Source organism: Dactylosporangium sp. NPDC049742 (assembly GCF_040674675.1).
Classification (GTDB): Bacteria; Actinomycetota; Actinomycetes; order Mycobacteriales; family Micromonosporaceae; genus Dactylosporangium; species Dactylosporangium maewongense.
This window is the reverse complement of sequence record NZ_JBFANF010000064.1, coordinates 1-55,264: the sequence shown is the minus strand read 5'-3', so window position 1 is coordinate 55,264 and position 55,264 is coordinate 1. Positions and strand designations below refer to the sequence as shown.

Sequence of the window (55,264 nt, the reverse complement as noted above, 5' to 3'; positions counted from 1 at the left end):
GACGTCCGGCGCCGGCGCACGGGCGCGGTCGAGCTGCTCGACGAGGACGAGTTCGCCGCGCACCAGGTCAAGTACGCCTACCCGGCCGACGTGATCACCGAGGCGCAGGCCAGCGCCGACTGGCTCTTCGGCGCCGTCTCGCAGCGCGTCGAGCCGTTCGGCGACAAGTACCGCGACTGGCTAGAACTCGTCCAGTGACAGCTTCGCGGGGTTGAGCTGGTTGTAGAGCCCGGTGATGAGCCCCGACGGGCTGATCCCGAAGCCGGCGACCGCGACGGCCCCGCCGAAGGACACCACCAACCCCAGGTCGCCGTTGACCAGCGCGACCTCGATCGACACGTCGGCAGTGCGCCGGTACAGGCCCAGCACGAAGCGGGCCACGTCGGACGCCCCGAGGATCGGCCGCCGGGCCGCGGACACGACGCCGCCGCCGTCGCCGAAGGCGACCACGTCCGGGGCGAGCAACTTGAGCAGCGCCTCGATGTCCCCGCCGGCCGCCGCCGCGGTGAAGGCGGTCAGCACCGAAGCCTGCAGCGCCCGGTCCGTCGTGTGGCGGTGCTCCCCGTCGGCGACCGCCTTTCGCGCGCGGGAGGCCAACTGCCTGGCGTTCTCGGGTGTTGTACCGAGGGTCGCCGCCACCTCCGCGAACGGCACCGCGAACACGTCGTGCAGCACGAACGCCACCCGCTGCTCGGGCGTCAACGCGTCGAGCACCAGCAGCAGCGCCATGCTCACGCTGTCGCGGAAGGACACCCGCTCGCCGGGGTCGACCTGCGCCGGGTCGGGGAGACGCTCCACCAGCGGCGAAGGCAGCCACGGCCCGACGTACGCCTCCCGGCGCACCTTCGCGGCCCGCAGCTGGTCGAGGCACAGCCGCCCGGTGACGGTGGTCAGCCAGGCCCGCAGGTCGGTGACCCCGGAGGTGTCCGCCCCGGCGTACCGCAGCCAGGCATCCTGCACGACGTCCTCGGCATCGGCCCGGCTGCCGAGCATCCGGTACGCCACGCCGAAGAGATGGTCACGGTGCGCGCTGAACTGATCCACCACGACACCCATTCAAGCAGGGCGTTTACCACCCGGGCGATATGCGTGTTACATACCATTTAGGGATGAGCAATGGTCTTGCCACGGTCGCCAGCGGCATGGTGGGCCTCGCGGCGATGGGCGCGCTGGCCGCGGCGAGATCGCGGCGCGGCCGGCCGTACCTCGCCGACGGCCTTCTGGTGGCGGTCGGCGGCCCCGCCGACCCGGTCGCGGCCGCCGTCCGCGCCGGCTTCGCGGGCGTCGAGGTGGCCGTCCGGCTCGACACCGACACCGCGCCGCCGGTCCTGCGCCTGGACTGTGCCATGCCCGACGGCGAGCCGGCGCCGACCTTCGAGCAGGCCGTCCTGGAGCCCCTCGCGGCGCTGGTCGACGAGAGCCCGCTCGGCCGGGTCCACCCGCGCCGCGCCGAGCCGTTCCTGCTGCTCGTCCACGCCGACCCGGACCCGGACCCGGGCCCGCCGCCGCGCGTGACGGCGCCGCAGCAGCGGGCCGCGCTGCTGCTGCAGGCCGCCCGCCCGGAGTACGAGGCCCTCGACCTCCTCCTGCGCCCGCGCGCCGAGCTGCTCACCACGTTCCTCGGCGGCCGCGTCGTGCCCGGCGCGATCACCGTCGTGCTCACCGGCCCGTACTGGTCCCGCGCCGACCTCCTCGGCGCCTACGAGCGGTTCGCGTTCCTGGAGGGCCGCTTCAGCGACCTGGAGCCCGGCGGCCTGCCCGTCACCGTCGCGCCGCTGGTCACCGAGGCGCTCGGCGCGCGGATCGGCTGGGACCCGCAGGAGGAGTGGCCCGAGTTCCCCGCGGAGGCGCGGCACATCCTGCGGTCGCTGGTCGGCGCCGCGCACGCCGGCGGCCGCCGGATCCGGTTCGTCGGCGTCCCCGAGGAGCCGCGGCACGTCCGCACGGCGTTCTGGCAGGAGCTGCGCGCCGCGGGCGCCGACCTCATCGCCAGCCGTCACCGGGCCCAACTCGCAAGGTTTCTCCGCAAACCGGTCGATCGCGAGCGAAAGCATCGGGCCGAGCCTCGGCGGCCCGCCGTACAAGATGAACAAAAGCTGAACGAAAGATGAACTGCGCAAGGTCACAGGACTGCGGTTCTGCCGAGCTCAGTGGCGGGATCTAGCATTCCCGCCGAGGACCAACCGGCCCTCGCGGATTTCGTTCACGTCTCGAGGTCAGGCTGTGCGTTTGAGGCTCCGTCCCAGTGACGATTCGTTCTACGACTTCTTCACCCGTGCGGCGGGCAACCTGGTGAAGGGCACGGAGCTGCTCTCCGAGCTCGCGGTGCCCGGCGTCGACGTGCAGACGGTCAGCGAGCGGCTGGTCGAGGTCGAGCACGACAGCGACGCGATCACGCACGAGCTCTACAAGAAGATCAACTCCAGCTTCATCACGCCGTTCGACCGGGAGGACATCTACCGGCTCGGATCGCTGCTCGACGACGTGATGGACCACCTCGAGGCGGTCGGCAGCCTGCTGTACCTGTACGGCCTGACCAAGCTGCCGGCGCTGCCCCGTGAGCTGCACGAGATCGTCAAGGTCCTCGACCAGCAGGCCCGGCTCACCGCCGAGGCAATGCCGCGGCTGAAGACCATGAAGAACCTCGAGGAGTACTGGGTCGAGTGCAACCGTCTGGAGAACGAGGGCGACAACGCGTACCGCATGATGCTCGTCCGGCTCTTCTCCGGTGAGTACGACGCGCTCACCGTGCTCAAGATGAAGGAGGTCGTCGACGAGCTCGAGGCCGCGTGCGACGCCTTCGAGCACGTGGCCAACACCGTCGAGACCATCGTCGTCAAGGAGTCGTGACATCAGCGCGCAGCTCATCGCGGTGCTGGCGGTCATCCTCGTGGCACTGGTGTTCGACTACACCAACGGCTTCCACGACGCGGCCAACGCGATCGCGACCTCAGTCTCCACCCGTGCGCTCAGCCCCCGCACGGGCCTGATCATGGCCGCGCTCGGCAACTTCGCCGGCGCGCACCTCGGCGGCCAGGTCGCCAAGACCGTCGGCAGCGGCATCATCCACCCGCCGAGCGGGATGAGCGGCCTCGGCATCGTGTTCGCCGGCGTCGTCGGCGCCATCGCGTGGAACCTCATCACCTGGTACTTCGGGATCCCCTCCTCCTCGTCGCACGCCCTGGTCGGCGGCCTGGTCGGCGCCTCGCTCGGCGCGATGCTCTTCGGCGTCGACGACGCCACCGTCCTGTGGGGCGGCATCGTGGAGAAGGTCGTCATCCCGATGGTGGCCTCGCCGCTGGTCGGCTTCACGCTCGGCGGCGTCGCGATGATCGCCATCATGTGGATCTTCCGCAATGGCAACCCGCGCAAGCTCAACAAGGGCTTCCGCTACGCGCAGACCGCCTCGGCCGCGGCGATGTCGGTCGGCCACGGCATGCAGGACGCCGCGAAGACCATGGGCATCGTCGTCCTCGCCCTGTACGCCGGCGGCTACCAGGACAACACCAGCCACATCCCCGAGTGGGTGTTCTGGACCTCCTCCACGATGCTGGCGCTCGGCACGTACTCCGGCGGCTGGCGGATCATCCGCACCCTGGGCCGCAAGGTCATCGACCTCGACCCGCCGCAGGGCTTCGCCGCCGAGACGGTCGCCTCGGGCGTGCTCTTCACCACCTCGTGGCTCGGCGTGCCGATCTCGACGACCCACACGATCACCTCGGCGATCATGGGCGTCGGCGCGACGAAGCGGCTCTCCGCGGTCCGGTGGAGCGTGGCCGGCAACATCCTGGTCGCCTGGGTCCTCACCTTCCCGGCCGCGGGAGCCATCGCCGTCCTCGCCTACGCGATCTCCCGCTGGATGTTCTGAGCCTAGGGGCGGCCGTACGTGTCCCGGAGCGGCAGGCGCATCTCGGTGCGCAGGCCGTTCTCGGTGAGCTCGATCGGGTGCCGCGGGTCGATGCGGTTGGCGGTCGCGGGGTCGCCGTCATGGTCGATGGGCAGCCCGGTCGCCTGCCGTTCGAGGTTGAGCACCGGGTTGCCCTGACCGTCCACGTCCCGTCCGCTGGCGCCGTTGTACGGGTGCTCGTCGGCCGTCCCGTGCGTGAAGTCGTACACGTGCGCCAGCTCGTGGAACAGCGTCGACAGCGGCGGGCGGCCGTCCTGCAGGGCACCCCACGCCGGGTTGTAGCGGATCACCGGCCACGGCCCCGCGCCGGCGTAGCCGTTGTCGTCGCCCACCGCCCGGATGGTGATCGGCACCGCGGTCGCCTGCAGCGCGGCCAGCATCTGCCGGCCGGCGGGGGAGGCGGCGAGCAGGTCCAGGTCCGCCCGGACCCGCTCGGCGAACTCCGCGTCGCCGTCGATCCGGATGAACGCGTCCATGGCCGTCGCGACCCCGGTCATGTGCTCGACCCCGGCGACCCGGTCGTCGCCCTGGCCGTAGAGCAGGTCGTCGCCCTCGCCGCCGCGCACGGCGTCGGCGCCGGCACCGGAGTAGACGACGTCGTCGCCGGCCCCGCCGGTCAGCGTGTCGTCGCCCCGCCCGCCGGACAGCACGTCCCGGCCGTCGCCGCCGTCGAGGACGTCGTCGCCGGTGCCGCCCTCCAGGTAGTCGCCGCCGGCGCCGCCGGTCAGGGTGTCCCGGCCGGAGAGCCCGTAGAGCACGTCCGCGCCCTCGCCGCCGTCGAGCCGGTCGTCGCCCGCGCCGCCGTCGAGGTGGTCGCCGGAGTCGCCGCCGAAGAGCGTGTCGTCGCCGCCGTTGCCGGTCAGCCGGTCCTCGCCGGCGCCGCCGTCGACGGTGTCCGCGCCGGCCCCGGCACTGATCACGTCGTCGCCGTCGCCGCCGAAGAGCAGGTCGTCGCCGTCGCCGCCGTCGACGCGCGCCATGCCGCCGCCGGCCCAGAGCCGGTCGTCCCCGCCGCCGAGCGCGGCCGTCTCGGCCTTCTGCTCGCCGCCCCGCCACGGTCCCAGGCTCACCAGGTCGTCGCCGTCGCCCCCGCGCACCGTGTCCGCTCCCGCGCCGGCGAGCAGCATGTCGTCGCCGGCGCCGCCCACCAGCGTGTCGTCGCCCGAGCCGCCGAGCACGGTGACCGCGCCGCCGCCCTCCACGCGGACGGTGTCGTCGCCCGACCCGGCCCGCACGACCAGCCGCGCACCCGCCGGCACGCGCACCGGCACCCCGCCGACCAGCACGATCCTGCTGCCGTCGGCCTCGGTGCGCACCGTCACGACGTCGTCGCCGGCGCCGGCGTCCACCACGACGCTGCCGGCCACGATCACGTCGACGGCATGCGACGCCTCGGCCGCGGCCAGCCAGCCCTCGACGCGCCCCGCCGCGATCTCGCTCCAACCGGCCGCCACCGCCGCCCACCGCGGTCGTGCCGATCGAAGCGCGGCGTCGTGCCCGACCAGCGCCTGCACGATCTCCGACCGGATCTTCGCGGCCTCGGTGACGGCCCGCCCGACCGCGGCGGCCTGCGCCGGGTCCGCCGGGCTGAACGTGACCCCGTCCAGCCCCCGCCGGTGCGGCACGGCGGCGATCGCCCGCCACGCGTCGTCGAGCAGGTCCTGGCCCCGCCGCAGCAGCGCCGCCATCGCCTCGTACCGGTAGGCGACCTCCGGCGCCAGCCCCGTCACGGCGTCCAGGTCCCGGCCCAGCCTGCCCCGGTGCGACTGGTAGCTGTCGGCCGCGTCGCCGGCCCAGACCAGCCGGCGCGCCGCCGTGTCCAGCGCCGTGCGGGCCGCGTCCGCGTCCCGCCCCACCTGCCGCCACACCACGGCCGCCGCGTCGAGCAGCGCGGGCCGTGCCTCGATCCGCCACAGGTCGTCGACGGTGACCGCCTCCGTGACCAGCCCCGCGTTCGTCATGCCGGCGCTCCGCGGGAGCCGCCCATGCGCTGGTCGGCGAGGCGGTCGGCCTCGTGATACGCGAACGCGGTGCGCCACAGGCGCTCGGCGTCGCCCTCCAGCACCGCCACCAGCCCGCCGATCGCGGACTGGGCGTCGCGCAGGACCATGGTGCAGGTGCCGTGCAGGGCGGCGCTGCCGCCGAGGTTGCCGAACGCCGTCGCCGGGACCGGCAGGTCGCGATAGCCGCCGCGGAAGTGGTCGCCCAGGTGCGCGGCCGCGGCCAGGCTCGCGTCGGCCAGGTCGCTCAGCGCGCCGGGATCGGCCCGGATCTCCTTCGCCATATCGCGCACGGTAATGGTGACACGACGAACGGATGGCCCCGTTCAGCTCGAGTAGTCAAGACCGACCTTTACCCGTACAACATCCAAAACCGTCAAAATGTCCAGCGTCTCCGACAGCGGGACCAGCGGGCTCTCGGTGCGGCCCTCCCGGATGCAGCGGTGCACCTCGGCGGCCTCGAAGTGGTAGCCGGCCCCCTCGAACGGCAGGTCGACCGTCTCGGCCTCGCCGCCGCGCCAGATCGTGAAGCCGGACGGGTGGAAGAACTCGCGGGCCACCTCGATGCGGCCGGTCGTGCCGGTGACGGTCGCCCGGCGGGCGCTGTCGCCGACCAGCGAGCAGGTCAGCGCGGCGAGCGCGCCGGAGTCGTAACCGAGCAGGATGCCGGTGTTCTCGTCGACGCCGCCCGCGGTCATCCGCGCCCACGCCTGCACGCTGGACGGCGCGCCGAGGAACAGGTGCGCGAACGTCACCGGGTAGATCCCGACGTCGAACAGCGCCCCGCCGCCGAGCGCCCGGGACAGCAGCCGGTGCGACTCGTCCCACGGGCCGGCCATGCCGAAGTCGGCGTGCACGGCGGTCGGGTCGCCGATCGCGCCGGCCGCGACCAGCTCGACCATCCGCCGGACGGCGGGGATGCAGCGCATCCACATCGCCTCCATGAGGAACACGCCGCGCTCGCGGGCGGTCGCCACGAGGGCCTCCGACGACGCGACGTCGAGCGTGAGGGGCTTCTCCGTCAGCGTCGCCTTGCCCGCCGCGAGCGACAGCATCGTCGCGTCGTGGTGCGCGGTGTGCGGCGTCGCCACGTAGATCGCGTCGACCTCCGGGTCGTCGACCAGCGCCTGCCAGGAGCCGTGCGCCCGGGGGATCCCGTGCTTCGCCGCGAACCGCTCGGCGCTCTGCGCGGTGCGCGAGCCGACCGCGGCGACCTCCGCGTCGGGCAGCAGGTGCAGGTCTTCGACGAACGTGCTCGCGATGCTGCCGGTGGACAGGATGCCCCAGCGAATGCGGTCGGCCATGGCGTTCAATCTAGTGCTCGGCGGGGTACCGGACCGGCGTGGGAGCAGATGAGCAGCACCGCAGGCCAGACGGTGTCTCCGACGCCACCGTCGAGGCGCTGGGCAAGCTGAGCGAGGCCCTGGAATGCGTCGAGCGGGCCCGCGGGCGCCTCTACGACCTGCACCAGCTGATCGGCCACGCGGACCTGATGCTCGACGAGGCCGTCAGGCTCTTCCGCGAGGCCGGCCACCCGAGGCTCGCCGAGCGGATCCAGACCGACCTGGTGGGCCGCAACGTCATCGCGGGCCACTGGACGTTCCAGATCGTCGAGGACTTCGACGACAACTACTACGCCACCTTCAAGGACCTCGACCGGACCGCCCGCGACGAGCTCGTCCAGGGCCGCCGGCACCTCTACGAGGCCGAGATGAAGGAGCGGCGCCGCACCCACGGCCGCCCCGGGCACGAGCAAGGCCCTAGTGTGGCCTGATGGTCGAGTTCCGTCTGCCACCCGCCCTCGCCGAGCAGGCCCGTCAGTTCGCGGCGTCGGGTGCTGTACCGGTGGAGCCCCGCCTCGCCAGCACCGTGGTGCTCATGCGGGCGCCGTTCGAGGTGTACCTGCTGCGCCGGGTCCCCACGATGGCCTTCGCCGCGTCGATGTACGTGTTCCCCGGCGGCGGCGTCGACCCGCGGGACGCGGCGGTGCAGCCCGGCTGGGCCGGCCCGTCGCCGGCGGAGTGGGCGGCGCGGCTGCGGCTTCCTGAGTCCGTGGCGCGCTCGGTGGTCTGCGCGGCGGTCCGGGAGGTGTTCGAGGAGTCCGGGGTGCTGCTGGCGGGCGCGGACGTGGACACCGTGGTCGGGGACGTGAGCGGGCCCGACTGGGAGCGGGCCAGGATCGCGCTGATCCAGCGGGAGCTGGGCTTCGCCGAGTTCCTCACGGACAACGGGCTCGTGCTGCGCTCCGACCTGCTGGCGCCCTGGTCGCGCTGGATCACGCCGGAGTTCGAGCCGCGGCGCTTCGACACGTACTTCTTCCTCGCCGCCCTGCCGGAGGGTCAGGTCACGAGGGACGTCGGCGGCGAGGCCGACGACACGGTGTGGTGCTCGCCGGCCGAGGCCGCCGACGGCCGCTTCACGATGCTGCCGCCCACCATGCACACGCTCGTCGAGCTGGCTGAGGTCGCTGGGGTGGCTGGGGCGGGCGGCGTCGAGGCGGCCCTGGCGGCGGCGTCGGACCGTGACCCGGCCGACGCCATCCGCCCAATCTGACCCACGCGCTTAACCGAACCGGCCGGTGATGTAGTCCTCGGTCTTCTTCACCGACGGGTTGGTGAAGATCTTCGCGGTGTCGTCGTACTCGATGAGGCGGCCGGGGTCGCCGGTCTTGTCGATCGAGAAGAAGCCGGTGCGGTCCGAGACGCGCGCCGCCTGCTGCATGTTGTGCGTGACGATCACGATCGTGTACTGGTTCTTCAGCTCGGTGATCAGGTCCTCGATCGCGAGCGTGGAGATCGGGTCGAGCGCCGAGCAGGGCTCGTCCATCAGCACGACCTGCGGCTCGACCGCGATGGCGCGGGCGATGCACAGGCGCTGCTGCTGACCGCCGGACAGGCCGGCGCCCGGGCGGCCGAGCCGGTCCTTGACCTCGTTCCACAGGTTGGCGCTGCGGAGCGCCTTCTCGGCGACCTCCTCGAGCACCGACTTCTTGCGCACGCCGTTGAGCCGCAGGCCGGCCACGACGTTGTCGAAGATCGACATGGTCGGGAACGGGTTGGGCCGCTGGAAGACCATGCCGATCATCCGGCGGACGGCGGTGACGTCGACGTCCTTGTCGTAGATGTTCTGCCCGTCGATGAGGAGCTGCCCCTCGATCCTGGCGTTGGGCAGGACCTCGTGCATCCGGTTGATCGACCGCAGGAACGTCGACTTGCCGCAGCCGGACGGCCCGATGAGAGCGGTGACCGACTTCGGCTCGATCGTCATCGAGACGCCGTCGATGGCCTTGAAGGATCCGTAGTACGAGGTGACACCGTGGGCTTCGATGCGCTTTGCCATGTGGGGCGCTCCAGAGAGGGTCATCGGGCGAGCTTGTTTCGGCGGGCCAGAAGCTTCGCCGCGACGGTAAGGACCAGGACGAGGACGACCAGCGTGAGGGCCGCCGTCCAGGCGCGGCCCGGCGCGAACTCCGAGGCGACCCCGGCCTGCTCGAAGACGAACAGGGAGAGGGACGACTGGTTGCCGCTGAACACGTTGAAGTTGATCGAGTTGAGGCCGCCGGCGACCAGCAGGACCGGCGCGGTCTCACCCGCGGCCCGGGCCACCGCCAGCATGACGCCGGTGACGATGCCCGGCAGCGCCGTCGGCAGCACGATGCTGACGATCGTCTTCCAGCGGGCCACGCCGAGCGCGTAGGCGCCCTCGCGCAGCGCGCTGGGCACGAGCCGCAGCATCTCCTCGGTGGAGCGGACGATCGTCGGCAGCATCAGCACGCTCAGCGAGAGCGCCGCCGCGAAGCCCGAGTAGGCGGCCCGGCCGTCGTTGAACAGCGGCGTGACCGTGAAGACCCAGAACGACAGGATGAACAGGCCGGACACGATCGACGGGATGCCCGTCATGACGTCGACGAAGAAGCGGATCGCGTTGGCCAGGAAACCGCGGCCGTACTCCACGATGTAGATCGCGCCGAGGATGCCCAGCGGCACCGTGATCAGCGTGGCGAGACCGGCCTGCTCGAGCGTGCCGATGATCGCGTGGTAGGCGCCGCCCTTCTCGTCGAACGCGCCGATGTTGTTCATCGACGTGCCGAAGAAGTTGCCGTCGAGGCGGGTGGTGCCCTTGCTGACCAGGGTCCAGGCCACCGACAGCAGCGGGGCCAGGGCCAGGATGAACGCGCCGTAGATCAGCGTGGTGGCGATCCGGTTGCGGGCCGCGCGGCCGCCCTCGACGATCGAGGCGGCGATCGCGAAGAACGCCACGAACAGCACGGCCGCGACGACCCCGGTGAGGACCAGACCGCCGGCCGAGGTCAGGTAGATCAGGACGAACGCCACGGCGATCGCGGCGGCCGCCGCCGCCCAGGCCGACCACGACGGCAGGGACTTGCTGCGCAGCTGCTGGCCGCTGCTCAGCCCGACGACGCGCTCAGGGGTTTCGACGCTCATCATGCGCTCCCGACGAATTCGCGGCGCCGGTAGATGATCGCGCGCGCGGCCATGTTGACGACCAGCGTGATGGCGAACAGCACCAGACCGGAGGCGATGAGGGCACCGCGACCGGTGTCGTTGGCCTCACCGAACCGGTTGGCGATGTTGGAGGCGATGGTGACACCGCCGGGGCCGAGGAAGTCCCACTTGATGTCGTAGACGCCGCCGAGGGTCAGCGCGAGGGCGATCGTCTCGCCGAGCGCGCGGCCCAGGCCCAGCATGACCGAGGCGATGATGCCCGCCTTGCCGTAGGGGAGCACGGCGGTGCGGATCATCTCCCACTTGGTGGAGCCGAGCGCGAGCGCGGCCTCCTGGTTCTCCGGCGGGGTCTGCATGAAGACCTCGCGGGAGAGCGAGGTGACGATCGGCAGGACCATGATCGCCAGGACGATCGAGCCGAGCAGGATCGACTTGCCGTAGGGGCCTTCGCTCCCGAAGATCGGCAGCCAGCCGAGCGTGTCGTGCAGCCACTTCGAGAAGTTGGTGATCGGCTCGTAGAAGTAGTCGCGACCCCAGAGGCCGAACACGACGCTGGGGACGGCGGCGAGCAGGTCGATCACGAAGCCGAGGGTGGTGGCCACCCGGCGGTGCGCGTAGTGCGACAGGCACAGCGCGATGCCGAGGGCCACCGGGACCGCCAGCAGCAGCGCGAGCGCACCGGTGAGCACCGTGCCGAAGACCGTCGCCGCGACACCGAACTGCGGGGTGTCGCCGTCGGTGAACCACGACTTGTAGGTGAAGAAGTTCTCGGTGTCCTTGTTGATCGCCGGGATGGCCTTGACGATCAGGAAGACGGCGATGGCGGCGATGATGACGAGCACCATCGAGCCGGCAGCTGTCGCGGTGCCACGGAAGATCATGTCAGCGCCGAGACGGCGCTTCCTCGGAAGACCGCCACCTCCGCCGGGCGAACCGGCGGAGGTGGCAGGCAGAGTCTGCTGGCTCAAGGAGAGTCCTGTCAGGCCAGGTTCTTGATGGAGGCAGCGACCTTGGTCTGGACCGACTCGGGCAGCGGGGCGTAGCCCAGCTTCTCGAGCTGAGCCTGGCCGGCGGCGCTCACGGTGTAGCCGAGGAAGCCCTTGACCAGGTCGAGCTTGTCGGCCGGGGTGCCCTTGCTGCAGACGATCTCGTAGGTCACCAGGATGATCGGGTAGGCCCCGGCCTCCTTGGTGGCGTAGTCGATCGAGAGCTTCAGGTCGTCGCCGGTACCGGTGATCTTGGCGCCCGCGACGGTCTTGCCGGCCGCGGCACCGGTCAGCGCGGTGTACTCACCGGCGCCGTTGAAGATCTTGGCGGTCGAGAGCGAGTTGACCTTGGCGAAGGACCACTCGACGTAGCCGATCGCGCCGGGCGCCTTCTTGATCGCGCCCGCGACGCCGTCCGAGCCCTTCTCGGCCTGGCCGCCGGTGGCCTTCCAGACCTTGTCCTTGCCGAAGGTCCAGGTGCCGGCCGCGGCCTTGTCCAGGTAGCCCGTGAAGTTCTCGGTGGTGCCCGAGGACTCCTGGCGGTGGATGGCGTTGATCGGGGTCGACGGGAGCGTCGCGCTCGGGTTGTCGGCCTTGATGGCGGCGTCGTCCCACTTGGTGATCGAGCCACCGAAGATCTTGGCGAGGGTCTCCGGCTTGAGCTGGAGGTCCTTCACGCCATCGAGGTTGTAGGCGATGGCGATCGGGCCCGTGACCATCGGCAGGTTGAGCGCCGGGTTGCCGCCGCAGCGCGCGGTGGCCTTGGTGGTCTCGTCGCCGTCCTTGAGGGCCGAGTCGGAGCCCGCGAAGTCGGCCGTGCCACCCGAGAAGGCGGTGATACCGGCACCGGAACCGGTGCCCTGGTAGTCGATCTTGGCGTCGGCGCACTTCTGCTGGTACGCCTTGATCCACTCGTCCATCGCGTTCTTCTGCGCGGACGAGCCCTGGGCCGTCAGCGAGCCCTTGGCGCAGGTGATGTCGGACGCCGCGGTGCTGCCACCGCCGGTGCCCGGCGTGCTGGGGGTCTCGTTGTTATCCGAGCCGCACGCGGTGAGCGCCAGCGTCGCGGTGAGCGCGATGCCGGCCATGATGCCGTGCCGCTTGAAGTTCACTGCGGTCCCTTCGTCGGGGTACTGCCGACGGGGGTCGTCGACTGAAAGCGACGCTAAGAGCGCTAGGTAACCGGTCCTTCGGAGGCGGGTGAACGCGCGGTGAACAGGTGCTTCGGGGAAGGTGACGCCTGGTCGGAGGCCAGTTTGCCAATGGGTGAACTGCCCAGTGGAGATAGCCGGTGCCCGTTTTGCGTCAGCGCGGCGCGGCGCCGTCCCGCGGCCCGGACCGCTGGAAGCTCACGTCCATGGCCCAGCGCACGAACCCCAGCCGCTGGTAGAGCGACACGGCCCGCCGGTTCTCCTCGTCGACGTACAGCATGACCTGCGAGAGCCCGCGCGAGCGGAGGTGCCAGAGCCCGGCGAGGGTCAGCGCGCGGCCCAGCCCGCCGCCGTGCGCGCCGGGCGCGACGCCCAGCACGTAGACCTCGCCGATCGGGTCGTGCGCGCGATCCTCGGGATCACCGTGGATCTTGGTCCAGTGGAAGCCGACGAGCTCTTCGGGCGGATCCTGGCGGAACGCCAGAAGGAAGCCGGCCGGGTCGAACCAGGGCTCCTGAATCCGCACGCGCAGGTCGTCGAGGGTCCACTTGCCCTGCTCGGGGTGGTCGGCGAAGGCGGCCGCGTTGACCGCGAGCCAGGCGGCGTCGTCCTCGCCCGGGCGGAACCCGCGCAGGGTCACCCCGTCGGGGAGCGCCACCTCGTCCAGCGGCGCGAACAGCGACCGCCGCAGCTGCAGCAGCACCCGGGCCCGGTCGAAGCCGAGCCGGATCGCGAGGGCGGAGGCCGACGGGTGGTCGCCGTGCGCCCACAGCCGCAGCCGGCCGCCGGCGCGCTCGTCGGCGACCGCGATCGCCGCCTCGGCGAGCGCCCGCCCGATCCCGCGCCGCCGGTGCTGCGGGTGCACCGCCAGCTCGGCCGAGGCGCCAGCGACCGCGTCGGTCGTGTCGACGTGCGCATACCCCGTGACGGTGCCGTCGGCGTCGCGCGCCAGCAGGTGCACCGCCTGCGTCTCACCCCCGTGCCGCAGGTGCAGCACCACGTGCTCCGACAGCGGCAGCGCCCCGTCGGTGTCGCCGGCGGCCTGGCTCAGCGCGAGCACCTGGTCGACCTGCGCGATGGAGAGGTGGTCCAGCTGCTCGACGGTCACGGGCCAAGCCTAGAGCAGACCCTTACCCACACGGCCCCGCGCGGCGGCCCCGTGCGTCGGTCAGACCCGCACCGGCTCGGATTCGTGCAGCGGGCGGGCCGGCGGGACCACGAACTTGTAGCCGACCTGGCGCACCGTGCCGATCATCGACTCGTACTCCGAGCCGAGCTTCGCGCGCAGGCGCCGCACGTGCACGTCGACCGTGCGGGTGCCGCCGAAGTAGTCGTAGCCCCAGACCTCGCGCAGCAGCTGGTCGCGGGTGAAGACCCGGCCGGGGTGCTGGGCCAGGAACTTGAGCAGCTCGAACTCCTTGTAGGTGAGGTCGAGCGGGCGGCCCTTGAGCTTCGCCGCGTAGGTGTCGGGGTCGATGGTCAGCTCGCCGGCCTTGATCATGCCGCCGCTCGCGGCCGCGGCCGAGTTGAGCCGGCCGACGCCCAGCCGCAGCCGGGCCTCGATCTCGGCGGGGCCGGCGCTGGCCAGGACGACGTCGTCGAGGCCCCAGTCGGCGTGCAGCGCGACGAGGCCCGCCTCGGTCACCACCGCCAGCAGGGGCACGCCCAGGCCGGTCGCGTGCAGCATCCGGCAGGTCGCGCGGGCGTCGGCAAGCTCCGTGCGGGCGTCGACGATCACGGCGTCGGGGCTCGGACCGTTCACCAAGGTGCGGACGTCGCGCGGGGCGGTGCGCACCGTGTGGGGCAGCAGGTCGAGGCCGGGCAAGACCACCTGGCCCGCGGGAGCCGCGGTCAGCAGCAAGATCTCCACGAGTCACCTCCGCGGCTCTGTTTCGTCCCGGCCACACTGACGGGAGGTTGTGGGGGTATCTCAGCCCAAGAATATCGGAGTATTCATCGTTTGCGACCAGCGGCAATCCAGATCGGGACAGTCGGCTGAGCCACACTCCACCGTTCCCCGTCGCGTGCTATGCGCGATTTCGTCATCCCGGTGGGGGCCGGGTGAGGGGAGTTCTGGCACCATCGGGGCGTGCCCGCTACCCCGCCCTCCGCCGAGAACCACGCCGAGGACCACGGCGCCTGGCCTTCGGCCGCCGACGAGGCGCCCCGGCGCCGGCGCCGGGAGCAGGCCGACATCCCGGACAATCCCGAAACGCCGGAGCGAATCCCCCCGGTGCGGCGCATGGTCTCCCTCGGCATCGCCGGGTTCGCGGCCCTGATGACCGTCGGGCTCGTCGTCGGCGCGCAGACCAGGCACGAGTCCTACGCCGTGGTGATCTTCGGCGTGCAGGTCCTGTTCGTCGGCGTGTGGATCATCGCCAGCCGGCCGCCGGCCCCGCGCGTCGTCGCCGCCGTCGGCATAGCGGTCGCCATCGGCACCGACGTCGCGGCGGTCCTCACCCGTCCGGCGTCCCTCGCCCCGCTGGCGTACGTCACCGCGGCCGGGTTCATCGTCGGCGTCGTCGGCCAGCTCACCCGCCCCGCGGGGCGCCAGCGGGTCACCGAGTCGCTCGGCTCCTCACTCGTGGTCACCCTCGGCGTCGTGGCCTTCGCCAGCGTGATCGTCCTCGGCCGGATCCCGCGCGGCACCCAGGCGATCGTCGCCTGCCTCGCCGCCGCCGGCATCGCCATCGTGATCGCCCGGCTCACCGACGCGATCGTCGCGCTGCCCCGCATCGCGCCGCAGGTCCCGCGCGGCGGCGCCGGCGTCGTGCTCGGCGCGATGGTCGGCACCGCCGCCGCCGGCGCGATCGGCAACCTGCTCGACGGCATCACGCCGCTGCCGAGCGCCCTCGCCGGCCTGGCCACCGCCATCGTCGCCGTCATGGTGGACCTGTCCGTCGGCTATGCCGAGGCCAGCCGCGTCATCGACGGTGACGAGCCCGCCATGTACCTCGCCCGCCACATCCAGGGGCCGATGGGGGCTTTCGCCTTCGCCGCGCCCGCCGCCTACGTCGCCAGCACGCTGTTACTGCTCTAGTACTGCTGTAGGGCCCCGCGGTTGCGAGGGTAGGAAATCCTGGTGGCTGGGTACGTCCCGGTAACACCCACCCCGGGGCGCGGAAGGAGAGCTGTGGCGAGCAGAGGCGCCAAGGTCGGCATCGTGCTGGTCGTGCTGGCGGTCATCCTGGTCGGAGTGCTCTTCGTCGCGGACCGGATCGCGGCGAGCACCGCGAAGGACCGCATCACCGACGAGACCCGCAAGCAACTCGCGGCCAACTCCGTCACCTACGAGGGCGACCCCTCGGTGAAGATCGCCGGCTTCCCGTTCCTCACCCAGGTGCTCGCGGGGGAGTACGAGAAGATCAGCATCGCCCTGAGCAAGCCGCAGATCGACAACGTGAAGCTCGAGACGCTCAACGTCGACGCCAAGGCGGTCAAGGCCGACGCGCGCGACCTGATGAACGGCCGGGGCGAGGTGATCGCCGGCGAGGTCACCGGGCAGGCCACCATGACCTGGGACAACGTCCGGAAGCTGCTGGAGTTCACCAACCTGCCGCAGGGCGTGGACCCCTCCGCCGTCGACGTCAAGGTGGTCAACAACAAGATCGAGATGCGGATCCCGTTCGTGTATCAGGGGTTCAAGGTCATGATCATCGCCAACGGCAGCATGGTCGTCGAGTCGGGCAAGGTCCGGCTCAAGCTCGACTCGGTCACCACCGACCAGGGCAACCTGCCGAAGTTCGTCAACGACCTCATCCAGGCCAACAAGAGCCGGCTCCAGGTCACCGTCAAGCTGCCGGGCCTGCCGTACAACCTGGTGATCAACTCCGCGGAGACGACCGACTCGGGCCTCCGTGTCACCGCCTCCGCGAAGGACGTTCCCCTGTCCGAGCAGTGATCGGGTCCCCTTCCGGGCGGTGATCAGGTCCAACAGGCGGACAGTGACCAAGCGGACCCTGGGATGACACCTCCAGCGGTGCTAGGCTGCCTGACCATGAGCATGCTGCTCACCAGACGGCGCGCGGTCGACCTGTGCCGCGTGGCCACCTGCCTGTGTTGCCGCCCCTAGTGGTGCGGCCCTGCAGCGTGCTCGAATAACGGCTCGAGGCAGCGGCGCCCCAGACCGATGGGTCTGGCGGGCGATTCCCAGTCCGCGGCAGTTCTCAGACCCATCGCCGAAACCGTGATCCGTCCCCTCGGGTCGCGCGCGGCGTGGTGCACACCCCGACCCGTGTGCCGACTCGACCCACCCCAAAATCGTTCCCTGGGAGAGAAAACACTCATGAGTCGCGAGAGCGCACTGGTCACGGCCGACTGGGCCGAGCAGAACATCGGTGCCGACAACGTGGTCTTCGTCGAGGTCGACGAGGACACCGCCGCCTACGACGGCGGCCACATCGCCGGAGCAGTCAAGATCAACTGGAAGACCGAGCTGCAGGACCAGGTCCGCCGGGACTTCGTCAACAAGGAGCAGTTCGAGGCCCTGCTGTCCAGCAAGGGCATCGGCAACGACGACAAGGTCGTCCTCTACGGCGGCAACAACAACTGGTTCGCCGCGTACGCGTACTGGTACTTCAAGCTCTACGGCCACGGCGACGTCAAGCTGCTCGACGGCGGCCGCAAGAAGTGGGAGCTCGACGGGCGCCCGCTGACCAAGGACGAGGTCAGCCGCCCCGCCACCAGCTACGTCGCGGTGCACGACCAGGACCTGTCGATCCGCGCGTTCCGCGACGACGCGGTCAAGGCGATCGGCGTGCAGAACCTCGTCGACGTCCGCTCGCCCGACGAGTTCGCGGGCCGCCTCCTCGCCCCCGCCCACCTCCCGCAGGAGCAGGCGCAGCGCCCGGGCCACATCCCGACCGCCGTGTCCGTGCCGTGGAGCAAGGCGGCCAACGAGGACGGCACCTTCAAGTCCGACGACGACCTGCGCGAGATCTACGCCGCCGCCGGCCTCGACGACAGCAAGGCGACCATCGCCTACTGCCGCATCGGCGAGCGCTCCTCGCACACCTGGTTCGTCCTCAAGGAGATCCTCGGGCACAGCGACGTGCGCAACTACGACGGCTCCTGGACCGAGTACGGCTCCCTCGTCGGTGTCCCCGTCGCCGTGGGCGACGAGCCCGGCAACGCGTGAAAGGCAGAGCATCATGAGTGTTGCTGACAGCTGCGGCGCCCCCGAGCAGAGCGCGCCGATCCCCGCCTCCGTCGACGTCGAGAAGGAAACCGTCATCACGGGCGTCGTGAGCTCCGGCGACGGCCCCGTCGGCGGTGCCTACGTGCGCCTGCTCGACGCGACCGGCGAGTTCACCGCCGAGGTCGTCACCTCGCCGGCCGGGCAGTTCCGGTTCTTCGCCGCGCCCGGCAACTGGACGCTGCGCGCCCTGTCCCGCCAGGGCAACGGCGACGCGAGCCTCGCCGCCGCCCGCGGCATCAACGAGGTCGCGGTCGCGGTCGCCTGACCATCGCACGCACCGTGCCGCCGCCCTCCGGGCCCAACCCCGGGGGGCGGCGGCATTTGGCGGCACTGTGCGGGACTGCGAGGATTGCCGCCGTGAAACGTCGCTGGATCATCGCCGCAACCGTGGCCTGGGCTCTCGTGGTGGCCGGATTCGCCTACTACTCCTCGCGCCACGGCACGCCGACGTCCCGCGACCAGACCACCATCGCGCAGGGCCTGCCCATCGCCGACCAGGCCCTCGGCCGCATCGCCGCCGCGGTCGACCCGGCCACCTCCGTCCCGGTGCTCGGCGGTTACACGCGCGTCGACCGCAGCTGCCGGGTCACCTCCGCCCGCGAGGGCACCCGCTTCGAGCGGGTGTTGCTGGTGTACGTGAAGAAGGGCACCGAGCCGGACGTCCTCGACCGGATCAAGGCGGCCCTGCCCGCGTCGTACGACGTCCACCTCGTGAGCGGCCCGAGCAGCCATTCGATGACCGCCGACGCCGGCGGGTTCGTCGCCGTGCGCGGCAGCGTCATCCAGCCGGGTCAGCTGCGCTTCACCGCCGACACCGGCTGCCGGGTGCAGGACGCCCCGGTCGAGGAGGCGACCCCGCAGTCGCAGACCGCCAACCGCGCGCCCGTCCAGGCCGTCCTCGACACCCTCAAGCAGAGCGCGTCGCAGTGGGGGACCCACCGGGTCGCCTGCCCCGGCGGCGGCACCCTGTGGACCGTCGAGGCCGTCACCACCGGCGACGGCGCCGCGTCCCGCAGCACGGTCCCGGCCTCCGCGGTCGTGCTCGACGAGCCGAAGCTCTTCGCCTTCCGCGCCGGCGAGGCGGGTGTCGCCCTGCGCGTCGACGGCAGTGAGCTGCACATCACCTCGACGGCGGGCTGTTAGCCCTCAGTACACGAGCGCCTGCGCGCCCTCCTCGAGGGCCTCCTCGACGAAGACGGCCGCGCCCGCGATGCGGATGCCGGGGATGACGTCGTCGGGACCGATGCCGCGACGGGCGGCGCACTGGGTGCACAGCGTGACCGTGCCGCCCGCCAGCACCGCGTCCAGCAGGTCGGCCAGCGGCGCCGCGTGCGGCAGCTCGAACTGCGCCGCCCGGCCGGGCAGCGCGAACCACGCGGACTCCCCGGTCAGCCAGAGCGAGGTGGGGACGCCGCCGGCGAGGGCGGTCGCGGCCACCGTGAAGGCCTGCGAACAGCGTTCCGGGGCGTCGGAGCCGGCGGTTGTCTTGATGACCAGAGAGCGTGCCATGCCTCGCAGCATAGGATTCGGGGGATGGTTACCGAGATCGGGTTCGTCAGCTTGCTGGTCGCCGGGATGGGCGCCCTCGCAGGCGGGCTGATCTATCTCGCGGTGAGGGTGTCGAGGGGGCGTTGGTGACAGACGAACAGCCGCCATGGGCCGGGTTGGCCCAGGTCGGGGAGTACCCGTACGAGGAGACGCACGACCTGCGGGTCGGCCCGGACCTCCATCCCGCGCTGCTGGGGCTGCTGCCGCTGGTCGGGGTGTGGCGCGGGCGCGGCCAGGGTGACTACCCGACGATCGAGGGCTTCCACTACGCGCAGGAGATCCGCTTCAGCCACGACGGGCGGCCGTTCCTGTTCTACGAGTCGCGCGCCTGGGTGATCGACGTCGACGGCAACCCGATCAAGCCCAGCAACCGGGAGACCGGCTGGTGGCGGCCGGTGCTCGCGGACGGCAAGGCGACCGACGAGGTCGAGGTGCTGCTCAGCCAGCCGACCGGGATCATGGAGCTCTACATCGGCCAGGCCAAGGGCACCACGCAGTGGGACATGGCCACCGACGCGGTGGTCCGCACGTCGACCGCCAAGGAGGTCCGCGGCGCCAAGCGGCTCTACGGGATCGTCGAGGGGGCGCTGCTCTACGCGTTCGACCTCGCCGCCGTCGGCCAGCCGCTCCAGCCGCACCTGTCCGCCCGCCTGGAACGCGTCGCGGGCTGAGTCGCGCGTTAATCTGAACGTCGTGGGTTTCGATGATCTGGCCGCAGTGCTCCGGTCGCGGGGCCTGCGGCTGACCGCGCCCCGGCAGCTCGTGCTGGAGTCGGTCTACCGGCTGCGCCACGCGACGCCCGACCAGATCCACGCCGACGTCAGCGAGCGCGCCGCCGGGGTCAACATCACCACCGTCTACCGCACGCTGGAGCTGCTCGAGGAGCTCCAGCTGGTGACGCACGCGCACCTGTCGCACGGCGCGCCCACCTACCACCCGCTCGGCGAGCACCAGCACGCCCACCTCGTGTGCCGGGGCTGCGGTGACGTGCAGGAGCTGCCGCCACCCATGCTCGAGGGCCTCGCCGAGGACCTGCGCACCACCCGCGGCTTCCGCCTCGACATCGGCCACGTGGCCCTGTTCGGCGTGTGCGGCAGCTGCGGCACCAAAGAGGAGTAGCTCCGTGAAGCCAGTTACCGTGGCGTCCATCGATCCCTCGTCCGTCGACGGTGCCGCGGTCGCGCACTACGGCGACCCTGCCCGCGAGCAGAAGATCCTCGACACCGGGGTCGGGCTGGTCGACCGCTCGCACCGCGACGTCCTGGCCGTGCCCGGCGCCGACCGGCTGACCTGGCTGCACAGCCTCACCACCCAGCACCTGACCGGCCTGGACCCCATGAGCGGCTCGGAGCTGCTCGTGCTGTCGCCGCACGGGCACGTGGAGCACCACGCGATGCTCGTCGACGACGGCACGGCCACGTGGCTGGACCTGGAGCCGGGCGCCGGCGCGGGCCTGCTGACGTTCCTGTCCCGGATGATCTTCATGATGCGGGTCGAGCCCGCCGACGTGACCGCCGACCGGGCGGTGCTGTCGATCGTCGGCCCGCACACCGACGAGGCCCTGCGGGCGCTCGGCGTCACGCTCGCCGCGCCCGACGTGGTGCCCGTGCCGCCGGCGAAGTTCGCGACCGGGGTGGTGCCGCCCCGGCCGACCGCGCGCTACGCGGCGGCCGCGCTGCCGGCGTTCGACGGGCTGGTCCGCCGGGTGGAGGGCGGCGCGGACCTGATCGTGCCGCGGTCCGCGGTGCCCGACCTGGTCGCCGCCGCGCAGCTCCCGCCGGCCGGGATCTGGGCGTACGAGGCGCTGCGGGTCGCGGCGCGGCGCCCCCGGTTCGGCTTCGAGACCGACCACAAGACCCTGCCCGCGGAGGTCGGCTGGACGGCGCACGCCGTGCACCTCGAGAAGGGCTGCTACCGGGGTCAGGAGACGATCTCCCGGGTGCACCACCTCGGCCGGCCGCCGCGCAAGCTGGTGCTGCTGCACCTGGACGGCATCGCCACCGACGAGCTCCCCGCGCCGCACACCGAGGTCGTCCGGGACGGCCGGGCGGTCGGGTTCGTCGGCACCGCCGCCCGCCACTACGAGCTCGGCCAGATCGCGCTCGCCGTCGTCCGGCAGAACGTCAACGACGACGGGGGTCAATTGCTGGTGGGCCCGTCCACGGCCGCGATCGACCCGCTGTAGAAAGAGCCATGACAACAACGACGTTGATCACGGTGGCGCCCACCGGCGCCGAATCGAGCAAGGCCGACGTGCCAGCGCTGCCGGTGACCCTGGACGAGCTGGTCACGACCGGCAAGGAGTGCCAGGCGGTGGGTGCCTCGATCATCCACGTGCACCTGCGCGACGACGACGCCCGGCCGACCCTCGACCTCGGCCGGCTGAAGGACGCCGTCGCCGCGCTGCGGGCCGAGACCGACCTCATCGTCCAGCTCTCCAGCGGCGGCGCGGTCACCGACCCGGAGTCCGACCGGCTCCGCGTCCTCGACGCCGGGCCCGACATGGCCTCCTGCACGATGGGCACGGTCAACTTCGGCGACGACGTGTTCCTCAACCGGTGGGCGTTCATCGTCGAGCTGCACACCCGCATGCGTGACCGGGGGATCGTCCCCGAGTACGAGATCTTCGACCTCGGCCAGCTCACCGCGCTGCGGCGCCTGCTCGACAAGCACGGGCTGCCCGCCGGTGGGCACGTCCACCTCGACCTGGTCATGGGCGTGCCCGGCGGGATGCCCGCCACCGCCGAGGCCCTGGTCGCCTGCGTGCAGGCGATGCGCGACCTGCCGTCCGGCAGCACGTTCTCCGCCACCGGCATCGGCCGCGGCACGCTGCCGGTCCTGCTCGCGTCGCTGTCGGCGGGCGGGCACCTGCGGGTCGGCATGGAGGACACCGTCACCTACGCCAAGGGCGCGCCGGTGGAGAGCAACGCGCAGCTCGTCGCGCGGGCCTCCGCCTTCGCCCGGCTCGCCCAGCGCCCGCCGATGACCCCGTCCGACGCCCGAGCGATGCTGGGGATCCCGGCATGAGCGGCCCGGAGCGGAGCGGAGGAGCCGCGAATCGGCATTGCAGGTTTGGCTCAGGCCGACTCCGGAGCGCAGCGGAGGTGGCGGCATGAGCGATCTGTACCTGGGTGGGGAGCCGCTCGCGGAGGTCGAGCGCAGCGGGTTCGTGGAGAGCCGGCACAGCGGGTCCGTCGTCGTCCTGGACGCCGGCGGCGAGGTCACGGCGTGGGCCGGTGACGTGCTCGGCCCGGTCTTCCCGCGCTCGTCCAACAAGCCCATGCAGGCGGTGGGGATGCTGGCGGCCGGCCTCACCGCGACACCGGCGGAGCTGGCGATCATCTCGGCGAGCCATCGTGGACAGCCCGCGCATGTGGCGTCGGTACGAGGTGTGCTCGCCGACCTGCCCGCCTCGGCGCTCGGCTGCCCGCCGGACTACCCGCTGTCCGACGACGCCCGCGACGCCGTGGTCCGGGCGGGTGGGGAGCGGTCGCCGCTGTACATGAACTGCTCCGGCAAGCACGCGGGGATGCTGCGCACCTGCGCGGCCAACGGCTGGCCCCTCGCCGGCTACCTGGACCCGGCGCATCCCGTACAGGTGGCGATCCGAGACGGCGTCGAGTCCCTCGCCGAGGAGCAGGCCGCGGCGGTCGGCGTCGACGGGTGCGGCGCGCCGCTGCTCGCGGTGTCGCTGCGCGGGCTGGCCGCGGCGTTCCTGCGGCTGGTGTCGGCCCCGGCCGGCTCGCCCCCGCGCCTGGTCGCGGACGCCATGCGCGCCCACCCCGACCTGGTCTCCGGCACCGACGCCGACGGGCACGACACGCAGCTCATGCGGGCGTTCCCCACGCTGCTGTCGAAGATCGGGGCCGAGGGCGTGATGGCGGCGGCGGTCCCCGGCGTCGGCGCGGTGGCCCTGAAGATCGACGACGGCGCCGCGCGGCCGCGGCTGCCCGTGCTGAGCGCTGGGTTCACCCGCCTCGGCTTCTCCTTGGGTGACTTTTCGGACATGCCGGTCATGGGAGGCGGCGTGCGGGTAGGTTCGGTCCGGACAGTCTGGTGAGCGGCTTCACGCTAGCTGGAGTTAGCACTTTGCTTGCAACAGTTAGCACGGCGAGCTACGGTCGGTGATGTGACTGAAGAGCCGCGCGACCTGGGTGGGTTCATCCGTGACCTGCGCCGCAACGCGCGCATTTCGCTCCGCCAGCTTGCTGAGCAAGCCGGCGTCAGCAACCCGTACCTCAGTCAGATCGAGCGTGGCCTGCGTAAGCCGAGCGCCGAGGTGCTCGCGCAGCTCGCGAGTGCACTGCGGGTGTCGACCCCGCTGATGTACCTGCGAGCCGGCCTGCTCGAGCGCGAGGGGCACGACGTGCTGGCCGCGATCGCTGCGGACAGTGATCTCACTACGGCCCAGAAACAGTCGCTCACGCAGATCTACGAAACGTTCCGGCGCGAGAACTCGCGCAGCGATGCCGACGGCGCCGCCTCGGGGGCGGGGCGCGACGCCGACCCGGCACCACCGACGAAGTCAGAGGAGTCATCATGACCACCAGCACCACCACCCGGAAGATCCCGACCCCGCTCTATGCCGCCGCCGGCGCCGGTGACCTGGCCTATGAGCAGCTGCGCAAGCTGCCCGCACAGGTCGCCCAGCTGCGCGCCCGGGTCGAGGAGCTGCGCCCGGCGGTCGCCGAGACCAACCTCCGCGCCGACCTGACCGTGGCCGCCGACCGCCTGCGCAACGCGGCCCGACGCAACACCACGTCGCTGCTCGCCGGCGCCCAGGTCGCGCAGGACCGCGCGCTCGCCGTGTACACCGACCTCGTGAACCGCGGCGAGAAGGTCGTCGCCGGCGGCCGCACCGCCGAGGCGAAGATCGAGATCGCGCCGGCCACGAAGACCGTGACCACCGAGGTCGCCGTCACCCCCACCCCGGCCGACATCGCGCCGGCCGTGACGCCCGTCGAGACCGACACGCCGGTCCCCGCGAAGAAGGTCGCGGCGAAGAAGACCGCCGCCGCCAAGAAGTAACGGGAGTTTGTCGGGAGCCCTCCGGACCGTCTCGCACGGTTCGGGGGGCTTCGGAATAAGCTCGGGGGATGGTGACTGCAGTGCCGGTGTTCTACGACAGGGTCGAGCTGTTCATCTCCCTGGCGGTGTGGATCTTCTGCCTGGTGCTCGGCGCCGCGGCGTTGCTGCACTGTCTCGTCCAGCGGGCCGACGCGTTTCCCGCCATCGGCACGATGTCCAAGACGGTCTGGCTGGCCATGAACGGTGGCGGCCTGCTACTCACGGCCCTGGCGCCGCAGCTGCGCATGGGCTACCTCAGCATCTTCCTGCTCATCTCCGCGGGCATCTTCGCCGTCTACCTGCTCGACATCAGACCCGCGCTGCGAGACGCGGTCGACGGCCACGGCTCCTGGTGACGGCGGCCGGAATGACGGCTGCCTCGGTGGTTGCTTCGACGCCTGTCTCGGCGGTCGCGCTGGCGCCTGTCTCGGCGGTCGCGCCGGTGCTTGGCCTGGTGGCTGGCTTGGCGGCTTCTCCGGCGGCTGTGGCGGTGGCTGAGCCGGCGGTCGCGGCCGTGGCCGGGCCGGCGGTTGTGCCGGCGCCTGCGACGGCTGTTGCGCCGACGGCTGGGCCGGCGACTGCTCCGGCAGCTGCTCCGGCAGCTGCTCCGGCTCGTGCGATGGCTGTTGTACAGGCGGCTGGGCTGGCGGTTGTGGCGGCGGTCCGCTGATGGACTTCCGCTGGCCGCCGCCGCCCGACGGCAGGCCCGACCGGTTCCGCCCGCCCGTGACCCGCGGGCCGCAGACCGGCCGGCCCACGCTCCCCACGCCGCCGACCGAGCAGGTCGCCACCCCGCACGGCGTCGAGCTGGAGTGGCTCCTCACCGGCGAGGGCGACCCCGTCACGGTCTTCGCGCACGGGCTCGGCAGCGGCATCGCCGAGACCCGCCCCCTGGGCAGCGCCGTCGCCGGTCGCAAGGTCTTCTTCCAGTTCCGCGGCCACGGCCACTCCGCCGCGCCCGGCGGCGTCTGGACCTATGCCGACCTCGCCCGGGACCTGCGCGCCGTCGCCGACCTCTCCGGCGCCACCCGCGCCCTGGGCGTCAGCCTCGGCGCCGGCGCCCTCTGCCGCCTCCTGGCCGACAACCCGGGCCGCTTCGAGCGCGCCGTCTTCTTCCTCCCCGCCGTCCTCGACACGGCCCGCCCGGCCGCCGTGCAGGAGCGCCTCACCGCTCTGCTCGAGGCGATCGAGGCCGGCGACGCCGCCGCCGTGGCCGACGTGATCTCCATGGAGGTCCCCGCCCAGGTCCGCAACTCGCCCCCGGTCTGGGCGTTCCTGCGCCAGCGGCTCGACCAGCTGATGCGCGACGGGCTCGCCGCGGGCCTGGCCAGCCTGCCCGCTCAGGTCGCCGTGCAGAACCGCGCCGACCTCGCCGCGGTCACCGCGAAGTGCCTCGTCATCGGCGCCAGGGGCGACGACCTGCACCCGGTCACCGTGGCCGAGCAGCTCGCCGAGGCACTCCCCGACGCGGAGCTGCACGTGTACGACCGCCCCGGCGTCGTCTGGACCCAGCGCGCCGACCTGCGCGCCCGGATCTCCACGTTCCTGAACCTCGGCCCCGACCGAAACTGTCCGAACGGCTGACCCCCGGCACGTATCAGGGTGGCACCCCGGCGCGTCTGTCCTATGGATGACAACTTCGCCACTACCTGACCTGAGGGGGATCGGACCATGACCGCGCTGCGCCGCTGGGCCGGACCGACATAGAGTTTCGGACATGGGTGTCACGCAACACGGCAGGACCTCCCGCCTCGACCTCGCCGACCCGACGCTGCGCGAGTGGACGTGCGTCGTCCTGCACTCCGATGCCACCGACGGCATCGTGCTCGACCGCTCAGCCTTCTACCCCGGCGGCGGCGGCCAGCCACCGGACCACGGCGTGCTGCTGTGGCAGGGGGTACAGACGCGAATCACCGGGACCCGCAAAGGCGACGACCTCTACCTCCAGCCCGCCGAGGGAGACCCGCTCCCACCCGCCGGCACCGAGGTGATCGGCGCCGTCGAGGACGACCGCCGCACCAAGCTCATGCGCACCCACTCCGGCCTGCACGTCCTGGGCGGCGTGGTGTTCCGCGACTTCGGCGCCCTCGTCACCGGCGGCTCCATGGAGCCCGCCGAGGCCCGCATGGACTTCAACCTCCCCGAGGTCCCACCCGACTTCAAGGCCCGGCTCGAGGAGCTCATCAACGCCGAGGTCGCCGCCGACCGCAAGGTCGTCACCAAGGTCCTCGCCCGCGACGAGGCCCTCGCCCTGCCCGACATCATCCGCACCCAGTCCAACCTGATCCCGCCCGACGAGCAGGAGATCCGCATCGTCGACATCGTCGGCCTGGACGCCCAGGCCGACGGCGGCACCCACGTCGCCTCGACCGCCCAGATCGGCCGTCTCCAGGTCGTCAAGGTCGAGAGCAAAGGCAAGGCCAACCGCCGAGTCCGCGTCCGCCTGACCGACTGACGCCCGCTCCGCGCTGATCCGCTTCAGGGTCCGACCCGCGGCAGGTTGGCGTCTGTGGACACGACCTGCTGGCCCCCTGTGCGTCCTTGCTCCGGCCCGCTCGTCCGCGACTGCTTGTTCGGGGCTGACCCGCAGGCTCCAGTGGGGTAGGACCGCTCCCTCTACACCCACTCGCTCGGGGCATGCTCGCCCAATGCCTGTCAATTGGCTCTGCTCGCCCGGTCCCCGCTGGCCCGCTTCAGAGTCTGACCTGCGCAGGTTGGCTTCCACGGGCCAGACTTGCTCGTCCCTGCGCCCGCTTGCCCTGCGCCCGCTTGCCCTGCGCCCGCTTGCCCTGCGCCCGCTTGCCCTGCGCCCGCTTGCCCTGCGCCCGCTCGCTCGGGGCCTGCTGACTGGCTCCGCTTGCCGGTCCCCGCTGGCCCGCTTCAGAGTCTGACCTGCGCAGGTTGGCTCCCGCGGGCAGGACCTGCTCGCCCTGCGCCCGCTCGCTCACGGGCCCGCTAGCCGGCTCCGCTTGCCGGTCCCCGCTGGCCCGCTTCAGAGTCCGACCTGCGCAGCTTGCCTTCCGCGGGCCGGACCCGCTCGGCCCCTGCGTCCGCTCGGCCCCTGCGTCCGCTCGTTCGCGGCTGCTTACCTCAGGGGGCGGCTCGGAGCAGGTTGGCTCCCGCGGGCAGGATCAGCTTTTCGCCGCCGGACCTGGTCACCTCGAGAATCGGCTCGCCCGGGTCGATGCCCAGGTCGCGTCGCTCCGGATCGGTCGGCATCCGCCCGATGACCTCGTCGCCGGCTCGCAGCTCCACGACCTCCCGCTGCAGCGCGGGCCGCACCATGGTCCGCGCGCCCCGGGCCGACACGACGAGCCCCTCCTGCCGCAGCACCGCCACCGCGTTGCGAACGGCGGGCCGGCCCAGCTCGTACTCCTGCATCAAGCTGCTCTCCGACGGCACGAATGCCCCCGGCGCCAGCTCCCCCGCCCGAATCTGCTCACGCAGCAGGTCCGCCAGTTGCTGGTACAACGGCCGATCCGAACTCCGGTCGATCATGCCCCAACGGTAGATAACCCCATGATCTTGTCCGCTTGCCGTCCTATGCGTACATGGCCCCACCATCATCCCACCGCCACACGCGAATCGGCAAACCGGCCGCCATCCGTATCCGGGGCTTGTTGTCGGGGCGGTCCCCGGGTCGTGAAAGATGACGGAGTGGCGCCGCTGAAGACGATGTGGGACGAGTTCGCCGAGGGGGCGAGACTGCTTGGGCGGGGGTTCTCGCTGTACAGCCGAAGCCCCCGCCTCCTGCTCCTCGGGCTGATCCCGGCAGTCATCTCCTTCCTGTTGCTGGGGACCGCCTGGTTCTTCCTGCTCTGGTTCATCCGCGACCTGGCCGCGACCGTCACCTGGTTCGCCGACGACTGGGGGTCGCCGTGGCGGGGCGTGATCAGGTTCGGCGCCGGCGCGGGCATCGTCATCGTGTCCGCCCTGGTGTCGGTCCTCACGTACACGGCGCTGACCCTGCTCATCGGCGACCCGTTCTACGAGGTCATCTCCGAGCGCGTCGAGGACCACTACGGCGGCGCGCCGGGCCTGCCCGACCTGCCGTGGCACCGCACGTTCTTCAAGAACGCCGCCGACTCCATCAGGCTCATCCTGCTGGGCGTCGTCGTCTCGGTCCCGCTGTTCCTGCTCGGCTTCGTCCCCGTCCTGGGCCAGACGGTCATCCCGGTCGTCGACGTCGTGGTCGGCGGCTGGCTGCTCGCCGTGGAGCTGACGGGCGTCCCGTTCAACCGCCGCGGCCTGCGCCTGAAGGACCGCCGCGCCATGCTCCGCGCCAACCGCCCGCTCGCGCTCGGCTTCGGCATGCCGGTCTTCGTGATCTTGCTGATCCCCTTCGCCGCGGTCCTGGTCGTCCCCGCCGCCGTTGCCGGCAGCACCCTGCTGACCCGCAGGCTCTTCGCCCTCCCGACCGACAAGCCGTCCGCCGCCCTCGGCAAGCCCCCGCTCGTTCGAGCCCCGGAAACTGTCGTACCTGGCGGGCATGATGTGGGGGTAGCCGGCCGGTTGTGACCTGACCGCTTCCGACCGGGGGGAGTGAGGATGCATGACGGTTTGCAACTGTTGAGCGGCATTCGGCGCGTCCGCGCCGCCGCCTGACCTGAACGCCGACGGTTGGCAGGCAACCCTGTCGGTCAGGGTCTCGGGGGGTTCGCCCGGGTTCGGGGGCTGAGGTGCGGTGTGGCCAGGCGCCTGGCGCAACAGGGGAGGCGCCCGGGTCTGCAGTCGCTGCTGCGGCGGGAAGCGTCGGGCTTCGTGCGGCAGAGCTTCGGCGAGCCGGAAGCCGTCCACCGGCCCCGCCGCCACGTCAACGACGGCGCCAACGCGACGGGTCACCCGCCCCTCGCGAAGACAGGCTTGAGCGTTGCTCCCGGCACGGAGGACAGGCCACCGCACCGCTGGGTGACGGCCGGGCAGGCAGCGGCGAGCCCGGCACGCGGTGACCACGGCACCCGGCGTGCCACGGCAAGCGGCGTGCCTCGGTAAGCGGTGACCACGGCAAGCGGCGTGGCCCCGGTAAGCGGCGTGCCCCGGTAAGCGGCGTGCCCCGGTAAGCGGCGATCTCGGCGACCATCGCCGCCACCATGGCCACGCCCGCCGTCACACCGCGACCGGTCACGGCGACGCGGCCGCACGTGTCCGGGCCTGCCCGCCGAACCAAGGCTGCCATCGGGTCGGGCGTGTCACCGGGCGGGTCGTGCCGTCGGGCCGGCATGCCGTCGGGTCGGGCGTGCCGTCGGGTCGGGCGTGCCGCCGGGCGGGGGCGTGACCTGGGGAATGGCCGGTCGGGAGTCGTGACCTGGGGATGGCCGGTCGGGAGTCTGGTTCGGTGCTGGTGAGTGCTGCTGGGTTGGGCGTGTCGCCAAGGCGGGCATGTCGCTGAGCGGGGCGTGCCGCAGGGCCGTGCGAGTGCACTACCGACGGCCAGGACGCGGCGACGGCCATGCTGTCGGCAGGCGGCCTGGGCTCCCAGCGGGCGCCGTCGCCGCAGGTTTCCGGCGGGAACCTCCGACGCGGACCCGACGCGGACCCCGGTGCCCCGACGCGAACCCCGGTGCCTCGGTGCGAACCCGCCGCTGCCCGTCCCGGCGTGAAACCGCTCGGTGTGGAACGTCTGCCGCAGGCCTGCGATGCGGGCTGGGCGGTTTGCGTGCTGTCGGGCGTTGGGCTGGCTCGGGGGTGGTCAGCCGGTGCGGAGGCCTTCCAGGAGAGTGGTGTCGCCGCTGACGAGGAGGGTGTCGAAGGCTACGCGGCCGAAGAGGGCCAGGACCAGGTCGCTGGCGGGGCCGCTGGCGGTGGCGCGTTCGTGGTGGTCGTCGGTGTCGAGGAGGGTGTCGGTGTCGAGGAGGGCGACGCCCGCGCCGCGGAGGCGGACGTACCAGACCTGGTCGACGTCGGTGGCGTGGAGGGCGATCATGCCGGCGCGGTTGGTGGGGCCGGAGCGCCGGCCGGCGGGGAGCCAGGTGTCGAGGACCTCGGTGACGCCGTCGCTGGCGAGGCGGGGCTCGATGGGCTCGCTGAGGCCCGCGGCCATCTGGGCGTCCCAGCGGTGGATGGCGGTCTCGTGCGCCATGCGGCGGTGCCAGAAGCCGGCCTTCTTCGCCTGCGGGGCCCAGTTGTAGGCGGGCAGGTCGGGCTCGAGGGCGTCGAGCGTGGCCAGGAGCTCGGTGAAGGCGTCGGTCCACGCGACCGTCGGGTCGACGTCCGCCGGGAGCGGGGTGTCGGGGCGCGGGTCGGGGCGGTCGGTGCTGCCGCGGGGGGCGATGGCGTTGACCCACACGTAGACCTGGGTGAGGTGCCAGGCCAGGTCGCGCAGCTGCCAGCCGGGGCAGGTGGGGACCGCGGCGTCGAGGGGGACGGTGCCGAGCGCGGCGCGGAAGGCGTCGCCTTCTGCGCGCAGCGCGGTGAGCCAGAACTCCTTGGTGAGCTGAGGCTTGCTCATCGGCGATCCCTCTCCCGGTCCGGACGCTGCAGCTCCAACATTAGGGCACGCCTTACTCTGGTGCGGTGTCCGAAGCAGCCGCGTCCGTGCCCAGCCTCGCCGACCTGACCACCCTGCGCCTCGGCGGGCCCGCCGGGGAACTGGTGGAGGTGACCTCAGAGGAGGAGGCGGTCAACGCGGTACGAACCGGAAAACCCGTGCTCGTCCTCGCCGGAGGCAGCAACGTTGTGATCGCCGACGAGGGGTTTCCGGGCACCGTGGTGCTCCTGCGGCAGCGCGGGATCCACGTGCGGGAAGAGGGCGGGACCGTCCGGCTGACCGTCCAGGCGGGGCAGCCGTGGGACGAGGTCGCGGCGGTGGCGGTCGCCAACGGCTGGGCGGGGATCGAGTCGCTGTCGGGCATCCCGGGGTCGGCGGGTGCCACGCCGATCCAGAACGTCGGGGCGTACGGGCAGGAGGTCGCCGAGACGATCACCGCCGTCCGCGCGTACGACCGGGTCAGCGACGAGATCGTCACGCTGCCGAGGGACGCGTGCGGCTTCGCGTACAGGACGAGCGTCTTCAAGCACAACGAGCGGTTCGTGGTCCTGTCGGTGACGTTCGAGCTGGCGGTGTCGCCGCTGTCGACGCCGATCCGGTATGCGGAGCTGGCCAGGACGCTCGGCGTGCAGGCGGGGGAGTCGGCGCCGCTCGCCGACGTGCGCGAGACGGTGCTGAAGCTGCGCGCCGGCAAGGGGATGGTCCTGGACCCGTCGGACCGTGACACGTTCTCGGTGGGCTCGTTCTTCACGAACCCTGTCGTGGCCGCGGACGCGGTGGAGCCCGTGCGCCGGGCCGCCGGCGAGCCGCCCGCCTGGCCGGCGCCCGACGGGATGGTCAAGCTCAGCGCGGCGTGGCTCATCGAGCGGGCCGGGTTCGGCAAGGGCTACGGCGACCCGGCCAGCGGCGTGGCGCTGTCGGGCAAGCACACCCTCGCCCTGACGAACCGGGGCACCGGCACGACCGCCGCGCTGCTCGGGCTGGCGCGCGAGATCCAGCACGGGGTCAAGGACAGGTTCGGCGTGCAGTTGCACCCGGAGCCGGTCCTCGTCAACTGCTCTCTGTAGACAGGCAGCTGTAAGGGACCGTCATTTCGCCCAGGCGCCAGCGGGCGGGGCGGTCCAGGACGGGCCAGCCGGCGTCCCGGGTGGCCTCGACCGCGCGCCGCCAGCGCTGGCGCGGCCCGAAGGCCGACAGCGGCGCCGCCGCGCGCCAGGCGCTGTCCAGTGTGGACAGCAGCGCGTGGATCGGCTGCCCGGGCACGTTGTGGTGGATGAGGCACTTCGGCAGCCGCTCGGCCAGGGTCGCCGGGGTGTCCAACGTGGACAGGCGGCTGGCGAGGGTCAGGGTCCGCGGCACGCCGCCGGTGACGGTCACCCAGGACGCCAGCCGGCCGAGCTCGTCGCAGGTGCCCTCCACCAGGACCGCCCCGGTCGCGGTCATCGCGGCCCAGGCGGCGGGGACGGCCTCCAGGTCGTACTGGCGCAGCACGTTGAACGCCCGCACCACGGTCGGCGCGAGCCCGGCCAGCTCGAAGCCGCCCCGGCGGAACTCCAGGAACGGCGGGTCGGCGAAGGGCTGCGCGACCGCGACCCGCTCCGGGTCGATCTCCAGGCCGACGACCCGGACCGGCGGGCCCGGCAGGTCGAGCAGGCGGCGGCGCAGCTCCAGGGTGGTGACCGGCGAGGCGCCGTACCCGAGGTCGACGACGAGCGGCGCGTCGGCGCGGGCCAGCACCGGGCCGAGCGTCACCGCGATCCAGTTGTCGACCCGCCGCAGCCGGTTGGGATTGGTGGTCCCGCGCGTGATCGCGCCGAGGACACGCATCACGTCACCCGGTGCACCTTGTGCTGGGCGGCCTGGGCGAGCGGGCGGACCACGAGCCGGTCGATGTTGACGTGGTGCGGCCGGGTCGCGGTCCACGCGACGCAGTCGGCGATGTCCTCGGCGACCAGCGGGTCCGCCACGCCCTTGTACACGGCGGCGGCCTTCTCCGAATCGCCCTCGAACCGCTTGAGGGCGAACTCGTCGGTCTTCACCATGCCGGGATCGATCTCCACGACCCGGATCGGGCGGCCGTTCAGCTCCAGCCGCAGGGTCTCCGCGACCGCCGTCTGGGCGTGCTTCGCCGCCGTGTAGCCGCCGCCCCCCTCGTACACGATGAGACCCGCCGTGGAGGAGATCACGACGATCGTCGCCCGGCCAGAGGCGGACAGCAGCGGCAGGAGCGCCTTGGTGACCCGGACCGTGCCCAGCACGTTGACCTCGAACATCCACTGCCAGTCGCTGAGGTCGGCCTCCTCGACGGTCTCCGCGCCGATGGCCCCGCCGGCGTTGTTGACCAGCAGCTCCACGGGCGCGCCCAGTGCGGCGACCGTGTCGACAAGTCGTGAAATGTCCGCATCCGACGTGACGTCGGCCACAACCGCGGTCGCCGACGGCAGCGAGTCGACCAGCGAGGAGAGCAGCTCGGCGCGCCGGGCCACGGCCACCACGTGGAAGCCCTCGGCGGCCAGACGGCGGGCGGTAGCTGCGCCGATACCGCTGGAAGCGCCGGTCACAACGGCAACAGGAGAAGACATGCCGACCATCCTCCCGCATGCACCGCGAACCGCAGTGATGAACGCAACGGTGGGTAGACGGCCGCACGCGAGGGAACATGGACGGTTGGGAAGATGTAACCGTCCGGCAACAGATGAAGGAGCACCGACGTGGCGCGGGTCGACTCGCTGCACAGGCACACCCCGCAGTCCCGTCGCTCTCTCCCGCGGAGGGTCGCGACGCTGTCCGTGCACACGTCGCCGCTCGACCAGCCGGGCACCGGCGACGCCGGCGGCATGAACGTGTACATCGTCGAGGTCGCCGAGCGCCTGGCCCGGGCCGGCGTCGAGGTCGAGGTCTTCACCAGGGCGACGTGCAGCGAGCTGCCGCCGGTGGTGGAGATGGCGCCGGGCGTGCTCGTGCGGCACGTCATCGCCGGCCCGTTCGAGGGCCTGGCCAAGGAGGACCTGCCGGCGCAGCTGTGCGCGTTCACCAACGGGGTCCTGCGCGCCGAGGCGTCGCGGGCGCCCGGTTGGTACGACCTCGTGCACTCCCACTACTGGCTGTCCGGTCAGGTCGGCTTCCTGGCGAAGGACCGGTGGGGCGTCCCGCTGGTGCACACCGCCCACACGCTCGCCAAGGTGAAGAACCAGCTGCTCGCCGACGGCGACAAGCCCGAGCCGATGGCCCGCGTCATCGGCGAGGAGCAGGTCGTCGCCGCGGCCGACGGCCTGGTGGCCAACACCCCGGCCGAGGCCGCCGACCTGATCGAGCTGTACGCCGCCGACCCCCGCCGGGTCAGCGTGGTGCCGCCCGGCGTGGACCTGGAGACGTTCACCCCGGGCGACGGCCGGAACCGGCAGAAGTTCGGCCTTCCCGAGGACGCCCTGGTGGTCGCGTTCGTCGGGCGGATCCAGCCGCTGAAGGCGCCCGACGTGCTGCTGCGCGCCGCCGCCGAGCTGCGCGCCCGCGACCCGGAGCTGGGCGCGAAGCTGGTCGTCGCCGTCTGCGGCGGCCCCAGTGGCTCGGGCCTGGACCGGCCGACCGCGCTCATGGACCTCGCGGCCGAGCTGGGCATCGCCGACTGCGTGCGGTTCCTCGCCCCGCAGCCGCGCGAGGACCTCGCCGAGCTGTTCCGCGCCGTCGACCTGGTCGCCGTGCCGAGCTACAACGAGTCGTTCGGTCTGGTCGCGATCGAGGCGCAGGCGTGCGGCACACCGGTCGTCGCGGCGGCCGTCGGCGGGCTGGTGACCGCCGTCCGGGACGGGGTCTCCGGGGTGCTGGTCGACACGCACCGCCCGGAGGACTGGGCCGCCGTCCTCGGCGACCTGCTCGCCCACCCTGCGCGGCGCCGGGAGCTCTCGGAGGGCGCGGTCCGGCACGCCCGCGAGTTCTCGTGGAGCCACACCGCGAGCGGCCTGCTCGCCGCGTACCGCGATGCCCTCACCACGCACCGCGACACCGAGCTGCTGGCGGCGATGTCATGAGCGGACAGCGGAGCGGCTTGGTCCGCTCATCGTGGGCGCAGGTCGGCCCAGGCCGACGCCGGAGCGCAGCGGAGGTGACGGCATGAGCGGTAACTCGGTCGAGGCGGTCAAGCAGCTGATCGAGCGGGTCTGCGACGAGCGCGAGATCGCCTGGGAGAAGACCGGCGACAACGCCTACGTGGCGGTCCTGCCCGGCACCCACAAGCAGAAGACCAACTGCAACCTCATCGTCGGCGAGCACACGCTGCGCGTCGAGGCGTTCGTGATGCGCCACCCGGACGAGAACCGCGAGGAGCTGTGGCAGTGGCTCCTGCAGCGCAATTCGCGCATGTACGGCGTCGCGTTCAGCGTCGACACGGTCGGTGACGTGTACCTGATGGGCCGGCTGCCGCTGCACGCGGTGACCGAGGAGGAGCTCGACCGGCTGCTCGGCGCGGTGCTGACCTACGCCGACGAGAGCTTCGACCCGATGCTGGAGATCGGCTTCGGCTCCGCGATCCGCCGCGAGTGGGAGTGGCGCGTCAAGCGCGGCGAGCCCTTGGACAATCTCAAGGCATTTACGGCCTTCGTGGAGCGCACGAGCTAGCTACCCTGAGCCGGTGATCGAACGGGCGCCGCTCGCTTGGAGACCTGTCGGTGCGGTGGCGGCCACGGCCGCCGTCGCGCTCCTGCTGACGATCAACCGTTATGACTACCACCGCGACGAGCTGTACTTCCGCATGCTCGGCGACCGGCCGAGCTGGGGCTACGTCGACCAGCCGCCGTTCACGCCGCTGCTGATCCGGCTGTGCGCCGAGGTCTTCGGCGACTCGGCGTGGGCGATCCGGCTGCCCGGCGTGCTGTTCCTGCCCGCCGCCGTCTTCCTGCTCGCCCTCATCGCCCGCGAGGCCGGCGGCGGCGCGGTCGCGCAGACCCTCGCCGGGACCGGCGCGCTGACCACGTTCGCCCTGGTGTCCACGCACCTGACCCTGACCACCGGGCCGGATCTGCTGGTCTGGCTCGGGGTCGTCCTGTGCGTCATGCGGGCGTCGTTGCGGGAGCTGCCCCGGTACTGGCTGTACGCCGGGCTGGTCACCGGGCTCGCGCTGTACAACAAACACCTGGTCATCCTGCTGCTGCTCACGTTCGCGGCGGGGCTGCTCGTCGCCGGGCCGCGCAAGGTCCTGCTGTCGCCGTGGCTGTGGGCCGGCGCCGGCATCGCGCTCGTCGTCGGGCTGCCCAACCTGCTGTACCAGATCACCAACGACTTCCCGCAGCTCGACATGGCCGCGGCCCTGGCCGAGAACAAGGGCGACGAGGCCAGGATCACCCTGATCCCGCTGCAGCTGGCGTGGCTGGGCCCGTTCTTCGTGCCGGTCTGGATCGCCGGCATCGTGACGCTGCTGCGAAACCCGGCGCTGCGCCCGATCCGGGCGCTCGGGGTGGCGTACCCGCTGATGCTGGTGCTCCTGTTCGTGATCGCCGGCCAGCCGTACTACACGGTCGGGCTACTGTCGGCGCTGTTCGCGATCGGCGCCGTGCCCGTCGCGCGGCGCGTGACCCGCCGCTGGATCCTGGTCGCCGGCGCCGCGGTCAACGTGGGCTTCGCGATCCTGATGTCGCTGCCGGTGCTGCCGGTCGGCGTCGTGGGCGGGACGCCGATCCCCGCGATCAACCAGGGCATCGCCGACCAGGTCGGCTGGCGCCGGTACGTGCGGCAGGTCGCCGACGTGTACGAGGCCCTCCCGGCGCAGGACAAGCCGCACACGGTGCTCGTGACCGGCAACTACGGCGAGGCCGGCGCCCTGGACCGCTACGGCAAGGCCCTCGGCCTGCCGGATGTCTACAGTGGACAGAACGAGCTGCACCGGCTCGGCCCGCCGCCGGAGTCCGCGACCGTCGTCGTGCTCGTGACGCAGGGTGACCCGAGCCGCTCGCCGGCGTTCGTATCATGCGAGTTCAAGGCGAATCTGGACAACGGTTACGGCGTGGAGAACGAAGAGCAAACAGCTCGCGTCTTCGTGTGCCGGGGGCTGCGGGGCACCTGGGCCGACCTGTGGCCGGGCTTCCAGCACTTCGATTGATTTCAATTATTTCAGTTGTGTGAGGGAGCCGACAGTCCCGTTACTTGTCGCTGCAATTCCTGGCCGCGTACCGTCAATCACGGATACCGGCGATTCCTGAAGTTGGGGAGCGACGGGGGTGTTTCTGGGCCTTCACGGGCCCACTCGCAGTGGTCTGTCCGGGCGGGGCGACCACTGCAACCGGCGGCACCGCGCGGTCGAAAGACCGCAGCAGAGCGGGTGGTCGTGGACTGGGGGTGCACGCCACCCGCTGCCGCCGGCACGAGCTTCCAGGACTGGGCATCGGCCCCAAACTTAAGTCCGGCGTAAAGACGCACGAAGTCGCAAAGCCGTAGTTTCTCTCGCATGCGGATGCGCGGTGCTCTCGCCGGTCTCTTGCTCGTCGTCACGTTGGCCGGCTGCGGCGCGAAGACCGACGCATCGGCGAATCCGGACATGTCCGTATCCGCGAACGCGAACGCGGGCGAGGATGCCGCGGGCGGGGACGCCGTCGCCGCCCTGACCGCCGCCGGCGCCGCGCCCTCCGGGTCCGCGTCGGCCGCCGCCTCGAAGAGCGCCGCGCCGCCCGCCGTGAAGGCGCCCACCCAGACGTTCGCCGTCGGGGTCAGCCAGTTCACGTTCAGCCGCGCCGGCCGCACGCTGCGCACCCTGGTCTTCTACCCGGCGACCGGGACGGCCGGCGGCTCGCCGAAGAGCAACGCGGGCGTCGCCGCGGGCAGGTTCCCCCTGGTCCTGTGGAGCCACGGCCTGCACGGCTCGCCGGAGGGCTACCAGGGCGTGACCGCGAAGATCGCCGCCGCCGGGTTCGTCGTCGCGGCGCCGGCCTACCCGTTCACCAACTCCGCGGCGAACCCGTTCAACCAGAACGACATGGGCAACCAGCCCGCCGACGCGTCCGCCGTGATCACCGAGGTGCTCAAGCTCGACACGAAGGCCGGCGCCGCGCTCGCCGGCCACATCGAGACCGGCCGGGTCGCGGCGGGCGGTCACTCGGCGGGCGGCTACACGACCGCCGGCATGCTGTCCGGCTCGGGCCGCGACGCCCGGCTCAAGGGCGGCATCATCGTCTCCGGCGGCGGCATGGGCGGGAAGTTCAGCGGCGCCGCCACGCCGGTGCTGTTCATCCACGGCGACGCCGACGGCACCGTCCCCTACAGCAGCGGCCGCGGCCTGTACGACGGCTGCGGCTGGCCCAAGGCGTTCCTGACGCTGCTGGGCGGCGACCACGGCGGCGGGCTGTTCGGCTCGGCGCCGGCCAACCAGGCCGTGGCCAAGACGATGCTCGACTTCCTGCGGTACACCCTCTACGGCGACGGCGCCGCGAAGGGCCGGCTCCGCGCCGACGCCACCGTCAGCGGCGCCGCCAGGTACGACGGGACGATCTAGCTGAGCGCGAAGACGGGCAGCAGGCCGGTCAGCCGCAGCTGCGCGTAGGCGAGCGGGCGCGGGTTGCGCAGGCTCAGCGTGCAGCCGGTCTCCTTGGCGAGCTTCCAGCAGCCGACCAGCGCGCCGATCCCGGCGGAGTCGAGCACCGTCACGCCGGCCAGGTCCACCACCAGCGCCCCCGGCCGGAAGACGGGCAGCACCGCCCGCACCGCTTCGGAAAGGTGGTCGCGGGTGGCGAGGTCGAGCTCCCCGTCGAGCCGGATGACGACCGTGCCGGGGTCCGGCGCCTCCAGCTTCGCCGTCAAACCGTCCACTTCGCCCCCTGTCACGTCGAAAGGCGGCGTCTACCCCGCTACCGGCACCGCTAAACGCTCCGTTTCGGCGCGCGCGACCCGGCGTTCCCGGGCCGGCTGGATCAGCAGGTGACCGGCGGCGGCGAGCACCCCGAGCCCGCCGCAGATCACCCAGTGCCAGTCGCCGAGGTACTCCAGGCTCACGCCGCCGGCCGCGGGCGCGATGAAGCTCGCCGCCGGGAAGATCAGGTAGAAGACGCTCTGGTACCGCCCGCGCAGCGCCTCCGGCGACAGCTCCGCGATGACGGCCGCGTTCGGCGGCGCGGCGAGCATCGAGCCGATCGTCCAGACGGTCGCCGCGACCAGGTAGCCGGGCACGCCGGAGGCGAGCGCGACGAAGCTGAAGCCGAGCCCGAGGAACACGTTGGCGACGGCGAGCGTGGTGCCCTTGCGCCAGCGGTCGATGAGCTTCGGCACGAAGAGCTGCCCGGCGACGATGAGCAGGCCGGCGTAGGCGACGACCGAGCCGTACACGGTCGGCCGCAGCCCGTCGGCGTCGATCGCGAGGGGCAGGATCGTCGAGCTCTGCATGGTGACGACGGCCAGCAGCAGGCTCAGCCCGACGAACGCCAGGTAGGCCCGGTCGGTCAGCGCCGTGTGCAGCCCGCCCTTGGTGGGCCCGCCGGCCGTCCGCGCCGCGGGCCTGGTCTCGTGGACCTTCCACAGCAGCAGCACGGCGGTGACCAGCGTGCCGGCGGCGTCGACGGCGAACAGCAGCGGGAAGCTGACCTCGGCGAGCGCGCCGGCGATGACGGACGCCGCGGCCATGCCCAGGTTCATCGCCCAGAACTGCAGGTTGAACCCGCGGTTGCGGTCGGCGGCGGGGACCACGTCGACGATCGCCGCGACGAACGCGGGGCCCGGCATGGAGTGCATGAGCCCGAGCAGCGCGGCCAGGGCGGCGATCGCGGGGATGTCCCGGGTCAGGGCCAGCCCGCCGACGAACACCGCCGCGCCGAAGTGGGCCAGCAGGAGCGTCGGCCGGCGCCCCCACCGGTCGGCGAGCACGCCGCCGAGCAGGACGCCGGCGATCCCGCCGATGCCGTAGAGGCCGACGACCAGCCCCGCGGCGCCGGGCCTCAGGCCGCGGTCGGCGGTGAGGTACAGCGAGAGCACCAGCGCGACGAACCCGCCGACGCGGTTGATGAGCATGCCGGTCCAGAGGTACCAGTACATCCTCGGCAGGCCACCGATCGTGGACCGGTACCACACGCGCACGATTGCTCCAGAATTGTTAACGCTCTTTACAGTTAGATCTTAGCCAACTCGGCCGGCGCCTCCGCGGCGGCGGTGACCTCGGCCACCCGGCGCTCCCGGGCGGGCGCGGCGAGCAGGCTCCACGCCGCGGCGGCCAGGCCCAGCCCGAGGCAGCCCAGCCACAGCGCGGTGTTGCCGGCGAGTTCGCGGACCGCGCCGCCGAGCGTCGGCGCCAGGAACGACGCCGCCTGCCACGACAGCCCGTACGCGCCCTGGTAGCGGCCCCGCATGTCGACCGGCGACAGCCCGGCCAGCAGCGCGGCGTTGGACGGGGCGTTGAGCATCTCGCCGACGGTCCAGAGCAGCACGGTCGCGCCGTACCAGACGGGCGTGTGCGCGAGCGCGGTGAGGCCGAAGCCGACGCCCATGACCACGGCGGCGACCGGCGCGACGAGCGCCTCGCGGCGGGTGGCGAGCAGGCGGGTGACAAGCGGCTGGCCGAGCACGATGAGGACGCCGTTGAGCGCGATCACCACGCCGAACGTGCGCGGGCTCAGCCCGTCGTCGATCATCGCGATCGGCAGCATCGAGGAGTGCTGCATCAGCACCAGCGCGATCAGCAGGTTGCACAGGACGAAGCCGAGGAACACCCGGTCCCGGCCGAGCGCCGCCAGGCCGTTGCCGCCGCGGTGCCGCTGGACGGGCTCCGGTTCCGGTCTGGTCTCGCGGATTTTCAGCGCGATGAGGACCGCCGCGCCCGCCGTGGTCGCGGCGTCGGCGAGGAACAGCGTCAGGTAGCCGGCGCCCGCGGCGAACCCGGCCAGGACGGCGGCGGTGGCGAACCCGAGGTTGATGGCCCAGAAGTAGACCGAGAACGCCCGGCCGCGGTCGGCCGCCGGCACCAGGTCGGCGATCATCGCGCCGAGCGGCGGGCGGGCCCCCTCGGCGGCCATGCCCAGCGCGAGCGCGCCCAGCATGATCGCGACGCGGTGGTGTGCCAGGCCCAGGCAGACCATCAGTACCGACGCCGAACCCATCGCGAGGAGCACCGTCGGCCGCCGGCCCCAGCGGTCGGTCAGGTGCCCGGCGGCGGTGACACCGACCGCGCCGCCCAGCCCGTACAGGCCGAGGACGAGCCCGGCGGTCGACTCGCTGAAGCCTCGCTCGGTCGTCAGGTAGATCGTCAGGAAGATGCCGACGAACCCGCCGGCGCGGTTGATCAGGGTGGCGGTCCAGACGACCCAGAACTGGGACGGTAACCGTTTTTGTAAGCTGCGCGGCACGCCCGCATCCTTACATTGGAGGTCCGGTGCTGTCGAAGTGATTCAGTGCGGGAAGATTGCGGCATGAGTGAAGTCGGGACACTGGTGCTCTTGCGGCACGGTGAGAGCGAGTGGAACGCGAAGAACCTGTTCACCGGCTGGGTCGACGTGGACCTCAGCGCCCAAGGAGAGGCCGAGGCCCGCAGGGGCGGCGAGCTGCTCCGTGAGTCCGGTCTGCTGCCGGATGTGGTGCACACGTCAGTGCTGCGCCGTGCCATCCGCACCAGCGAGATCGCCCTGCACGCCGCCGACCGGCACTGGATCCCGGTCCAGCGCAGCTGGCGGCTCAACGAGCGGCACTACGGTGCCCTGCAGGGCAAGAACAAGAAGCAGACGCTCGAGGAGTTCGGCGAGGAGCAGTTCATGCTCTGGCGCCGTTCCTACGACGTGCCGCCGCCGCCGATCGCCGACGACGACGAGTGGTCGCAGGCCTCCGACCCGCGCTACGCGAACCTGACGCCGGACATCCGTCCGAGCACCGAGTGCCTCAAGGACGTCGTGCAGCGCATGCTGCCGTACTGGTACGACCAGATCGTGCCGCAGCTGCTGGCCGGCCGCACCGTGCTGGTGGCGGCGCACGGCAACTCACTGCGCGCCCTGGTGAAGCACCTCGACGGCATCTCCGACGAGGCGATCGCCAAGCTCAACATCCCGACCGGCATCCCGCTGCGCTACGACCTCGACGCCGCGCTGCGGCCGGTCACCGCGGGCGGCACCTACCTGGACCCGGAGGCGGCCAAGGAGGCCGCGGCCGCGGTCGCCAACCAGGGCCGGTAACCGCTCAGATACAGAAAGAGGGGGCCGCTTCCGCGGCCCCCTCTTCCCGTGGGTCTCAGGCTTGCGTGGAGTCGAACGACTCGCCCGTGACGAGGAACACGACGTGGCGGCCGGCGTTGACGGCGTGGTCGGCGTAGCGCTCGTAGAAGCGGCCCAGCAGCGCGGTGTCGACCGCGGCCTGCGTGCTCTCGGTCCACTTCGGGCCGAACATCGTCTCGAACAGGCTGGTGTGCAGCCGGTCCATCTCGTCGTCGTCGCGGTCCAGCTGGCCCGCGGCGACCACGTCGAGGTTGGAGATCGCGCGGGAGATCTTGCCGGCGATCCGGTCGGCGACCGTGCCCATCTCCTCGAACGTCGCGATCAGCGGCTCCGGCACCGCCACCTCGGGCAGCCGGCGCAGGGCGGTCTTCGCGACGTGGTCGGCGAGGTCGCCCATGCGCTCGAGGTCCGCCGCGAGGTGCAGCGCGGTCAGCACGACCCGCAGGTCGGAGGCGACCGGCGCCTGGCGGGCGCAGAGGTCGTAGACCTTGTCCTCGACGAGCCGGTAGAGGGCGTTGACCTCCGCGTCGCGGGCCACGACCTCCTCGGCGTCGGTCTGGTCGGCGGTGAGCAGCGCCTTCGTGGCACGGATCATCGCGCTGCGGACGGCGTCCGCCATCGAAACCAGTAGACGGTTGACCTGCAGCAGGTCGGCACGGTATTCGTCGCGCATGGTTCTCCTATCGTGGTGTCCCTCACGGTAGGTCCCGCACCGGCGCATCCGGTGAACTTCATCCCGCGCGAGGGTGAACACTGGGTGATGTGAGCCCGTTTCGTGCCCTGGACCACCGTCCGTCGGGTAAGCGACCTCCTACCATCGGGTCGTGGATTGGAAGTTCCGCCAGTCGAAGGCCGACAGCGCGGCGATGGGCTCGGCCATGACCGAGATCCTCGACGCCCTCCTGGTCGGTGTCGTCGTGCTCGACGACACCGACCGGCCTGTGCTGGTCAATGCGGCTGCCCGCGAGATGGGCCTGGTCCGGCAGCGCCAGGGCGCGGCGGAAGAGGCGCACACCATCGTGCGCAGCCTCGCCACCCAGGTCCGGCGCAACGGGGTGACCCGCGTCGTCGAGCTCGACCTGCCCCGCCTCACCCACGGCGACCCGCTCGGCGTCAACGTGCGGGCGGTGGCGCTGGACGGCGGCCGGGTCGCGATCGAGGCGACCGACGTCACCGAGGCGCACCGGGTCGCCCGGGTCCGGCGCGACTTCGTCGCCAATGTCAGTCACGAGCTCAAGACCCCGGTCGGCGCCCTGCAGCTGCTCGCCGAGGCGCTGCTGGACGCCACCGACAAGGACCCGGCGGCCGCGATCCGGTTCGCGGAGCGGATCAAGCACGAGTCGGCCCGCCTCGGCCGGCTCGTCTCCGAGCTGCTGGAGCTGTCGCGCCTGCAGGGCGCCGAGCCCCTGCCGGAGCCGGAGCCCGTCGAGGTTGACAAGATCATTGCCGAGGTGCTGGACCGGACGAAGACGCCCGGCTCCGCGAAGCACATCGAGGTCGCGTCGCGGGGCACCCGCGGGCTGACCGTCTACGGCAACGAGAACCAGCTCGTCACCGCGGTGGTGAACCTGGTGGAGAACGCGATCGCCTACTCCCCGGAGAACACCACGGTCAGCCTGGCGACCCGGGTCCTGACGGACGCCGACGCCAGCTACGTCGAGATCGCGGTCGAGGACCAGGGCATCGGCATCGAGCCGCGTGACATCGACCGGATCTTCGAGCGGTTCTTCCGGGCCGACCGGGCCCGCTCCCGCGCGACCGGTGGCACCGGCCTCGGCCTGGCGATCGTCAAGCACATCGCGACCAACCACGGCGGCCGGGTCGACGTGGTCAGCACGGTCGGAGTTGGCTCGACGTTCACCTTGCGGCTCCCCGCGCGTCCGACAGATGCCGCGCTGGCGCTACCGCTGTCCGTTGAGATCGGAGGCACCCCATGATTGTGACCCAATCGCAACATCAGACCCGCGGTTCGCAGCGCAGTGCGGCTCCCCGGCAACTACGAAAGGACAGCACGTTGGCGCGCGTACTCGTGGTCGAGGACGAAGAGTCCATTTCGGACCCGTTGTCGTACATGCTCCGCAGGGAAGGTTTCGAGGTCTCCATCGCGGCGACCGGCACCGAGGCCCTCACCGAGTTCGACCGCACCGGGGCGGACATCGTCCTGCTCGACCTGATGCTGCCGGAGATGTCGGGCACCGAGGTCTGCCGCCAGATGCGGACCAAGTCCAACGTGCCGATCATCATGATCACGGCGCGGGACAGTGAGATCGACAAGGTGGTCGGCCTGGAGATCGGCGCCGACGACTACGTCACGAAGCCGTACTCGCCCCGCGAGCTGGTCGCCCGCATCCGCGCCGTGCTGCGCCGGCAGGTCGACACGGTCGGCGAGCTGGCCCCGCCGACGCTGTCCGCGGGCCCGGTCCGCATGGACGTCGACCGGCACGTCGTCACCGTCGCCGGCGACGCGGTCCAGCTGCCGCTGAAGGAGTTCGAGCTGCTCGAGCTGCTGCTGCGCAACGCCGGCCGGGTGCTCACCCGCGGCCAGCTGATCGACCGGGTCTGGGGCGCCGACTACGTCGGCGACACGAAGACGCTCGACGTGCACGTCAAGCGGCTGCGCTCGAAGATCGAGCCGGAGCCGTCGGCGCCGCGCTTCATCGTCACCGTGCGCGGCCTCGGCTACAAGTTCGAGCCGTAGGAAGCCGCCGGGCCCCGGCTCACCCGGCGTTCGCGACGGACTCGCGGGCCCGGCGGCGCTCCTCCATCTCGCGGCGCAGGACGTAGCCGCGGATCGCCCGTCCCATGTGCTCGGACGTCTCGTACGTGATGATGACGTCGAACGCGTCGTTCTCCGGGTCGCGGCGGACGAAGAGCACCGTGCCGCGGATCGCGATCGTCTCGTCGTCGAGCGCGATCCGCAGGTCGACCCGGTCGTCGCGCTCGAAGCGGTCCTCGTGCAGGCGGCACCGCACGCCGCCCTCGGACAGGTCGATGACCCGCCCGCGGAACACGGTGCCGTCCTTGCCGACCTCGACGTTCTCGCCGCCCCCGCCGCGCACGTAGTTGCGCCGGGTCTGCAGCCGCACCGCGCTGACGGCCTCCAGGCTCCAGCGCGGCGGCTGCTCCTTGCTCAGCTCGACCAGCCGGACGTCGACGGCCTGCCGCCGGTCGCCCGCCACCCACGCCAGTTCGACGGAGGTGCCGAGCTTCGGCATGTCGGCGCCGTTGACGCCGAACGGCGCGGCGACGGTCAGCCGCTTGCCGGTCATGTCCTCGACGCGGGACTGATAGGCCTCGCCGTCCATCAGCACCACGTCGACCAGAGCGTTGATCGCGGGCAGGGTCACGACTACACGTTCGGCCGATCGGCCGCCGACTTGAGTGCCGGGGTGCTACGAGTCCAGTGCCTCGCGCCACTCGTACGGCTTCGCGAAGTGACCGGGGGCGCAGACCAGCTCCGACGTCTTGCGCTTCTCGCGGGCCGGGCTGCCCGCGACCACGGTGTCCGGGGCCACGTCCCGGGTCACCACCGACCCGGCGCCGACCAGCGCCCGGGCCCCGATCCGGACACCGGGCAGGATCGTCGCGTTGCCGCCGATCGAGGCGTCGTCCTCGACCGTGGCCCCGCCGACGCACTCGTCGTAGCGCGGGCACGGCGGGTGCGGGTCGTCGGTGAAGACCACGCCCGGGCCGAGGAACACCCGGCGGCCGAGCGTCACGTTCTCCAGGAAGCAGTGCGAGTGGACCCGGCTGCCGTCGCCGATCCGGTTGCCCGGCTCCAGCACCGCGTTGGTGCCCACCGAGCAGCCGTCGCCGATGACGTTGTTCTCCCGGATCATCGCGCCGTGCCCGGACTGGAACCGGGCCCCGATCCGCGCCCCGGCGTAGATCACCGTCCCGGACCTGATCCGGCTCCCCGGCCCGATGATCGTCGGCAGTTCGCCGGGCGCCGCGCCGCGCGGCGGCACCCCGATCCGCGCACCTGGCTCCACCACGGTGCCCTCACCCAGCTCAACCCCGGGGAAGATCTCTTCGGTCACCGGATGAACCTATTGCACCGCGGGCCGGTTCGGCCGTCGGGTTCGGGCGTTGTCACACACCGGACACCCCGCGACCCGTAGCGTTTCCAGGGGTGCGCAGCTTCAACTCCGGCCCCGCCGGGACGCTCATGATGCTGGTCGGCGTGATCCTCGCGATCAGCTCGACCTGGACCGCCATCGCCCGCACTGGCTGGGCCGAGGCTCTTCCCAGCATCCTCATCGGGCTGTCCATGACCGCTGTGGGCTACTCCCTCTTCGCGAGGTCCCGCCGCATCCGCTCGCAGTCCAACTCCGACGACGACTGAACCCCGGCCGCTGGTCCTGGCTATTGGCTGAAGTCAGGACTTGCGGGTCGGCAGCAGGGTCAGGGCGACCGTCGTCGCCGGGTGAGGGGCGACCATGCCCTGCCGGGCGCGCTCCGCGCACAGCTCGGCGAGCTTCGCGTAGGCGGCGCGGCCGATGAGGGCGACGAGCTCCGCCTCGTACTCCTGGTAGAGCCGCTTCGCGCCGACGTGCGCCTCGGGGGAGGACGTGCACCACCAGTGCAGGTCGTGGCCGCCCTCGCCCCAGCCGCGGCGGTCGAACTCGCCGAGGGTGGAGACGAGGACCTTGGTACCGTCGGGGCGCTTGCGCCAGTCCTGGTCCCGCCGTACGGGCAGCTGCCAGCACACGTCGGGCTTGTACTCCAGCGGGTGCACGCCGTCGCGGAGGGCCTGGCCGTGCAGGGCGCAGCCGCCACCGCCGGCGAAGTCGGTGTCGTTCTGGAAGACGCAGCCGGCGCCGGGGCGGGTCGCGGTGCGCAGGGCCTTCGACTCGCCGTCGATGGTGTCCCATTCGGTGTAGTTCTTGAAGCCGCGGCGGTAGTGCTGCCAGTGCTCCGGGGTGAGGCGCTTCGCGGCGGCGCGGACCCGCTTCTCGTCGTCGTCGTCGGTGAAGAACGCGCCGTGCGAGCAGCAGCCCTCCTCGGCCTTGCCCTCGATGATGCCGTGGCAGCCCTGCCCGTAGACGCAGGTCCAGTTCGACAGCAGCCAGGTGAGGTCGGCGCGCACGAGGTGGTCGGCGTCCGCGGGGTCGGTGAACTCCAGGAACTCCCGCGGGAAGTCGAGATCGACCTCAAGGTCGCGCGGCGTCTCTGGCTCGCCGGTGCCGTCGACCGCGACGTGAATCTCCATTTGGTGAAGGGTACGCGTCCCCGTCGCGGCATTACGGTGAAGGGATGCGGCTCGGTGTGCTGGATGTCGGCTCGAACACGGTCCACCTGCTGGTGGTCGACGCGCACCATGGCGCCCATCCGTGGCCCGCGCACTCGCAGAAGGCGGAGCTGCGGCTCGCCGAGAAGATCGGGACCAACGGGGAGCTGACCAAGGCCGGCGCCGACAGCCTGGTGGCGGCGTGCGCCGAGGCCCGCGACGCGGCGTCCGCCCTGGAGACCGACGACCTTCTGGCGTTCGCGACGTCGGCGGTACGGGACGCGAAGAACTCCGCGCGGGTCCTGCGGCGGGTCCGCGAGGAGACGGGCGTCGACCTGCAGGTCCTGTCCGGTGAGGCCGAGGCGATCATGACCTTCCTGGCGGTGCGCCGCTGGTTCGGCTGGTCGGCGGGGCGGCTGCTGGTCATGGACATCGGCGGCGGCTCGCTGGAGCTGGCGACCGGCATCGACGAGGAGCCCGACGTGGCGCTGTCCGTGCCGCTCGGCGCCGGTCGGCTGACCCGCGAGCGCCTCGACGGCGACCCGCCGGCCAGGGCCTCCGTCGAGGCGCTGTGCGAATACGCCGAGGCCGAGATCGCCAGGCCGGCGAAGCGGCTGATGGAGGCCGGCTGGGACCGGCCGGTGGCGACCTCGAAGACGTTCCGGACCCTGGCCCGCCTGGCCGGCGCCGCGCCGTCGTCCGCGGGGCCGCGGGCGCCGCGGAAGCTGACCAGGGTGGGGCTGCACCAGGTGCTGTCGTTCATCCGGCGGATGCCGTCGGCGGCCCTGGCCGAGATCGACGGGGTCAGCCCGGGCCGCGCCCACCAGATCCTCGCCGGGGCGGTCGTCGCCGAGGTCACCATGCGCACCCTCGGGATCGACGAGGTCGAGATCTGTCCCTGGGCGCTGCGCGAAGGGGTGATTCTTCGCCGGCTGGAAGTGCTGGAGTCGAGTTGATCGACGGGAGACGTTACCCGGCTGGGGCTAGCCTGGGGGAGTGAGTCGTCGAGTGCCGGTGCTGCTGTCCACGTCGTCCGTCTTCCCCGAGCCGACCGCGGCCGGGTTCGAGATGGCGGCCGCCGTCGGGTATGACGGCGTCGAGGTGATGGTCTGGTCCGACGCGGTGAGCCAGGACGCGGGCGCGCTCGCGGGCCTGTCGAAGCACTACGGCGTGCCGGTCGGCTCGGTGCACGCGCCGTGCCTGATGGTGACCCAGCGGGTGTGGAGCCCCGACCCGTGGGAGCGGCTGCGGCGGGCCGCGGTGCTCGCCGACACGCTCGGCGCCCCGGTCGTGGTGGTGCACCCGCCGTTCGCCTGGCAGCGCGACTACGCGCGGACCTTCAGCAGCGGCCTGGCCAAGCTCGGCAAGTCGTTCCCCGGCATCCGGTTCGCGGTGGAGAACATGTTCCCGCTGCGGGGCGTCGGGCGGGAGTTCGTCCCGTACGCGCCGGGCTGGGATCCGACGATCACCGGCTTCGACGCGTACACCCTCGACCTCTCGCACTGCGCGGCCTCCCGGACCGACGCGATCGGGCTCGCCGACACGATGGCCGCCGGGCTGGCCCACGTGCACCTCGGCGACGGCACCGGCAAGGGCCGCGACGAGCACCTGGTGCCCGGCCGGGGCACCCAGCCGTGCGCGCAGCTGCTGGGGTCGCTGGAGCGGCGCGGGTTCACCGGGTCGGTCGCGGTCGAGGTCGGCACCCGCAAGGCGAGCAGCCGCGCCGAACGCGAGGCGGACCTGGCGGAGTCCCTGCATTTCGCCCGCAGGCACCTGGCCACCACCCCGACCGCCGAACCGAGCAAGGTGTAACAAGCCCGACCGCCCACGCCCCGTCCCCCCGGATAAGTCCGGCGCAAGCGCCAGACTTATCCGACTTTTCGTATTTTTCCGGCTTGAGGCTGTCAGGCGCGCCGCTGAGGCCACTCGGGCAGGCGCCGGCCGGCCGCCTCGGTTAAGTCCGGCGCAAGCACCGGACTTAACCGACATTTCGTATTCGTCCGGCCGGGGATTGGCAACCGGCGGCTGAGGGATCTGGCCGGGCGCCGGTCGATGGGCTGGGCGGGCGCAAGCCGAGGAAGTTGGGCGGGCGTCGGTCAAGAGGTTGGGTAGGTGCAGGCCGAGGACTGGCGCTCCCAGGTTGAGGGGTTGGTTGGGCTCGGTGGGCGCTGGCCGAGGGATCTGGGTGAGGGGTGAGCGGGTTGGGGACTCTGGCCGTGAGGTTGGGCCGGTGCGGGCCGCGGGTCGGGTGCTCTCAGGTCGTGGGTTGGGGTGGGTGCGAGGTCGAGGTGGTCGGGTGAGGGGTGAGCGGGTTGGGAGGCGCTGGCCGTGAGGTTGGGCTGGTGCGGGCCGTGTGTTGGGTGCTCTCAGGTCGGGGGGTTGAGCGGGTCGGGGGCACTGGCCGCTGGCGCGGACGGAGGGCTGGCGCTCCCAGGTTGAGGGGTTGGGTGGGCGCTGGCCGGGGGTGTGGGTGAGGGATGGGCGGGTCGGGGACTCTGGCCGAGAGGTTGGGCCGGTGCGGGCCGCGGGTCGGGTGCTCTCAGGTCGTGGGTTGGGGTGGGTGCGAGGTCGAGGTGGTCGGGTGAGGGGGGAGCGGGTTGGGAGGCGCTGGCCGTGAGGTTGGGCTGGTGCGGGCCGTGTGTTGGGCGCTCCCAGGTCGGGGGGTCGAGCGGGTCAGGGGCACTGGCCGCTGGCGCGGGCCGCGGGTTGGGTGCTCCCAGGTCGAGGGGTCGAGCGGGTGGGGGCGCGGGCCGCGAGGTGGGCGCTCCTGGGTCGAGGGGTTGGGCAGGGCTGAGTCGACGAGGCAGGAAAAAGCCCGGCACGCTGATGCGCGCCGGGCCGTGAAGTCGCCGGTCAGAGCTTGCGGACGGATTCGGCCTGAGGGCCCTTCGGACCCTGCTTGATCTCGAACTCGACGCGCTGGTTCTCGTCGAGGCTGCGGTAGCCGTCCTCGGCGATGGCGGAGAAGTGGACGAAGACGTCGTTGCCGCCGTCGACACTGATGAAGCCGAAGCCCTTTTCAGCGTTGAACCACTTCACGGTTCCCTGTGCCATGGTGCTGTTTCTCCTTCGTAGGGCGTCGTGATCCGGTGCGGGACCCCGGTGTCGAGCGCCGCGAACTGGTGCCACGACCCAACATCGCCCTACCCGCATGTCCGACTTTACCCGTTAAATCGGATTGGTCGGGCACGCGGTAAAGCGAACCACAACACGCAAGATATGCCGAAGTCGGCGGCGTGTGTGGCCGTTTCGAGCAGTTACGCGGTCACGACCGCCCGATCGGCCTCGCCCACCCCGACCTGCGACGGTGCGAGTGTGGCGCCCGTTTCGGCGGCACGCTTGCGGGCCCGGTGTGCCGCGACGTGCGACCTGGTCGCGCACCGCTCCGAGCAGAACCGCCGGCAGCAGTTGGACGACGTGTCCAGGTAGACGTTGCCGCAGCGCTCGTCCGCGCAGACGCCGAACCTGGAGCTGCCGTGCTCGCACAGCCACACCGCCAGGCCCCACGCCGCACCGGCGAGCAGCTCCGAGCTGACCGAGGACCCGCGACCGGTGACGTGCATATGCCAGTCGTGGGTGTCGTGACCGGAGATGCGCGGCTGCATGGGATAAGCCTCCAGCAGCGCGTTGAGCTCGGCGACCGCCGCGACGTCCCGGCCGGACGAACCGTGCTCGAACACCTCCCGCAGCCGCTTCCGGGCACGCCGGAACGCGATCAGGTCGCGCTCCGTCGCCTCGGCGGTCTGCCAACTGTCCTCGCCGAACAGGGCGGCGAGATCCTGCATGCTTTCGAGCGGCGCGTTGACGATGTCGACGGCGGTCCGCGCATACGCGTCGAAGTCCACCCGACCAAGGTAGTCAAGAAATGCCACACTGGCGACCAGGCGTCACCGGAGTCGGGCGGTTCTGTCTACGCTCGGCACATGCTCAGATCGGTCATCCTCGCCGCCGCCCGCTCACATCGGGTCGAGCGGATCGTTGAAACCGCCCCGGTCAGCCGGAGCATCGTGCGCCGGTTCATCGCGGGAGAGCACGTAGAGGACGCGTTACAACGCACCCACGAGCTCGTCGCTGCCGGACTTGCCGTCACCATCGACCACCTGGGGGAGGACACCACCAATCCCCAGCAGGCCGAGGCGACCCGAGAGGAATACCTGAAGCTGCTCGACGCCCTGCACGCCGCCGAGCTGACCCCCGCCGCCGAGGTGAGCCTGAAGCTCTCCGCCCTCGGCCAGGTCTTCGACGAGAAGGTCGCCTACGAGCACGCCCGCGCGATCTGCGCCAAGGCGAGCGAGGCCGGCACCACCGTCACCCTCGACGCCGAGGACCACACCACCACCGACTCGACCCTGGAGGTCCTCGGCCGGCTGCGGGCCGAGTTCCCCACCACCGGGGCCGTCGTCCAGTCGTACCTGCGCCGCACCGAGGCCGACTGCCGCGAGCTCGCCGTATCCGGGTCGCGGGTCCGGCTCTGCAAGGGCGCCTACAAGGAGCCCGAGTCGGTCGCCTACCAGTCCCGGCTGGAGGTCGACAAGTCGTACGTGCGCTGCCTCAACGTCCTGATGTCCGGCACCGGCTACCCGATGATCGCCACGCACGACCCGCGACTGATCGCCATCGGCGAGGACCGGGCCAAATGGTTCGACCGCAACCCCGACGAGTTCGAGATCCAGATGTTGTACGGCGTCCGCCCCGACGAGCAGCTGCGGCTCGCCCAACTCGGGTACACCGTGCGGGTCTACCTTCCGTACGGCACGCAGTGGTATGCGTACATGATGCGGCGCCTCGCCGAACGCCCCGCCAACCTCGGCTTCCTCGCCCGGGCGGTCAGTTCGCGCGGCTAGTCCGACATCCCGGGAGGTTACGGGCTTACTCAGCATCTCGTCCGTACGGGCGACGCGGCGCCTTGACCGGGTCGCGTACGTTCCGGCAGTGATGCAGGGGGATGAAGCCGACGCGCCGCACCGCACGGGACCGGGGACCACACCGGAGCCCGCGCCGTCCGACGCGCCGGCCCGCCCGCCGCTGCCCCGCCCGCGACCGGCCGCCGAGTGGGCGCCCGAGCCGGCGGCGGCCGAGCTGATCGGCGAGCCCGTCGCCGCCCCGATGTGGGTGGCGCCGGACTCGCCGTCGCCGCAGCCGCTGGCCGAGGAGCGGCCACGGACGTCGGCGCAGCCGGTGGCGCCGTGGCCGCCGGCCGGACCGTTCCCGCCGCGGATGGGCAACACCGGCCAGCACCCGATCGTCCAGCCGCGCCCGGCCCCCAGCCTGCCGCCGGCGCAGCGCCAGCCGATGCCCGGCGAGCCCTTCCCGCCCGCGGCCCAGCACCCGACCGCCCAGTTCCCGGTCGTGCCGCCCCAGGCCGGTCAGCACCCGACCGCCCAGCACCCGCTCGTGCCCCACCAGGCGGGACCGTCGCCGGCCGGATCACACCCGAGCGGCCAGTTCCCCGTCGTGCCGCAGCCGGGAGCCCAGCGCCCGACCGGGCAGTTCCCGGTCGCGCCGCGGTCGGGCCAGCCGACCGGGCAGTTCCCCGTCGTGCCGCAGCCGGCGGTCCAGCGCCCGAGCGGCCAGTTCCCGGTCGTGCCGCGGTCGGGCCAGCCGACGGGGCAGTTCCCCGCCGTGCCGCCGCCGGGCCAGGCGCCGACGGAGCAGTTTCCGGTCGTGCCGCGGCAGGCTGGACCGTCGTCCGCCGGGGCGCATCCGAGCGGCCAGTTCCCGTTCGTACCGCAGCAGCACCGGCCGCAGGAGCACGGGCCGCACCTCGGTGTGCCGTCACAGGCCGGTCCGCAGATGTTCCCGCCGCACGCCGGTGGCTACCCCCAGGCGTACACCGGACACCCATACCAACCGGAGCCACCGCGGCGCGGGAAGCTCACCGGGCTGCGGATGGCGCTGCTCGTCGCGCTCGCGCTGGTGCTCGTCACGCCGCCCGCGGCGATCGCGTTCGAGACGGTGCGCCGGGAGCGGACCGCCGGCAGCGCGCAGAGCGTCGACCCGGCCGGGAAGAGCCCCGGCCAGGCGAACGGCCGGCCCGGCGCCAGCGGCACCCCGAAGACCTCTCCGCCCGCGTCCGTCGACGGCAAGATCAAGCAGGCGCTCACCGACCAGGGCAACGCGCTGCTCAGCGGCGACTCCGCCGGGTTCGTCGCGGCGGTCGACCCGTCCGCGGCGGTGCTGCGCGACGAGCTCACCAGGCGCTTCAACTCGCTGCGCCAGCTGCAGGTGAAGCTGTGGGAGCCGAGCGTCCTGGACAAGGTCGAGGTCGCCGGCGACAACACGGCCGACGTGATCGTCTACGTCCGGTACTGCTACGTCGTCGCCACCTGCGACCCGATGAACCTCGAGACGAAGACGAAGTGGAGCGTCACCGCCGCCGGCGTGAAGCTGCTCGAGTTCGGCACCGCCGAGGACCTCGGCCCGCGGCCGTTCGAGCGCAGCGAGCTCAGGGTCGCCGTCGGCAAGCGGGTCATCATGGCGACCACGCCGAAGTACGCCTCGCGCCTCACCACCATGCTCAACGCCGCCGAGAAGGCCGCGGAGCTGTCCGACCGCTACTCGAAGTGGACCTCGCCGCCGTCGCGGTACGTCGTCTACCTGGCCGGGCCGGATGAGTGGTCCACCTGGTACGGCATCAGGCAGGAGAGCTGGGTCGCCGGCTTCGCGCTGCCGCTGACCGCCGAGGCCACCGAGATCGTGCTCAACGCCAACCGGGTCGACGTGAAGGAGACCCTGGACGTGCTGCGGCACGAGTTCACGCACGTGGTGACCCTGTCGAAGGTGTCGCGCGCCTACGACCAGACGTGGTGGCTCGTCGAGGGCATCGCCGAGTACGTGCGGGTGCAGGGCCTCGGCGGCCGGTTCGACGACGTCTCGTCGGTGCGCAAGTACGTGCAGAGCGGCCGCTGGCAGAACGAGATCGCGATGGACGACCCGCCGGAGGGCACCACGTCCGCCGACGTCAGCGGCCGGTACGGCGTCGCGTACATGGCGGTCAACCGCATGGTCGAGCGCTTCGGCGAGGCGAAGATGCTGGAGTTCTTCGACCTGGCCGCCAGGCAGGGCGTCGCGCTGCAGGACGCCGCCCCGAAGGCCTACGGCGTGTCGTGGGACGACGTCGCCACCGACTGCGTCAAGTACGTCCGCAATCACGCCTGAAAGCCCGTGGCAGACTTACGGGCGTGAATCGCGTCCCCCCGCGTGTTCAGCTGCTCGTCGCCGTCCTGACGGTCTTCTCGCTCACCGGCGCGTCCTGCTCCGACGAGGACGACGGCATCGGGCTCGGCACCGCCGGTCGCGGTGACGTCGTCGAGGTCGTCGACGCGCCCGCCACCGTCACCGCGCGGGCCGCGGCGACGCTGACCGCGGCCGCCGACGGCACCCTCGCGGCCCTGGCCGTGCGCCCCGGCGACACCGTGACGGCGGGGCAGGTGCTGGCCGTCGTGGACTCCCCGTCGGCGCAGCAGCGGCTGCGGGGCGCCGAGGAGGCCCTCGACGCGCTCAAGGGCGCCGGTGGCGGCGGAGGGGGCGTCAAGAACCTGTCGGCGACGCAGAAGAAGACCGACGACGCGGCCGCGAAGGCGTTCGGTGAGGCGCGCAAGGCCGCGCAGGCCATCGCCGATGCCACGGTACGGGCCGGCCTCCTCGCCCAGATCGACTTCGCCGAGAAGTCGTACCAGGAGGCGGCCGCCTCGGCCCGCGCCGTCATCAGCGCCGTGCAGCGGGGCCTGGCGAGCGTGACGAAGGCGATGGCCGCCCTGACGACGGCGCAGCGCAGCCAGGCGCAGGCCGCGTACGACCTGGCGAAGTCGACCGTCGACGCGCTGACGCTGCGGGCGCCCGTCGGCGGCGTCGTCCAGCTCGGCGGCACGTCGGCCGCCGCCGCGCCGTCCATCACCGACCTGCTCGGCGCGGCGCTTCCGGCGGGTGCCGCCCCGGCCGCCGCCGGGTCCACCGCGGGCGCCGCCGTCGGCGGCGGCGCGGCGGTCGCGGTGAGGGACGGCATCAGCGAGGTCGCCGGCATCGCCGTCCGCTCCGCGTTCGAACGCCACGGCATCGGC

At 72.1% G+C, this 55,264-nt stretch carries 60 protein-coding genes and 2 pseudogenes (1 of these 62 cut by a window edge); 38 read left to right on the top strand and 24 right to left on the bottom strand.

Annotation, left to right across the window (positions count from 1 at the left end; translation table 11 throughout):
* Positions 1–198, top strand: the 3' portion of a protein-coding gene (locus tag AB0J72_RS47190) for a DUF402 domain-containing protein (RefSeq protein ID WP_363412263.1). Its footprint begins 297 nt before the window's first position; the window shows 198 of its 495 coding nt (coding positions 298–495); its start codon lies beyond the left edge, outside the window; it ends in the stop codon at positions 196–198.
* Here the strand turns inward: AB0J72_RS47190 and sigJ are convergent.
* Positions 181–1,044 carry an RNA polymerase sigma factor SigJ gene (sigJ, locus tag AB0J72_RS47185; protein WP_363412261.1) on the bottom strand — a complete coding sequence of 288 codons (864 nt, stop codon included), beginning with the start codon at positions 1,042–1,044 and terminating at the stop codon, positions 181–183. The genes AB0J72_RS47190 and sigJ overlap by 18 nt on opposite strands.
* A 65-nt stretch (positions 1,045–1,109) precedes the next feature.
* Between sigJ and AB0J72_RS47180 the strand changes: the two genes are divergently transcribed.
* From AB0J72_RS47180 to AB0J72_RS47170, 3 genes are all read left to right on the top strand, one after another.
* The gene (locus AB0J72_RS47180; protein ID WP_363412259.1) at positions 1,110–2,111 is read left to right on the top strand and encodes a hypothetical protein; all 1,002 of its coding nucleotides are present in this window, start codon (positions 1,110–1,112) and stop codon (positions 2,109–2,111) included.
* 112 nt (positions 2,112–2,223) lie between these two features.
* Positions 2,224–2,850 carry a DUF47 family protein gene (locus tag AB0J72_RS47175; RefSeq protein ID WP_363412257.1) on the top strand — a complete coding sequence of 209 codons (627 nt, stop codon included), beginning with the start codon at positions 2,224–2,226 and terminating at the stop codon, positions 2,848–2,850.
* A 1-nt stretch (position 2,851) separates the two neighbouring features.
* Entirely contained in the window at positions 2,852–3,868 is a 1,017-nt protein-coding gene (locus AB0J72_RS47170; RefSeq protein WP_360567294.1) for an inorganic phosphate transporter, read from the top strand.
* A 2-nt stretch (positions 3,869–3,870) separates the two neighbouring features.
* On the opposite strand, the gene AB0J72_RS47165 is transcribed toward AB0J72_RS47170, so the two are convergent.
* From AB0J72_RS47165 to AB0J72_RS47155, 3 genes are read right to left on the bottom strand one after another with little or no spacing between them, the layout of a single operon-like run.
* Positions 3,871–5,868, bottom strand: a complete 1,998-nt coding sequence (locus AB0J72_RS47165; protein WP_363412255.1) for a M91 family zinc metallopeptidase — start codon at positions 5,866–5,868, stop codon at positions 3,871–3,873.
* Positions 5,865–6,191 (bottom strand): hypothetical protein, encoded by a 327-nt coding sequence (locus tag AB0J72_RS47160; protein WP_363412253.1) that lies wholly within the window; start codon positions 6,189–6,191, stop codon positions 5,865–5,867. Before AB0J72_RS47160 ends, AB0J72_RS47165 begins: the two co-directional genes overlap by 4 nt.
* A 42-nt stretch (positions 6,192–6,233) precedes the next feature.
* Positions 6,234–7,211, bottom strand: a complete 978-nt coding sequence (locus tag AB0J72_RS47155) for a Gfo/Idh/MocA family oxidoreductase (RefSeq protein WP_363412251.1) — start codon at positions 7,209–7,211, stop codon at positions 6,234–6,236.
* A gap of 38 nt (positions 7,212–7,249) precedes the next feature.
* Here AB0J72_RS47155 and AB0J72_RS47150 point away from each other — a divergent pair, with 38 nt between their 5' ends.
* Together AB0J72_RS47150 and AB0J72_RS47145 are read left to right on the top strand one after the other, a co-directional pair.
* A complete protein-coding gene (locus AB0J72_RS47150) occupies positions 7,250–7,681 on the top strand; it encodes a hypothetical protein (protein ID WP_363412249.1) in 432 nt (143 codons plus the stop codon).
* The gene (locus AB0J72_RS47145; protein WP_363412247.1) at positions 7,681–8,460 is read left to right on the top strand and encodes an NUDIX hydrolase; all 780 of its coding nucleotides are present in this window, start codon (positions 7,681–7,683) and stop codon (positions 8,458–8,460) included. Before AB0J72_RS47150 ends, AB0J72_RS47145 begins: the two co-directional genes overlap by 1 nt.
* A gap of 9 nt (positions 8,461–8,469) precedes the next feature.
* Here AB0J72_RS47145 and pstB read toward each other — a convergent pair whose 3' ends face one another.
* The 6 genes from pstB to AB0J72_RS47115 form a co-directional block, all read right to left on the bottom strand.
* On the bottom strand, positions 8,470–9,246 hold the full coding sequence (pstB, locus tag AB0J72_RS47140) for a phosphate ABC transporter ATP-binding protein PstB (protein WP_344511493.1): 777 nt from the start codon (positions 9,244–9,246) through the stop codon (positions 8,470–8,472).
* Positions 9,247–9,266: 20 nt separating this feature from the next.
* Positions 9,267–10,352 (bottom strand): phosphate ABC transporter permease PstA, encoded by a 1,086-nt coding sequence (gene pstA, locus AB0J72_RS47135; RefSeq protein ID WP_344511495.1) that lies wholly within the window; start codon positions 10,350–10,352, stop codon positions 9,267–9,269.
* A complete protein-coding gene (pstC, locus tag AB0J72_RS47130) occupies positions 10,352–11,254 on the bottom strand; it encodes a phosphate ABC transporter permease subunit PstC (protein ID WP_363412244.1) in 903 nt (300 codons plus the stop codon). The genes pstA and pstC overlap by 1 nt, the downstream gene beginning before the upstream one ends.
* A 98-nt stretch (positions 11,255–11,352) precedes the next feature.
* Positions 11,353–12,471: a phosphate ABC transporter substrate-binding protein PstS gene (pstS, locus tag AB0J72_RS47125; protein WP_363412242.1), complete on the bottom strand. Its 1,119-nt coding sequence runs from the start codon at positions 12,469–12,471 to the stop codon at positions 11,353–11,355.
* Positions 12,472–12,664: 193 nt separating this feature from the next.
* Positions 12,665–13,618: a mycothiol synthase gene (mshD, locus tag AB0J72_RS47120; protein WP_363412240.1), complete on the bottom strand. Its 954-nt coding sequence runs from the start codon at positions 13,616–13,618 to the stop codon at positions 12,665–12,667.
* Between the two features lie 60 nt (positions 13,619–13,678).
* The gene (locus AB0J72_RS47115) at positions 13,679–14,380 is read right to left on the bottom strand and encodes a response regulator transcription factor (protein ID WP_344511503.1); all 702 of its coding nucleotides are present in this window, start codon (positions 14,378–14,380) and stop codon (positions 13,679–13,681) included.
* A 219-nt stretch (positions 14,381–14,599) separates the two neighbouring features.
* Here AB0J72_RS47115 and AB0J72_RS47110 point away from each other — a divergent pair, with 219 nt between their 5' ends.
* From AB0J72_RS47110 to AB0J72_RS47085, 6 genes are all read left to right on the top strand, one after another.
* Positions 14,600–15,550, top strand: a complete 951-nt coding sequence (locus AB0J72_RS47110) for a hypothetical protein (RefSeq protein ID WP_363412238.1) — start codon at positions 14,600–14,602, stop codon at positions 15,548–15,550.
* A gap of 93 nt (positions 15,551–15,643) precedes the next feature.
* Positions 15,644–16,411, top strand: coding sequence for a DUF2993 domain-containing protein (locus AB0J72_RS47105; protein WP_363412236.1), 768 nt, complete (start codon positions 15,644–15,646; stop codon positions 16,409–16,411).
* A gap of 63 nt (positions 16,412–16,474) precedes the next feature.
* A complete protein-coding gene (locus tag AB0J72_RS47100) occupies positions 16,475–16,582 on the top strand; it encodes an Ms5788A family Cys-rich leader peptide (protein WP_354901066.1) in 108 nt (35 codons plus the stop codon).
* Between the two features lie 213 nt (positions 16,583–16,795).
* Positions 16,796–17,647, top strand: coding sequence for a sulfurtransferase (locus tag AB0J72_RS47095; protein WP_344511509.1), 852 nt, complete (start codon positions 16,796–16,798; stop codon positions 17,645–17,647).
* A 13-nt stretch (positions 17,648–17,660) separates the two neighbouring features.
* Entirely contained in the window at positions 17,661–17,972 is a 312-nt protein-coding gene (locus AB0J72_RS47090) for a DUF1416 domain-containing protein (RefSeq protein ID WP_344511511.1), read from the top strand.
* 92 nt (positions 17,973–18,064) lie between these two features.
* Positions 18,065–18,850, top strand: coding sequence for a hypothetical protein (locus AB0J72_RS47085; RefSeq protein ID WP_363412234.1), 786 nt, complete (start codon positions 18,065–18,067; stop codon positions 18,848–18,850).
* Positions 18,851–18,853: 3 nt separating this feature from the next.
* Here the strand turns inward: AB0J72_RS47085 and AB0J72_RS47080 are convergent, their stop codons facing one another.
* The gene (locus tag AB0J72_RS47080) at positions 18,854–19,228 is read right to left on the bottom strand and encodes a DsrE family protein (RefSeq protein ID WP_363412232.1); all 375 of its coding nucleotides are present in this window, start codon (positions 19,226–19,228) and stop codon (positions 18,854–18,856) included.
* Positions 19,229–19,240: 12 nt separating this feature from the next.
* On the opposite strand from AB0J72_RS47080, the gene mtfM reads away from it, so the two are divergent.
* The 11 genes and pseudogenes from mtfM to AB0J72_RS47025 all read left to right on the top strand — a co-directional run bounded on the left by mtfM (position 19,241) and on the right by AB0J72_RS47025 (position 26,777).
* On the top strand, positions 19,241–19,345 hold the full coding sequence (mtfM, locus tag AB0J72_RS47075) for a small membrane protein MtfM (RefSeq protein ID WP_033363477.1): 105 nt from the start codon (positions 19,241–19,243) through the stop codon (positions 19,343–19,345).
* The gene (locus AB0J72_RS47070; protein WP_344511517.1) at positions 19,342–19,926 is read left to right on the top strand and encodes an FABP family protein; all 585 of its coding nucleotides are present in this window, start codon (positions 19,342–19,344) and stop codon (positions 19,924–19,926) included. Before mtfM ends, AB0J72_RS47070 begins: the two co-directional genes overlap by 4 nt.
* Positions 19,927–19,948: 22 nt before the next feature.
* Positions 19,949–20,374: a transcriptional repressor gene (locus tag AB0J72_RS47065; protein ID WP_363412229.1), complete on the top strand. Its 426-nt coding sequence runs from the start codon at positions 19,949–19,951 to the stop codon at positions 20,372–20,374.
* Between the two features lie 4 nt (positions 20,375–20,378).
* Positions 20,379–21,440, top strand: coding sequence for a glycine cleavage T C-terminal barrel domain-containing protein (locus tag AB0J72_RS47060; protein WP_363412227.1), 1,062 nt, complete (start codon positions 20,379–20,381; stop codon positions 21,438–21,440).
* An 8-nt stretch (positions 21,441–21,448) separates the two neighbouring features.
* Complete coding sequence (locus AB0J72_RS47055; protein WP_363412225.1) at positions 21,449–22,282, top strand: 3-keto-5-aminohexanoate cleavage protein; 834 nt, start codon at positions 21,449–21,451, stop codon at positions 22,280–22,282.
* Positions 22,283–22,367: 85 nt separating this feature from the next.
* Positions 22,368–23,315, top strand: a complete 948-nt coding sequence (locus AB0J72_RS47050) for an asparaginase (RefSeq protein ID WP_363412223.1) — start codon at positions 22,368–22,370, stop codon at positions 23,313–23,315.
* Positions 23,316–23,384: 69 nt separating this feature from the next.
* A pseudogene (locus tag AB0J72_RS47045) lies at positions 23,385–23,738 on the top strand (helix-turn-helix transcriptional regulator); the annotation flags it as partial.
* Positions 23,739–23,794: 56 nt separating this feature from the next.
* Positions 23,795–24,283: a hypothetical protein gene (locus tag AB0J72_RS47040; RefSeq protein WP_360572232.1), complete on the top strand. Its 489-nt coding sequence runs from the start codon at positions 23,795–23,797 to the stop codon at positions 24,281–24,283.
* A 68-nt stretch (positions 24,284–24,351) separates the two neighbouring features.
* Positions 24,352–24,678 carry a DUF2516 family protein gene (locus AB0J72_RS47035; protein ID WP_363412220.1) on the top strand — a complete coding sequence of 109 codons (327 nt, stop codon included), beginning with the start codon at positions 24,352–24,354 and terminating at the stop codon, positions 24,676–24,678.
* Positions 24,679–24,988: 310 nt separating this feature from the next.
* Positions 24,989–25,906 carry an alpha/beta hydrolase gene (locus tag AB0J72_RS47030; protein WP_363412294.1) on the top strand — a complete coding sequence of 306 codons (918 nt, stop codon included), beginning with the start codon at positions 24,989–24,991 and terminating at the stop codon, positions 25,904–25,906.
* 133 nt (positions 25,907–26,039) lie between these two features.
* Positions 26,040–26,777, top strand: coding sequence for an alanyl-tRNA editing protein (locus tag AB0J72_RS47025; RefSeq protein WP_360572228.1), 738 nt, complete (start codon positions 26,040–26,042; stop codon positions 26,775–26,777).
* Between the two features lie 635 nt (positions 26,778–27,412).
* Here the strand turns inward: AB0J72_RS47025 and AB0J72_RS47020 are convergent.
* Positions 27,413–27,820: a GntR family transcriptional regulator gene (locus tag AB0J72_RS47020; protein ID WP_363412218.1), complete on the bottom strand. Its 408-nt coding sequence runs from the start codon at positions 27,818–27,820 to the stop codon at positions 27,413–27,415.
* Positions 27,821–27,964: 144 nt separating this feature from the next.
* Between AB0J72_RS47020 and AB0J72_RS47015 the strand changes: the two genes are divergently transcribed.
* Positions 27,965–28,840, top strand: coding sequence for an EI24 domain-containing protein (locus AB0J72_RS47015; RefSeq protein ID WP_363412216.1), 876 nt, complete (start codon positions 27,965–27,967; stop codon positions 28,838–28,840).
* Positions 28,841–30,011: 1,171 nt separating this feature from the next.
* Here the strand turns inward: AB0J72_RS47015 and AB0J72_RS47010 are convergent.
* Positions 30,012–30,770: a maleylpyruvate isomerase family mycothiol-dependent enzyme gene (locus AB0J72_RS47010; RefSeq protein ID WP_363412214.1), complete on the bottom strand. Its 759-nt coding sequence runs from the start codon at positions 30,768–30,770 to the stop codon at positions 30,012–30,014.
* 65 nt (positions 30,771–30,835) lie between these two features.
* On the opposite strand from AB0J72_RS47010, the gene AB0J72_RS47005 reads away from it, so the two are divergent.
* The gene (locus tag AB0J72_RS47005; RefSeq protein ID WP_363412212.1) at positions 30,836–31,876 is read left to right on the top strand and encodes a UDP-N-acetylmuramate dehydrogenase; all 1,041 of its coding nucleotides are present in this window, start codon (positions 30,836–30,838) and stop codon (positions 31,874–31,876) included.
* On the opposite strand, the gene AB0J72_RS47000 is transcribed toward AB0J72_RS47005, so the two are convergent.
* Together AB0J72_RS47000 and AB0J72_RS46995 are read right to left on the bottom strand one after the other, a co-directional pair.
* Positions 31,860–32,636: a class I SAM-dependent methyltransferase gene (locus AB0J72_RS47000; protein ID WP_363412292.1), complete on the bottom strand. Its 777-nt coding sequence runs from the start codon at positions 32,634–32,636 to the stop codon at positions 31,860–31,862. The two genes, AB0J72_RS47005 and AB0J72_RS47000, sit on opposite strands and share 17 nt — an antisense overlap.
* A complete protein-coding gene (locus AB0J72_RS46995) occupies positions 32,636–33,391 on the bottom strand; it encodes an SDR family oxidoreductase (RefSeq protein WP_363412210.1) in 756 nt (251 codons plus the stop codon). The genes AB0J72_RS47000 and AB0J72_RS46995 overlap by 1 nt, the downstream gene beginning before the upstream one ends.
* Positions 33,392–33,520: 129 nt before the next feature.
* Between AB0J72_RS46995 and mshA the strand changes: the two genes are divergently transcribed.
* From mshA to AB0J72_RS46975, 4 genes are all read left to right on the top strand, one after another.
* Positions 33,521–34,837: a D-inositol-3-phosphate glycosyltransferase gene (mshA, locus tag AB0J72_RS46990; RefSeq protein ID WP_363412208.1), complete on the top strand. Its 1,317-nt coding sequence runs from the start codon at positions 33,521–33,523 to the stop codon at positions 34,835–34,837.
* Positions 34,838–34,919: 82 nt separating this feature from the next.
* Positions 34,920–35,423: a YbjN domain-containing protein gene (locus tag AB0J72_RS46985; RefSeq protein ID WP_363412206.1), complete on the top strand. Its 504-nt coding sequence runs from the start codon at positions 34,920–34,922 to the stop codon at positions 35,421–35,423.
* Between the two features lie 13 nt (positions 35,424–35,436).
* Entirely contained in the window at positions 35,437–36,900 is a 1,464-nt protein-coding gene (locus AB0J72_RS46980) for a glycosyltransferase family 39 protein (protein WP_363412204.1), read from the top strand.
* 435 nt (positions 36,901–37,335) lie between these two features.
* The gene (locus tag AB0J72_RS46975; protein ID WP_363412202.1) at positions 37,336–38,286 is read left to right on the top strand and encodes a chlorophyllase; all 951 of its coding nucleotides are present in this window, start codon (positions 37,336–37,338) and stop codon (positions 38,284–38,286) included.
* Here AB0J72_RS46975 and AB0J72_RS46970 read toward each other — a convergent pair.
* The 3 genes from AB0J72_RS46970 to AB0J72_RS46960 are packed head-to-tail and all read right to left on the bottom strand — an operon-like array spanning position 38,283 to position 41,119.
* Entirely contained in the window at positions 38,283–38,600 is a 318-nt protein-coding gene (locus tag AB0J72_RS46970) for an STAS domain-containing protein (RefSeq protein WP_363412200.1), read from the bottom strand. The genes AB0J72_RS46975 and AB0J72_RS46970 overlap by 4 nt on opposite strands.
* Positions 38,601–38,630: 30 nt before the next feature.
* Positions 38,631–39,857, bottom strand: coding sequence for an MFS transporter (locus AB0J72_RS46965; RefSeq protein ID WP_363412198.1), 1,227 nt, complete (start codon positions 39,855–39,857; stop codon positions 38,631–38,633).
* A gap of 32 nt (positions 39,858–39,889) precedes the next feature.
* Positions 39,890–41,119, bottom strand: coding sequence for an MFS transporter (locus AB0J72_RS46960; protein ID WP_363412196.1), 1,230 nt, complete (start codon positions 41,117–41,119; stop codon positions 39,890–39,892).
* Positions 41,120–41,182: 63 nt separating this feature from the next.
* Between AB0J72_RS46960 and AB0J72_RS46955 the strand changes: the two genes are divergently transcribed.
* Positions 41,183–41,935, top strand: coding sequence for a phosphoglyceromutase (locus AB0J72_RS46955; RefSeq protein ID WP_344511552.1), 753 nt, complete (start codon positions 41,183–41,185; stop codon positions 41,933–41,935).
* A gap of 55 nt (positions 41,936–41,990) precedes the next feature.
* Here AB0J72_RS46955 and phoU read toward each other — a convergent pair whose 3' ends face one another.
* Positions 41,991–42,647, bottom strand: coding sequence for a phosphate signaling complex protein PhoU (gene phoU / locus AB0J72_RS46950; RefSeq protein ID WP_344511554.1), 657 nt, complete (start codon positions 42,645–42,647; stop codon positions 41,991–41,993).
* A 217-nt stretch (positions 42,648–42,864) separates the two neighbouring features.
* Between phoU and AB0J72_RS46945 the strand changes: the two are divergent.
* Both AB0J72_RS46945 and AB0J72_RS46940 read left to right on the top strand, forming a co-directional pair.
* Positions 42,865–43,911: pseudogene (locus AB0J72_RS46945) on the top strand (ATP-binding protein); the annotation flags it as partial.
* Positions 43,912–43,988: 77 nt separating this feature from the next.
* The gene (locus AB0J72_RS46940; RefSeq protein WP_344511556.1) at positions 43,989–44,672 is read left to right on the top strand and encodes a response regulator transcription factor; all 684 of its coding nucleotides are present in this window, start codon (positions 43,989–43,991) and stop codon (positions 44,670–44,672) included.
* A 19-nt stretch (positions 44,673–44,691) separates the two neighbouring features.
* On the opposite strand, the gene AB0J72_RS46935 is transcribed toward AB0J72_RS46940, so the two are convergent.
* Together AB0J72_RS46935 and AB0J72_RS46930 are read right to left on the bottom strand one after the other, a co-directional pair.
* Complete coding sequence (locus AB0J72_RS46935) at positions 44,692–45,321, bottom strand: PilZ domain-containing protein (RefSeq protein WP_363412193.1); 630 nt, start codon at positions 45,319–45,321, stop codon at positions 44,692–44,694.
* 45 nt (positions 45,322–45,366) lie between these two features.
* Positions 45,367–46,014 carry an acyltransferase gene (locus AB0J72_RS46930; protein ID WP_344511560.1) on the bottom strand — a complete coding sequence of 216 codons (648 nt, stop codon included), beginning with the start codon at positions 46,012–46,014 and terminating at the stop codon, positions 45,367–45,369.
* Between the two features lie 92 nt (positions 46,015–46,106).
* Between AB0J72_RS46930 and AB0J72_RS46925 the strand changes: the two genes are divergently transcribed.
* Positions 46,107–46,319 carry a hypothetical protein gene (locus AB0J72_RS46925; RefSeq protein ID WP_363412191.1) on the top strand — a complete coding sequence of 71 codons (213 nt, stop codon included), beginning with the start codon at positions 46,107–46,109 and terminating at the stop codon, positions 46,317–46,319.
* Positions 46,320–46,352: 33 nt separating this feature from the next.
* Here the strand turns inward: AB0J72_RS46925 and AB0J72_RS46920 are convergent, their stop codons facing one another.
* Positions 46,353–47,186, bottom strand: a complete 834-nt coding sequence (locus AB0J72_RS46920; RefSeq protein ID WP_344511563.1) for a hypothetical protein — start codon at positions 47,184–47,186, stop codon at positions 46,353–46,355.
* Positions 47,187–47,230: 44 nt separating this feature from the next.
* Between AB0J72_RS46920 and AB0J72_RS46915 the strand changes: the two genes are divergently transcribed.
* Entirely contained in the window at positions 47,231–48,160 is a 930-nt protein-coding gene (locus tag AB0J72_RS46915; RefSeq protein WP_344511565.1) for a Ppx/GppA phosphatase family protein, read from the top strand.
* A gap of 40 nt (positions 48,161–48,200) precedes the next feature.
* Positions 48,201–49,016 carry a sugar phosphate isomerase/epimerase family protein gene (locus tag AB0J72_RS46910; protein ID WP_363412189.1) on the top strand — a complete coding sequence of 272 codons (816 nt, stop codon included), beginning with the start codon at positions 48,201–48,203 and terminating at the stop codon, positions 49,014–49,016.
* A 1,041-nt stretch (positions 49,017–50,057) separates the two neighbouring features.
* Here the strand turns inward: AB0J72_RS46910 and AB0J72_RS46905 are convergent.
* Positions 50,058–50,258, bottom strand: a complete 201-nt coding sequence (locus tag AB0J72_RS46905; protein ID WP_344511569.1) for a cold-shock protein — start codon at positions 50,256–50,258, stop codon at positions 50,058–50,060.
* Between the two features lie 203 nt (positions 50,259–50,461).
* A complete protein-coding gene (locus AB0J72_RS46900; protein ID WP_363412186.1) occupies positions 50,462–51,049 on the bottom strand; it encodes a CGNR zinc finger domain-containing protein in 588 nt (195 codons plus the stop codon).
* 78 nt (positions 51,050–51,127) lie between these two features.
* On the opposite strand from AB0J72_RS46900, the gene AB0J72_RS46895 reads away from it, so the two are divergent.
* The 3 genes from AB0J72_RS46895 to AB0J72_RS46885 form a co-directional block, all read left to right on the top strand.
* On the top strand, positions 51,128–52,048 hold the full coding sequence (locus AB0J72_RS46895) for a proline dehydrogenase family protein (protein ID WP_363412184.1): 921 nt from the start codon (positions 51,128–51,130) through the stop codon (positions 52,046–52,048).
* 91 nt (positions 52,049–52,139) lie between these two features.
* Positions 52,140–54,362, top strand: coding sequence for a hypothetical protein (locus AB0J72_RS46890; protein WP_363412182.1), 2,223 nt, complete (start codon positions 52,140–52,142; stop codon positions 54,360–54,362).
* A gap of 23 nt (positions 54,363–54,385) precedes the next feature.
* The coding region (locus tag AB0J72_RS46885; protein ID WP_363412180.1) for a biotin/lipoyl-binding protein at positions 54,386–55,264 on the top strand (879 nt) is incomplete at its 3' end.

Bases quoted from the DNA above. Each gene is read 5' to 3' on its own strand.
- pstA (WP_344511495.1), bottom strand. From the start codon at position 10,352: ATGAGCGTCGAAACCCCTGAGCGCGTCGTCGGGCTGAGCAGCGGCCAG.
- phoU (WP_344511554.1), bottom strand. From the start codon at position 42,647: ATGCGCGACGAATACCGTGCCGACCTGCTGCAGGTCAACCGTCTACTG.
- AB0J72_RS46905 (WP_344511569.1), bottom strand. From the start codon at position 50,258: ATGGCACAGGGAACCGTGAAGTGGTTCAACGCTGAAAAGGGCTTCGGC.
- AB0J72_RS46920 (WP_344511563.1), bottom strand. From the start codon at position 47,186: ATGGAGATTCACGTCGCGGTCGACGGCACCGGCGAGCCAGAGACGCCG.
- AB0J72_RS46915 (WP_344511565.1), top strand. From the start codon at position 47,231: ATGCGGCTCGGTGTGCTGGATGTCGGCTCGAACACGGTCCACCTGCTG.
- AB0J72_RS47100 (WP_354901066.1), top strand. From the start codon at position 16,475: ATGACACCTCCAGCGGTGCTAGGCTGCCTGACCATGAGCATGCTGCTC.
- AB0J72_RS47155 (WP_363412251.1), bottom strand. From the start codon at position 7,211: ATGGCCGACCGCATTCGCTGGGGCATCCTGTCCACCGGCAGCATCGCG.
- AB0J72_RS46995 (WP_363412210.1), bottom strand. From the start codon at position 33,391: ATGTCTTCTCCTGTTGCCGTTGTGACCGGCGCTTCCAGCGGTATCGGC.
- AB0J72_RS47145 (WP_363412247.1), top strand. From the start codon at position 7,681: ATGGTCGAGTTCCGTCTGCCACCCGCCCTCGCCGAGCAGGCCCGTCAG.
- AB0J72_RS46985 (WP_363412206.1), top strand. From the start codon at position 34,920: ATGAGCGGTAACTCGGTCGAGGCGGTCAAGCAGCTGATCGAGCGGGTC.
- AB0J72_RS46895 (WP_363412184.1), top strand. From the start codon at position 51,128: ATGCTCAGATCGGTCATCCTCGCCGCCGCCCGCTCACATCGGGTCGAG.
- AB0J72_RS47160 (WP_363412253.1), bottom strand. From the start codon at position 6,191: ATGGCGAAGGAGATCCGGGCCGATCCCGGCGCGCTGAGCGACCTGGCC.
- mtfM (WP_033363477.1), top strand. From the start codon at position 19,241: ATGGTTACCGAGATCGGGTTCGTCAGCTTGCTGGTCGCCGGGATGGGC.
- AB0J72_RS46975 (WP_363412202.1), top strand. From the start codon at position 37,336: ATGTCCGTATCCGCGAACGCGAACGCGGGCGAGGATGCCGCGGGCGGG.
- AB0J72_RS46955 (WP_344511552.1), top strand. From the start codon at position 41,183: ATGAGTGAAGTCGGGACACTGGTGCTCTTGCGGCACGGTGAGAGCGAG.
- AB0J72_RS47165 (WP_363412255.1), bottom strand. From the start codon at position 5,868: ATGACGAACGCGGGGCTGGTCACGGAGGCGGTCACCGTCGACGACCTG.
- AB0J72_RS47090 (WP_344511511.1), top strand. From the start codon at position 17,661: ATGAGTGTTGCTGACAGCTGCGGCGCCCCCGAGCAGAGCGCGCCGATC.
- AB0J72_RS47050 (WP_363412223.1), top strand. From the start codon at position 22,368: ATGAGCGATCTGTACCTGGGTGGGGAGCCGCTCGCGGAGGTCGAGCGC.
- AB0J72_RS47020 (WP_363412218.1), bottom strand. From the start codon at position 27,820: ATGATCGACCGGAGTTCGGATCGGCCGTTGTACCAGCAACTGGCGGAC.
- AB0J72_RS47095 (WP_344511509.1), top strand. From the start codon at position 16,796: ATGAGTCGCGAGAGCGCACTGGTCACGGCCGACTGGGCCGAGCAGAAC.
- AB0J72_RS47055 (WP_363412225.1), top strand. From the start codon at position 21,449: ATGACAACAACGACGTTGATCACGGTGGCGCCCACCGGCGCCGAATCG.
- pstB (WP_344511493.1), bottom strand. From the start codon at position 9,246: ATGGCAAAGCGCATCGAAGCCCACGGTGTCACCTCGTACTACGGATCC.
- AB0J72_RS47010 (WP_363412214.1), bottom strand. From the start codon at position 30,770: ATGAGCAAGCCTCAGCTCACCAAGGAGTTCTGGCTCACCGCGCTGCGC.
- AB0J72_RS47000 (WP_363412292.1), bottom strand. From the start codon at position 32,636: ATGCGTGTCCTCGGCGCGATCACGCGCGGGACCACCAATCCCAACCGG.
- AB0J72_RS47040 (WP_360572232.1), top strand. From the start codon at position 23,795: ATGACCACCAGCACCACCACCCGGAAGATCCCGACCCCGCTCTATGCC.
- AB0J72_RS46890 (WP_363412182.1), top strand. From the start codon at position 52,140: ATGCAGGGGGATGAAGCCGACGCGCCGCACCGCACGGGACCGGGGACC.
- AB0J72_RS47025 (WP_360572228.1), top strand. From the start codon at position 26,040: ATGGGTGTCACGCAACACGGCAGGACCTCCCGCCTCGACCTCGCCGAC.
- AB0J72_RS47180 (WP_363412259.1), top strand. From the start codon at position 1,110: ATGAGCAATGGTCTTGCCACGGTCGCCAGCGGCATGGTGGGCCTCGCG.
- AB0J72_RS47080 (WP_363412232.1), bottom strand. From the start codon at position 19,228: ATGCTGCGAGGCATGGCACGCTCTCTGGTCATCAAGACAACCGCCGGC.
- AB0J72_RS47035 (WP_363412220.1), top strand. From the start codon at position 24,352: ATGGTGACTGCAGTGCCGGTGTTCTACGACAGGGTCGAGCTGTTCATC.
- pstC (WP_363412244.1), bottom strand. From the start codon at position 11,254: ATGATCTTCCGTGGCACCGCGACAGCTGCCGGCTCGATGGTGCTCGTC.